Here is a 51,321-nt window from a genome sequence, read left to right on the forward strand (position 1 = left end):
GGTTGGGGGGGGGGGGGGGGGGGGGGGGGGCCCGGCCGGGGGGGGGGGGGGGGGGGGGGGGCGGAGTGCGGCCGTATGGGGCACCGGCTCACTCGTCCGTACGAGCCGGGGGGCCGGCCCCTGGGGGGTGTGGTTACCCGCCGGACGTCCATGTCCCCAGCGCCATCTCGGCGGTGATGCCGGGTCCGAATCCCGCGAGCAGCCCACGCTGCCCGTCGCGGGCCGACGCCTCGTCAAACATCCGCGCCAGGGCGTCCAGCACCACCGCGCTGGCGATGTTGCCGTACTCGGTCAGCGTCGCGCGGCTGAACCGGAACGCCTCCGGAGGCACATCGAGGAAGCGGCACAGGTCGTCGAGAATGCGTGGACCGCCGGCGTGGACGATGTAGAAGTCCAGGGCGCCCGCGTTCCAGTGCTGCTGTTCCGCGACGGCGCGCAGGGCCGGGGCGAGGGGTTCCATGGTGCCGGGCACGCGCTTGTCCAGCTGGAAGTGGAATCCGGTGGACCGGATCGCGTACGAGATCCAGTCCTCGGTGTGGGGGATGAGGTAGGAGCCGTTGTGTTGCAGGCGGACGCCGGTGCCGCCGCTCCCCCGGACCACGGCGGCGGCGACCGCGTCGCCGAACAGGCCGTTGGACAGCAGCGAGCCCACCTCCAGGTCCGTGGGCTGGTAGCACAGGGAGCAGAACTCGCAGGCGACGAGGAGCACATTGGCGTCGGGGTAGGCCCGGCAGAAGTCATGCGCCCGGTTGATGGCGGCACCCCCTGCCGCGCAGCCCAGTTGGGCTATCGGGATCTGCCGTGTCTCGGACCGGAAGCCCATGGTGTTGATGAGCCACGCGGTCAGCGCCGGCATCATGAAGCCGGTGCAGGACACATAGATGATCAGGTCGATCTGCTTCGGCTCCAGCTCCGCCTGGTCGAGCGCCTTGCGCACCACGCCGGGAACCCGGGCCTTGGACTCCTCTTCGTAGACGGCACTGCGGGCATCCAGCCCCGGGTGTTCCAGCACCTTGTCGATCGGCTGGATCAAATGCCGTCTGACCACGCCCGTGTGCTCGATGAGCCGGAGCACCTTTTTGAGCTGCAGGTGGTCGTAGTGCAGCTGTCGTGCCAGTTCGAGAGTGTCGTCCCTGGTGATGATGTACTCAGGGACCGCTATCGCCGGTTTGCACAGAACCGCCATGGGTTGCACTCCTAGCAGACTGTGGTCCGCTCGATGCGGTCCCCGACTCTGGCATACGGGTCGTGGGTGGCCGACGGTCCGGGAGAGACGCGAGCGGGCCAGCCGTCGAAGGATGAACTCTCCCTGCGCAGGTGGGTTCTCTTGCGGGTGGATCAGCTTTACGGGCAACGGTACGGCAGTCGGGTGACGTCCGCATGCCGCTGCCGCGGGTGCGCCACCGTCACCAGATGACCGGCAGCGCCATCGGATAGCGCCAGATCGAGGTCTCGTTCCAGCGCACCTCATCGGCCGGCTTCGCAAGTTTCATCTCGGGGAAACGGTCCAGCAGGGTGCCCAGCGCCACTTCCATCTCGGTGAAGGCGAGCGGGGCGCCCAGACAGTGGTGTCCGCCCCAGCCGAACGTCATGTGCGACGTCTTCTCGCGGTCCAGATCCAGCTCGTCGGGCCGGTCGAACTTCCGGCCGTCCCGGTTGGCCGTCAGATAGGAGACATGCACGATGTCCCCTTCCCGGATCGTCACCCCGCTCAGTTCCACGTCCTCGAGGGCGACGCGGGGAATGCCGACGCCCTTGCGGAACGGGATGAACCGCAGCATCTCCTCGATGGCCTGCGGCAGTTTCTCCGGGTGGGAGCGCAGCATGGCGAGCGCCTCGGGCCGGGTGAGCAGGGTGTAGGAGAGGTTGCCGATCTCGTAGGTGGTGGTGTCCTGGCCGGTGATGAGCAGGACCATGGCCATGACGGTCAGTTCCCGCTCGTCGAGGATCTCGTCGCCGTCGCGGGCGGTGGCCAGGGCGCTGATCAGGTCGTCCCCCGGGTGCGCGCGCCGGTGTGCGGTCAGCGTCGCGAAGTACGCACGCATATCGGCCTTGGCCCGGACGGCGTTGTCCCGGTTGTCGCGGCTGGTGTTCATCATGGTGCGGGCGTGGCCGCGCAGCTGTGCACGGTCGGCCTCGGGGATGTCGAGGACCTCGCAGATCGTGGTCAGGGGCAGCGGGGACGCCAGATTCTCCATCAGGTCGCCGGGCGGGCCCTGCTCGGCCATCCGGTCCAGCAGACCGTCCACCACATGCTGGGTGCGGGCCCGCATACGGTCCAGATGACGCGGCGCGAACGCCTTGGACACCAGGCTCCGCAGCCGGCTGCTGGCGGGCGGGTCCATCACGTTGATCGCCTCGTCCTGGACGATCGGCTCGGGTGTCATCCGGGGGAAGTCCCGGCCGATGACGGCGTGCCGGCTGAAGCGCCGGTCGGTGGTCACCGTGCGCACGTCCTCGTACCGGGTGACGAGCCAGGCCTCGCCCTCGCCGTACGGCAGCCGGATGCGGGCGACCGGTTCCTCGGTCAGCAGGCGCTTGAGCGTCGGATCGAACTCAAGGGCCTCGGCGTAGTCGAAGGGGCAGTTCCAGACGTTCGTGCCGGGTTCCATATGCGCTCCCGAGGTAAGGGGTGACCAGCGGATTCGCCGCCTGGGCAGGCAGGCGGGGCGCGACTGTCCGGCGGCGCGCAACTGCGGCAATCGGCCGGAACGGCGCCTTTCTCGCTCGCCAGCATGGCAGCCACGGCGGTGCGGGGCGGCTCGGCCGTCCGGTCCGTGGGCGGCGGGGTGCGGCTGCCGCGCGCTTGCGCAGCGGCGCACGGCGCCGCACGGGCGGCGGGCGCATTGCGCCACTTGGGTGACGGGCGGATCCCCGCCGATCGGCGGCGGTACGGTCTGCGACGGCCCCACCGGGGTACAAGGAGCCGCATGCGAAAGGTGCTGACCCGTCTCGACCGGCTGGCCTTCGTCCGGATCGCCTCGCGCGAGTGGCCGGGCGCCCAGCGCGTGCTGCCGCGGCTGTCCCGCAGCGCCAATCACGGACTGCTGTGGTTCGGTGTCGCGGCCGGCGTCGCCGCACTGGGCGGCAGGCCCGGCCGCCGGGCCGCGCTGCGCGGAGTGGCCTCGCTGGCGGTGGCGTCCGCGACGGTGAACACGCTCGGCAAGCGTTCCGTACGGCGCGCGCGGCCGCTGCTGGACGCGGTGCCCGTGATACGGCAGCTGCACCGCCCGCCCCTCACCTCCTCCTTCCCCTCCGGGCACGCGGCCTCGGCGGCGGCCTTCGTCACCGGGATCGCGTGCGAGAACAAGTGGTGGGGGCTGGCGCTGGCGCCGGTCGCCGTGTCGGTGGCGTTCTCCCGCGTCTATACAGGGGTGCACTATCCGGGCGATGTGCTGGCGGGGGCGGCACTGGGAGCCGGTGCCGCGTTCGCCGTACGGGGCGTTGCGCCGACCCGCGCCCAGTTGGCGCCGCCCTCCCCCAGACTCCGTCCGGGGGGACCCCCATGCCCGCGCGCGCAGGCGCCCGCGCTGCCCGGCGGGCGCGGTCTGGTGGTGGTCGCGAACCAGGGCTCGGGGCAGCGTTCCGGGCCGCGCCCCGACCGGGCGCAGGAGCTGCGCCGGGTGCTGCCGCAGGCCGAGGTCATAGGGTGCGGCGGGCCGGACGCGCGGCCGCTGGAGGACGTCCTGGAGGAGGCCGCCGGACTCGCCCGGCAGCGGGGCGGGGCGCTGGGCGTGCTGGGCGGGGACGGCACCGTCAATGCGGCGGCGACGGTCGCCGTACGGCACGAGCTGCCGCTGGCGGTGCTGCCCGGCGGCACCCACAACCACTTCGCGTACGACCTGGGGATCGAGACCTACGCGGCGGCGGCGCGCGCGGTGGAGACCGGTGAGGCGGTCGCCGTGGACCTGGCGCGTTTCCGGGCCGGCCCGCACCACGAGGACCGGTACTTCCTCAACACGTTCTCCCTCGGGGTGTATCCGGAGCTGGTGCGCATCCGCGAGCAGTGGGCGCGCCGCATCGGCGCCTGGCCTGCCGGGGTGCTCGCGGCGTGCGAAGTGCTGCGCACCGCCGAGCCGTTGACCGTCGAGATCAACGGCAGGCGGCGCGCGGTGTGGCTGCTGTTCGTCGGCAACTGCCAGTACCGGGGGCTGGGGTTGACGCCGGTACGGCGGCACGACCTGGCGGACGGGGTGCTCGATGTACGGGTGGTGCACGGCGGCCGGCTGGCCCGTACCCGGCTGCTCGCCGCGGCCCTGACGGGCAGCCCGCACACCTCCCCGGTCCTCGGCGAGGCCCGGCTGCGCGGTCTGCGGATCGGCGGCCTTCCGGAGGGCACCACGCTCGCCTTCGACGGCGAAGTCGCTTCATTTCAGGGCGGGTTGACGCTGGAGAAGGAGAACGAGGCATTGACGGTCTATCGCCTGCTGCCCGAGTGAGGCGCCCGCCTCCCGGCCGAAGGCGTGACCGCATCATGAGACGGGACTCTCATGATGCGAGATCGCTGCGTACGGTGTGATCAGTGCGCGGGAGGGCGTCGCCCGTACCACGGCCATGCCCGCACCGCGCGCCAGGTGTATTGACCCGTACGCCCCCGGTCACGCGAAGGAGCCGACCATGCCCCAGGAATCCGCCGTCTACACACACGGCCACCACGAGTCCGTACTGCGCTCCCACACCTGGCGCACCGTCGCCAACTCGGCCGGATACCTGCTGGATTCACTGCTGCCGCACATGCAGGTCCTGGACATCGGCTGCGGCCCCGGCACCATCACCGCCGACCTGGCCGCACTGGTCCCGGACGGGCAGGTGACCGGCCTGGAGTACGCGCCCGGTGTACTGGACCAGGCGCGCGCCACGGCCGCCGCACGCGGGGTGACGAACGTCCGCTTCGCGGTCGGGGATGTTCACGCGCTGGACTACCCGGACGACACCTTCTGTGTGGTGCACGCCCATCAGGTCCTGCAGCACGTGGGCGATCCCGTGCAGGCGCTGCGCGAGATGCGCCGGGTCACCAAGCCCGGCGGGATCGTCGCCGTCCGGGATTCGGACTACTCGGCCATGACCTGGTACCCGGCGGCCGACGGGATGGACGACTGGCGGCGGCTGTATCTGCAGGTCGCCCGCGCCAACGGCGGCGAACCGGACGCCGGACGCCGACTGCACGCCTGGGCACGGCAGGCCGGCTTCGACCCGTCCGCCGTCACCGCCACGGCGGGCACCTGGTGCTACCACACTCCGCAGGAGCGGTCCTGGTGGAGCGAACTGTGGGCGGAGCGCACGGTCTCGTCGTCGTACGCCCGGACAGCGGTGGACGGCGGGCACGCCACCGCCGAGGAACTGGCGGGAATCGCGCGGGCGTGGCGGGAGTGGGGCGCCCACGAGGACGGCTGGTTCGGCATCCTGCACGGTGAGATCTTGTGCCGGGTGTGATCACGCTGCGCGCCGCCGGGGTGCCCAACTAGGCTGGCCTGTATGGACATTCTGGGGACCTCACTGCGGGTATGCGTCGGCGACCTCGATGCGGCGATCGGCGTCTATGAACGGCTCACCGGTGCCGAGGCCATCCGCTTCCAGCGCGGCGGCGTGGCCGTTGCGGCCGTCGGGTGCTTCTTCCTGATGAGCGGCCCCGAGGCGGAGTTGTCGGTGCTGCGGAAGATCGCGGCGACCATCGCCGTCAAGGACGTGGACGAAGCGGTCACCGACCTCACGGCGGTCGGCGCGGACATCATCGCGGGTCCGCTGCCGACCCCTATCGGCCGCAACCTCGTCGCCCGCCATCCGGACGGCTCGATCTTCGAGTACGTCGACCGGAGGCAGGACGCCGGAGAGGGCGCGTAGCAGCACCCGCAACGGGCCTGCGGGCAGGGCGCGCAGGGCCGACGGGTCCCGGCGGCCGGGTGGCGACCGTCCCGGGTCCCGTCGGCGGCTGCGGTTGAGGGACCGGTACCGGTATCGGCGTCGGTATCGGCGTCAGGAAGACACCTCCAGCACGATCTTGCCGCGGGACCGCCCCGACATGCTGCGCTTGACCGCGTCGGCCGCCTGGGCCAGCGGGAACACCGCCTCGACCGGCACCGTGAGCTTCCCGGCGTCCGCGAGATCGCCGAGCGCCGTCAGGTCGTCGGCGTCCGGGCGCACCCACACCATGTGGCCGCCCTTCGCCTTGACCTCGCCGTCGGCGATGGACACCAGCCGGCTCCGGTCCTTGAGGAGCTCCTGCGACACGTCCAGGACGCCGTCGCCGACGAAGTCCAGGGCCACGTCCACGCCCTCGGGCGCCAGCGCCCGCACCCGGTCGCCGAGCCCGTCACCGTACGTCACCGGCTCGGCGCCCAGGGACCGCAGGAAGTCGTGGTTGCGCTCGCTGGCCGTGCCGATGACGCGGCTGCCCTGGGCCACCGCGATCTGCACGGCGAGCGAACCGACACCGCCCGCGGCGGCATGCACCAGGACCGTCTCGCCCTGCTTCGTGCCGACCCGCTTGAGCGCCTGATATGCCGTCAGCCCCGCGAGCGGCAGCCCCGCGGCCTGCTCCCAGCTGAGCGAGGCGGGCTTGCGCGCCAGGGTCCGTACGGGCGCGGCCACCAGCTCGGCGTACGTGCCGTGCTGCACCTCGTCCTTGCGGACATAGCCGATGACCTCGTCACCGACCGCGTACTCGGGGGCGTCCACGCCGACCGCCTCGACCACGCCCGCCACATCCCAGCCGGGGATCAGCGGATAGTGGGCATCCATCATCGCATCCAGATAGCCCCCGACGATCTTCCAGTCCACGGGATTGACGCCGGCCGCCCGCACCCGGATCAGGACCGAGTCGGGACCCACCTTCGGGTCGGGCTGGTCGGTGTATTCGAGGACCGAAGGGCCCCCGTAGCTGTTCACGCTGATTGCCTTCATGGTTGGTTACAACGTGTGACGGCCCGGGATCATTCCACGGTCACGCGAAAATTCTCCGAATGGCCTACGGGCACGGCATCACCACGGGTTTCCGGGCGCCGGTCCCAGGGGTCCGAGGGGGGCGGCCGGCCGCGTCACACCGGCCGCATCCGGAACTCGTACCGCTGCGGCAGCGGGTGGTCGGCGCGGGCCTGTGCGCGGACGGCTTCCGTGACCGGGCCCGAGCCCGCGACGAGGTGTTCGGCGATGGTGTACCAGGTGTCGCTGAGGGTCTCGTCGCCCTCACGGAGGTCGGCGATCTCGAAGCCGGCGTCGAAGATCGCGCGGGCCGCGGCCGGTTCGCCCTGGGCGAGCAGGACCTGGGCGGTCAGCAGCCGGAACCGGCCGTCGGCCAGGTCCTCCTGGCGCAGATGTGCCAGCAGGTCGCAGGCCTCGTCGGCGCGCCCGACGGCGAGCAGCGCGGGGACCGCCTCCCGGGCGAGCGCGGGCAGCACCGACCGCCAGGTGCGCGCGGACGCACCCTCGGACGCCAGGGTCCCGGCGAACCGGGCCGCGCAGCCGAACGCCTCCGCGTACCGCTCGGCGGCCCGTACCGCTTCGCCCGCCTCGGACTCGGCGACGGCCAGGCAGTACAGCGGCAGGGCGTCCAGCGACAGCCGGCCGCCACCGGCCGCCAGCGCGCGCTCCCAGCTGCGTACGGCCTGGGCGCGGTCACCGGCATGCCACTGGGCCAGGCCCAGGTGGTAGTCCGTGGCCGGGCCCGGCAGCGCCGACTCCAGCAGATCGCGCCAGGCGGGCGCGACCAGCGCCGGGCCGGGAAGGGGCCCTTCGGGCGGCAGGTCGCCGGTCTTGAGGAGGGTCAGCCAGGGCCGCTGGGCCGGGCCGAGGGTCGCCGCGTCGAACGGGGTGCCCGGCAGGTCGAGCCCGGCACGGGCCACTTCGAGTGCGCCCCAGCCGGAGCCGGTGGTCAGCGACTCCTTCGGTTCCTGGTCGGCGTACGGCCGCCAGGCGGCGTATGCGGCATCGATGTCCGCCCGCGGCAGCGCCGCCTCCAGCCGGTCCGCGACCTCGCCGCGCGCCGCGCGCCAGTCGTCGCCGTGGACCGTCGCGGCGTCGGCGGCCAGCGGCCCGTAGGCCTCCAGCCACGCGAGCTCGCCGCCGGCCTCGAGCGGGACATGCTCCAGCTGCGTACGGGCCACCCCGGCCTGGATCTCGGCATAGCCGCCGGTCCCCGGCTCGGTCAGCCACTCCTGCCAGCGCCGTCCGGCCCGCCCCGCGCCCCACAGGAAGAGCTTGCGGCCGCGCAGCGTGTCGGTGGAGGTCTGGACGAGGCCGCGGCCTTCGTCGTCCAGGGAGGCGATCCAGCGGCGGGCGGCCTCGGGGACGTCGTAGAAGTAGTCGGCGGGGGACGCGCTGCGGAGGGGGTAGGTGCGGTCGGCGCCGTCGCAGTCCGGTACGGGGACCCTCCGGAGGGTCCGCTCGTAGCCGATGGGGGCACCTCCCATGCCCTTAAGGCTATGGGGGAACCAGGCCTCGTCGGCGGGGGCGAGCACGCGGGTGCCCGCGCCCTCCGGGACGGCGGTGTTGGACCACCAGTAGACCGGCGCGGTGTGGTGGTGCGGATTGCGGATCCGGACGCCCACGTGGAGGAAGTCGGACCCCTCGGGCAGCCACAGGTCCACTTGGAAGGGCAGATCGCGCAGCGGCTCCCACTCCCACAGGCGGAGCATCTCCCCGCCGTCCGGAGCCGGGACGCGGGCGGCGTGCAGCGGGGCGCAGGCGAGGGTGGTGTGCCCTGTGGCGCCGATGTTCCATTCGATGCCGCCGGAGAACCAGGCACCGTTGAGGGCGAAGGCGGCGGGCTGGAACACCGGGTTGCGGTAGAGGAGTTCACGGTCGGTGGGCTTGTGGTACAGGGAGTACACCCGCCCGCCGAGGCCTGGCAGGACGGTGGCGCGCAGCCGGTCGTTCTCGAGGACCAGCGCGTCGAGGTCGGTGGGGCGGCGCTCGCGGCCGTAGCCGTCGCGCAGCCGGGCGGGCAGGACCGAGCGCAGCTGCCGGTAGCCGATCTGGCACGCCATGTCGGCGGGCAGTTGGGCGTTCCGGGGGATCTCGATTCGGTGCAGGTCGCGGCCGGCGCGCAGGGCCGGAAGCGGGTTGTCCGGGCCGATGGGGGCGGCGGGAAGGGTCAGGGTGGTGCGTCGCACACTCGTGGCCACGGCTGCCTCGCAGGGTTGGACCGGCCACCTCGGCTCCGGCGGCCTCCTGTTGACCATGGAACCCTGTCAGCGCCCTTGTGAACAGGGCTTCTTGCGGCAGCCGGGGTCAGGGTTGCGCAAAGAGTCCGGGATGTGCACTGCCGCCTCGGGGAGTTCGGTGAGCGGCGCGGCGGCCGGAAAAAGGGGAGGCCCCGGGCGGATTCGTCGCCGTACCCTGTCGCTGCGGCCCGCCGACGCAGGGCAGGCCACCAGCACACGGCAGAACGGAAGACGGCACCGATGGCGACGACCCAGCACACCTACCGAGTGATCGTCCGCGGCAAGTGGGACGGCCTGACGGCCGGGTGCCGGGCGAAGCTGCTCGCCGAGGTGGACGACCACGGGCTGGCGCAGCTGCAGTTCACCCCCGAGGGCTCGCTGGCGTACGACACCGCCCTGCACTCCTTCACCTACCGCTATGTCATCGTCTCCGACGCCGCCGACGGCGAGGAGATGGCGGCGGCGCTCGCCGAGGACAAGGCGGAGACCGCGCTCAAGGAGGCGGGCCTCGGCTACCGGGAGCTGCGCTCCTCCGCCACCGACATGGACACGATGAAGGTCAATCGCAAGGGCCGGTGACGCTCTTCGTCCCGGAACTCGCTCGCTCGTTGAAGCGCAGGAGGTTGCCGAACGGGTCGGTGAGGGTGAGCGAGGTGCCGATCTCGTCCTGTTCCAGCCCGGGGCGCAGGTACGGATAGTCCTTGGCGGCCAGCTCGGCGTGCAGCGCGCGTACCCCGGCCAGCTCCGTGTAGATCGTGGAGCCGGGGGTCGCATCGCCGTGGTGCTCCGACAGATGCAGGACGAGGGCACCGCGCGAGACCTGCGTGTACAGCGGCGTACGGGGCGCGAAGCGGTGCTCCCAGTCGACGGTGCAGCCGAGGTAGTCGACGTAGAACTCATGGGCCTTGGCGATGTCGAAGATCCGGAAGACGGGGACCGTGCGGCCGAAAAGGGCTCGTTCGGCGCCGTCGTTGGTGAGCGCCCAGCGTTCGTGGTCGCGCCAGGCGCCGTCGAGGAAGAGGAAGTCCGGGGAGAAGCCTTCCCGCCGGAAGCCGGCGCGCCGGACCAGGGCGAGGGAGGCGGTGTTGGCGGGCTGGATGTTGACCTCCAGCCGGTGCAGGCCCAACTCCTCGAAGGCGTGGCGCAGTACGAGCCGCAGGCCCTCGCTCATCAGCCCCCGGCCGGCGGCGTGGGCGAAGGCTCCGTAGCCGAGGGCGCCGCAGCCGAAGGCGCCGTGCACGATGTTGTTGATGGTCAGATAGCCCGCGATCCGGCCGCTTTCGTGCTCGCAGATCAAGAAGCCCTCGCGCTGCGGCTCCTGCAGCCGCAGCAGGTAGCTGTCGTAGTCGGCGTCGGTGGCCGGGGGGAACAGCCAGGGGTGGTGCAGCCGGGTGCTCTCGCGCGCCAGGGTGGTGAACTCGTTGCGGTCGGCGGCGGTGAACGGGCGGATGCCGACGCGGGGGCTGCGGGCCAGGTAGTGATCGCTGGACGTCATCGGGCGATCGTACGGAGGACGGCGGGGGCGGGCCAGCCGAAAACGGCGGGGCGGGGGCGGGCCCGCCGCCCTCACCTCCACACCGGCGCATCCGTCCCGCACCGCCCCGGCGGCGTCGCCCAGGTGTCCGGCCCGCCGTCGAACGAGACCGGCGGCAGGGCGTACCGCAGCCGCCCCACCGGGCTGTCGGTGTCGCGGAGCCAACGCCCGGCGTCGTAGCCCGCCTCGGCCGCTCCCGGCGGGCCGTCCGCCCGCTCTTCTCCCCGCAGCCCGTGCACCAGCCATCGCGCCGTACGGGCCAGCGCCAGCGTCGCCACGCCGGAGCCGCCCGCCCGCGCCCGCTCGGTCAGCCCCCGCAGCACCGCCGCCGCCAGCAGATATCCCGTCCCGTGGTCCAGCGCCTGCGCGGGCAGCGCGCCCGGCTCGCCCTCCTCGTCCGCCTCGATCGCGGCGATCCCGGTGGCCACTTGGACCAGGCTGTCGAAGCCCCGGCGGCCGCCCCAGGGGCCGTCGTCGCCCCAAGCGGAGAGGCGGGCGACGACCAGCCCAGGACGGCGTTCCACCAGGGCCTCGGGGGCGAGGCCGAAGCGGTCCAGGGCGCCCGGACGGTAGCCGGTCACCACGACGTCCGCGCCGGCCAGCAGCTCCTCGAAGGCCGTACGGCCCGAACGCGAGCCCAGGTCGAGGGCGGTGGAACGCTTGCCGAAACCGGTGTCGCAGTGGGCGTCCTGACTCTCCGGCAGCTGTGGCGCGTCGATGCGCAGCACGTCGGCGCCGAGCAGCGCCAGGGTACGGGTGGCGACCGGCCCGGCGATCACTCGCGTGAGGTCCAGCACCCGCAGCCCGGCGCAGGGCAGTGAGGGGGCGCCGGCGAGCGGAGGCAGAGGGCGGGGCGGGGCGCCGTCGCCGATGCGGTCCAGGGTCAGCAAAGGGTGCGCGGCCACCGCGCGGCCCTGGCCGTGGGCGTCCCATTCCTCGGGGGTGCGGGCGGCGACCGCCAGCCCGCCCGCCGCATGGACCGTCGCCTCGATCTCCTCGGCCCGGCGCCCGGCGAGTTCGGCCGCGGTCTGCGCCGCTCCGGCCGCCTCCGGGAGGCCCAGCGCCTGCAGCAACCGGGCACGGTGGTGCGGGTAGTTGGCGTGCGTGCGCACCCAGCCGTCGGCGGTAGGCCAGAAGCGGGAGAGCGGGGCGAACACCGAGGGCGGCCGGCCGTCGATCCGCAGGTGCCGCTCGCTGACGAAGGCGGTGGCCACCGCGCCGTCGTCGACCCGAACGGCGGGCACCGGGCCGCCGTCCCGCTCGGCCGTCAGCTCCGCCGCGGCGAGGGCGCAGACCGCGACCGTGGTACGGGCCAGCGCCATCACCGGGAGCCGGGCCGCCGGGAGACTGGGCGGTCCGCCATACGCGATGCGCCCGGTGAGGCCCGGCTCGCCGCCGAGAAGCGCCCAGGCCAGGTCGGTACCACTGTGCTGTCGTAGCTCCATACCCGGCAGTGTGGCACCGGGTGCCACCCACCGGCCGGCGGGGCCCACCGCCAGCAGGGCCCACCGCTATGCCGCCGCCCGCGCCCGCTCCCGGTCCCCTGCGCTCGGCGCCGCCAGCGCGAGGCGGCGGTGCGTGCGGCGCAGCATCAGGCGTGCCATGAAGGGGTGTACGCGTCGGACGAGGGCGAAGTAGAGGCGGCCGGCGCGATGGTGGGTGCGGACGACCGTACCGAGTGTGACCTGGCCGTTCGCGAGGAGGACAGAGGCGCGGAAGTCCAGATGGCGGGCGTCCTTGCCGAGCAGGATCTCTCCGTCCGCGCGCCCCACGACCGGGAAGGACGCGCCGCGCAGCACGCCCTCCCAGGCCGCCGGGTCGGTGGGCATGCCCGGCAGCAGCGCCATCTGCCAGGCGTCCTGGAAGTCCGTACGGGGGAAGGCACTGCGGGCCAGCCGCGCCTCGGCAGGGAGCGCGACGGCCTTGGGCCGGTCCCACAGCAGGCGGTTGAGGAGCCGTACCCGAGGTGTCCAGCGGGCGGGTGTGCGGGCGAGGCGTCCGGTGGCCGCCCGTTCGATGTTGTCGAGGAGTTCCTCGACGACGGTGCGGTGCGCGGGCCGTATCGCCGCGTACCACAACAGCCTTTTCCGGAAGCGGGGTTGGTCCTCCAGGACGTGTTCGACGCGGCAGCTGCCGGGGTCCAGGGGGTGCACGGTGATCTCGTGGAAGCCGGCCGGGCCGGGGGTGAAGTCGAAGCGGATCCGGCGGCCGGGCTCGTGGGCGGCGACGCGGTAGCGGACAAAGCCGTGCCCGCCGTCGGCGCCGACACCCAGCGGCCGGTCGAAGCGCATCGACGGCCAGGCGGGCACCGGGAAGACCGGATCCGGGTCGCCGGCGACCCGGTCGATCAGGGCACCGACGGCGTCGGCCGGGGCGCCGACGGTGCGGGCGTGGACATCACGGACGGGACGCGTGGAGCGAAACGGGCGCAGCAGACTCATCCAGCACCTCCATACGGTGGCGTATGTTTGACCGTACGGTAGCGTATGGTCATGGCGCAACAGCGAGCACAGCACCCCCGTGGCACCGGCCGGCGGCAGCGACTGACCGCCGAGGACTGGGCCGATGCCGCGCTGGCGGCCATGGGCGAGGGCGGACTCGCGGCGGTGGCCGTCGAGCCGCTGGCGACCCGGCTCGGCACCACAAAAGGCAGCTTCTACTGGCACTTCGCCAACCGGGACGCGCTGATCCAGGCCGCGCTGGAGCGCTGGGAAGAGGTCGCCACCACGGCCGTGATCGCGGAGATCGAGACGGAGTCCGATCCCGAACGGCGGCTGCGCACACTGCTCCTTCAGGCCACCGAATCAGCGGCCGAGGACCCCCTGGAGGTGTCGCTGCTGGCGACCGCGGCCGACCCGCGGGTGGCGGCCGCACTCACCCGCGTGACCGAGCGCCGCATTGCCTATGTCGCCGCGCTCTTCGCGGAGTTGGGCCATACAGAGACCGAGGCACGGCGCCGCGGCCTGCTCGCGTACAGCGCCTTTCTCGGGCACACCCAGCTGGGCCACGCGGTGCCGCAGGCGCTGCCCACCGGTGCCGCACGCACCCGCTATCTGGACTCGGTGATCGACACGCTACTGGGCCAGGGGGGCTCAACGTGACGGAACCCGGGGCCAGTTGACCCGAAATGGCCGAACTGCGCATAGACATACACCGTACAGAGGCATGAAGTGGGGATCGGGATCGGCGGGCCGACCGCTCATCCCGCACCACGAGCAACTCGAGCCCCTCGTATGGGAGGCAGTTCGATGACCGAGGCAACGACCGGGATACCCCCGGCCGAGACATCACCGGCCAAGACACCACCGGCCGAGGCAGTCACGTTCCCCCAGGACCGCTCCTGTCCCTACCACCCACCCACCACCTATCAGCCACTGCGCGAGGCGGGCCCGCTGTCCCGCGTCACCTTCTACGACGGCCGCCAGGTATGGGCGGTCACCGGCCACACCGAGGCGCGGGCGCTGCTGACCGACCCCCGGCTCTCCTCCGACCGGCAGAACCCGGCGTTCCCGGTGCCGCTCGAGCGCGCCGAGGCAATCCGGCGGGTCAAGTTCCCGCTGATCGGCGTGGACGACCCGGAGCACAACACCCAGCGGCGGATGCTGATCCCCAGCTTCAGCCTCAAGAGGACCGCCGCGCTGCGGCCACAGATCCAGCAGATCGTCGATGATCTGCTGGACCGGATGCTGGCCCAGGGCCCGCCCGCCGAGCTGGTCTCGGCGTTCGCGCTGCCGGTCCCCTCGATGGTGATCTGCGCGCTGCTCGGCGTTCCGTACGCCGACCACGAGTTCTTCGAGGAGGAGTCGCGCCGGCTCCTGCGCGGCCGTACGAAAGAGGAGACGGAGCAGGCCGACGACAACCTGGCGGAGTACTTCACCGCGCTGATCGCCCGCAAGGAGAAGGCACCGGGCGACGGGCTGCTGGACGAGCTGATCGCCGACCGGCTGCGGGCCGGCTCCCTCGAGCACGGGGAACTGGTCCGGATGGCCATGATCCTGCTGCTCGCGGGCCATGAGACCACCGCCAACATGATCTCGCTGGGCACCTTCGCGCTGCTGGAACACCCCGAGCAGCTGGCCCGGTTGCGGGCGCGGGACGACCTGATACCGGCCGTGGTCGAGGAGCTGCTGCGGTTCCTGTCGATCGCCGACGGCCTGCTGCGGGTGGCGACGGAGGACATCGAGATCGGCGGCGTGACCATCCGCGCCGATGACGGCGTGGTGTTCCCCACGTCCCTGATCAACCGGGACGGTACGGCGTACCCGGCGCCGGACGACCTGGACTGGAGCCGCAGCGCGCGCCATCACGTGGCGTTCGGCTTCGGGATCCACCAGTGCCTGGGCCAGAACCTCGCCCGTGCGGAGATGGAGATCGCGCTGCGTTCGCTCTTCACCAGGATCCCGGACCTGCGGCTCGCCGTGCCGGCCGCCGAAATTCCGTTCAAACCGGGTGACACCCTGCAAGGCATGATCGAGCTGCCGGTGGCCTGGTAGATGCCACCGGTGACAGCGGACGAGCGAAAGGGGTCCGGGATGCGGATCGCCATTGACCAGGACAGCTGTATCGGCGCCGGGCAGTGCGCCCTGACGGCACCGGGGGTGTTCACCCAGGACGACGACGGCTTCAGCCAGGTACTGCCCGGCCGCGAGGACGGCGCGGGCGACCCGCTCGCACGGGAAGCCGCCCGCGCCTGCCCGGTTCAGGCCATCACCCTTACGGACGCCTGAGCGCCCCCACCGGCGCCGGCTCCCCACCGACTTCTTTCTTCCTACGGCATCCACCCCATCCGCTACCGCACCACCGCACGACCGCACCACCAGGCCTCACGGGAATTACCCCAAGGTCCCCTGGGTGACGGGAAGTTCGAGGACACCGGTGTCCTCGGGCGCGCTGGTGACCGTCACCGGCTTCACTCCGCGATTGCCCGCATAGGCGGTGTCGCTCGCGGCGATCACCAAGCGCAGGCGGTGCCCCTGCTCGTAACGGTGCACCATGCCCGGGAGTTCCACGGTGAACCTCCGGGTCACATCGGGCACCCGGGCCGGGGCCACCAGCCGGTGCACCAGCGTCCTCGTCCCGTCCGGCGCCACGTCATAGAGCTTTGCGAAGAGCACCAGCTTGTCGGCCGCGTCCGAGGAGTTCTGCACCCGCTCGGTCTTCGGCGAGACCACCTTCAGCGTCACCCTGGGCACGCCCACCACATCCACCGGCCCGCCCGCCACCGGGGCGGACGTCCAGTCCAGATAGGTGCCCTTCATGTCGTACGGGGCGGGGTCGGGCAGTCCGAGCAGCCCGGCCAGCGAGCTCTCCGAATGGCTGGTGGGCAACAGCCCGTTGCGGTATTCCCGGCTGCCGCGCGCCACCTTCTTGCGGTGGCCGACGAGCTTGCCGTCGCCGGAGAGATACAGCTTCTGGCCGCCGTCGGCAGGGACGGTGCGCGAGGTGGCGTAGGTGGGCCCCTCGGCCACCCAGTCCCGGTAGTAGGCGAAGGCCGGTCCGGTGCCGGTGCCCTTCCGGTGGTGCAGATACCGGTCGAACCAGGCCAGGATCCGCTTCCCGACGTAACTGGTCTCCAGGTTCCCCTTCCCCAGGTCGAGTTCGCCCTTCACCGGGTTCTTCATGCCGCCGCTGTGGCCCCAGGCCTGCCAGATCATCTTCGTCGGGGTGCCCTGGGCGGCGAGGGTGCGGTAGGTGGCGGTGGCCTCGTTGAGGTTGAAGAGGGTGTCGGCCTGGCCCTGGACCAGCAGCGTGGGCGCCTTGACGGACTTCAGATACGAGACCGGGGAGACGCTGCGCGCGTACGCCAGCATGGTGGCGGTCCGGTCCGCCGGATACCTGCCCGAATCCAGCAGCCGTTTGGTCTCACAGGCCGGCGCAACGAAGTGCAGACAGCCCGCGCCGCCCCGCCGCGACGGGTCCAGGCTCGGGTTGAGCAGCCCCTGCGCCTCGCCGATCAGGAAGAACCCGTTCGTCCACTGGTACTTGTACGCGCCGGGCACCGGTCCGCTGACGCCCTGCGCACGGTCCGCACTGTTGGGGGCGAGGGAGTAGGAGAGGTCGTTCCAGGTGATGAGGGGAACGAGCGCATCGACGCGAGGGTCGACGGACGCGGTGGCCATCTGGATCGCCCCGCCGTACGAGCCCCCGATCATGCCGACCCGCGGGTCCCCCCTGCCGTCCTTGGTGACGTAGTCAACCCGCGTGCCGTCGTCGGCAGTTCGGGTCCCGGCCAGGAGGTCGACGAGCTGACTCGCCGCCCGGCCGTCGGCCTTGGGGTCGTCAAGGGAGATCGGGCAGCCGGACTTGCCGAAGCCGAGGCCGGAATAGGCCAGCGCGACATAGCCGCGGGCGGCAACGGCCTTGGCGGTGGCGTCGGTCGACCCGTCCGCCTTGCTGCCGCCGAAGCCGTTGGTGGTCAGTACGGCGGGCGCCGGGTGCGCGGCGTCGACGCCGGCGGGGCGGTAGAGGTCCGCGTCCAGGGTGCAGTCACGGTCACCGGCCCGGACGGTCACTTTCAGTGCGGTGACGGTATACGGGTCCGCGGCGGCCGCGGGGGCGGCCAGGACGAGGGGCGCGGCGAGGGCGGTGCCGGCCAGCAGGGCGAGGGAAGTGCGGAGTACGGGGCGGGACACGGCTCGGGACACGCTGTGCACGAATGACCTCCACAAGGGCAGCCGTACCAACCAGTCGGTAACGGCGCCTCATGGTGTGACACGAGTAACGAGGGTGTCAACGCTCCTGACAAGAGTTATTGGCAGGCCGTCAGATCGGATCGCCAGGGGACCAATTCGGCGCAGGACAGGACCGGTTCGGTGCCGGACGGGACCAGTTCGCCGCCGTTCCGGCCGGCTCTCCGAGAAGCCGAGGGAGGTCTCGTTGGCCTGCGCACATCCCCGTGGTCCGGCGGGAGTTCAGGTCAGCGCCGGCGTGTCGAAGGTCAGGGTGCCGGTGGCGGCATCCAGCTCCGCCGGTACGCCGAGCGGCAGCGTCAGCGCCGAGTCGCCGTGCCCGAACCCGAACTCCTCGGCAACCGGCACCCCGAGCCCGCCCAGCCGGTCCACCAGCGCCTCCCGCACCCGCGCGTAGGGACCGCAGCGCGCCCAGGAGCCGAGGACGATTCCGGCGACACCGTCCAGCCATCCGGCGCGCAGGAGCTGGGTCAGCGCCCGGTCGATGCGGTACGGCGGCTCCCCCACGTCCTCCAGCAGGAGCAGACCGCCCGCTGCGCCGGGCCTGGCGTGCGGGGTGCCCAGCTCGCCGGCGAGCATCGTCAGACAGCCGCCAAGGGTGATCCCGCGGGCCCGTCCCGGCACCAGCGGCCGGGACGACGCCGAGGTCACCGTACGGACCGTCTCCGGCGCGAAGAGCGTGCGGCGCAGCCCCTCCCGGGTGGCGTCGTCCTTGAGGAAGACCTCTCCGGCGGCGGCCGGGCCGTGCAGCGTCGCCACCCCGGCACGCACCGCGAACGCCTCGTGCAGCACCGTCACATCGCTGAAGCCGATGAGTGGTTTGGGGGCGGCGGACCGGATGGCGTCCCAGTCCAGCAGGTCCGCCATCCGCTGGGCACCGTAGCCGCCGCGCGCCGCGAACACCGCCCTGACGGACGGATCGCACCACGCCTCCTGGAGGTCGCGGGCGCGCTCCTCATCGGCGGCGGCGAGATAGCGCAAGGTGGCATGGGTGTCGCGGACATGCGGGGCGGCCACCGGGTCGAGGTCCCAGCCGCGCAGCACGTCCAACCCGCAGTCGAGCCGCTCGGGCATGATCGGTCCGCTGGGCGCGACGACCGCCACCCGGTCGCCGGGCCGCAGCCGCGGCGGACGGACCGGCGCGGCAGCGGGACCGGCGGCGGTCATGTACGGAGCTCCAGTGCCGGGATGTCGTCGCGCGTGATGCCGAAGGTCTGGGAGTAGAGGGAGAGTTCGGCCTCCAAGGCACGCACGATGGTCTCCGCGCGGCGGAAGCCGTGGCCCTCGCCGGCGAAGGTGAGATAGGCGTGCGGTATGCCGCGCCCGGCGACCTCGGTGAGGAACCGGTCGCACTGCACGGGCGGGCAGATCACATCGTCCATGCCCTGGAGCAGCAGGAACGGCGCGGCGATCCGGTCCGCGCGGTGCAGCGGCGAGCGCTCGCGGTAGCGCTCTGGGACCTCGGCGAACGGGCCGACCAGCGACTCCAGATACTGCGACTCGAAGTCATGGGTCTCGCCGGTCGCCCAGCCGGCCAGGTCCAGGATCGGGTAGCTGATCGTGCCGCAGGCGTAGAGGTCGGTGGAGGTGAGCGAGGCGCCGGTGGTCCAGCCGCCGGCGCTGCCGCCGCGGATCGCCAGCCGGGCGCGGTCGGCGCTGCCTTCGTCGGCCAGCGAACGGGCCACGGCCGCACAGTCCTCGACGTCCACCACGCCCCACTGGCCGCGCAGCCGCTCGCGGTACTCCCTGCCGTAGCCCGTCGAACCGCCGTAGTTGACCACGGCGACGCCGATGCCGCGGGAGGTGAAGTAGGCCAGCTCCAGGTCGAGCACCAGCGGGGCGTGGCCCGTCGGGCCGCCGTGCGCCCACATCACATAGGGCGGCAACTCGCCCTCGGGAGCGGCGAATTCGGGGTTGTGCGGGGGATAGACATGGGCGTGGATGTCCCGGCCGCCGGGGCCGGTGAAGGTCCGGGGCTGCGGACGGGGGTAGTAGGCCGGGTCGACCGCGTCGACGTGCCGGGCGGCGATCACCCGGGTGCGGCCGGTGCAGGCGTCCAGCTCGACGATCTCGTACGAGCTGTGCGGGCCGGCGGCGATGCCGATGACGCGGCTGCCGTGGACGGCGAGGGCGGGGGCCCACTCCGTCCAGGGGCCCGCCGAGTCGACCAGCTCGCCGGAGACCGGGTCGAGGATGCCGAGCGTGCTGGTGCCGCGGCCGTGGATGGCGGCGAGGGTGCCGTTCTCCAGGGGCAGGAACCAGCGCTGCCCCACGTTCCACAAGGGCCCGCCGAACTCCTCCTGCCGGGCCGGGCACAGGCCCCGGCTCGCCACCACCCCGTCGTCGGCCGTGTCCGGGTCGATGCTCTGCAGCTCCCACCACCCGCCGACGTCGGAGACGAACAGCAACGAGCCGTCGGCGGCCCATTCGATCTGCGCGACGGACTCGCCGGCCCCGCCGCCGCCCGGGGAGGCCGGGCCGAGATCGCCGACGAGCGGGCGGACGTCGGCGAACTCCCCCTTGGCGGTGATCCGGGCCAGCATCACCAGCGTGCCGTCCCACGGCATCTGGGGATGGTCCCAGGCGATCCAGGCCGCACGGTTTCCGTCCGGTGAGACCCGCGGGCCGGTGACGAACCGATGCCGGTCATCGCTCAATTCCCTTACCGAATCGCGGTGTTGGGCCGCCGATCCGTCCAGCGGTACGGCGGCGAGCACCCTGCGCACATCTGTCGGCCGGTCCCCGGTGAACTCCTCCAGCACGCACCACACCTCGCCGAGCTCCGGGCGCAGTACGGGGTCGACCCAGCGCAGGCCGTCGCCGACCTCCGACAGCGGGGTGAGCGGGCGCGGGGCGGCGCCGGTGCCGGGTTCGTAGGCGTACAGGCGCTGGTCGGCGAAGTTGCTGAAGACGACGAGCGGTCCGTGTGCGGTGACCGTTCCGGCCCAGGGCTGGCCGCCGTACTCCAGCACCCGGCTGCGGACGTTCCAGGGCGCGGGCAGCACCGACTCCACCGCGCCGTCCGGGAGTCTGCGGACCAGCGCCCGGCGGCCGCCCTCGGCGGGCCGCGGCTCCGTCCACCAGACCTCGTCGCCGACCACACCGACGAAGGCCGGGCGGCCGTCGTGGGCGGCGACCGTCCGGGACTCGACCGGGGACTGCCAGGCGCCGTAGGGAGCCGTGGTCACCATGCTGCTGTTCCTCCTCTGCCGGACACCACCGGGTGCCTGCCCCATGCGTGCCGTGCCTGTCGTAGGCCTGCTCATAGGCCTGCCCTGCTCCTGCCGTGATCCCTGCCCCGGGGTTTCCCCGGCCCCGCCCCCGATTCCTGTCCTAGGCCTGTCTCAGGAAATCGTCGAGCACGCGCACACCGAAGTGCAGGGCCTCGACCGGGACCCGTTCGTCCACGCCGTGGAACAGTGCCTGATAGTCGAAGCCCGCGGGCAGCTTGAGCGGTGAGAAGCCGTAGCCGGTGATGCCCAGCCGGGAGAACTGCTTGGCGTCCGTGCCGCCGGACATGCAGTACGGAACGACATGCCCCTGCGGGTCGAACCGCTCGATCGAGGCCCGCATCGCCGCATACGTCGGGGAGTCCACCGGGGCCTCGAGCGCGACCTCGCCGTGGTGGTGGTCCCAGGTGACCTCGGGTCCGGTGAGGGCGTCCATGGTCGTACGGAACTCCGCCTCGCCACCGGGGACGACCCGGCCGTCCACATAGGCGACGGCGCTGCCCGGGATCACATTGACCTTGTACCCGGCGGCCAGCATCGTCGGGTTGGCGCTGTTGCGGACCGTCGGCTCGACCAGTTTGGCGCACGGGCCGAGCTTGCTCAGCAGCGCGTCCACGTCGAAGTCGGGCGAGTCGACATCGATGTCGATCTCGTGCAGCGCGGCCAGCTCGCGCAGCGCGGCGCGCACGGTCGGGGTGAGCCGGACCGGCCAGGTGTGCTCACCGATCCGGGCCACGGCGGCGGCCAGCCGGCTGACGGCGTTGGCGTGATTGACCTTTGAGCCGTGGCCGGCCTGCCCGTGGGCGGTCAGCTTCAGCCAGGCCGTCCCGCGCTCCCCCGCCGCGATCGGGTACAGCCGCATACCGCCGCCCGCGTGGAAGGTGAACGCCCCGGACTCGCTGATGCCTTCGGTGCAGCCCTCGAAGAGGTCGGCGTGGTGGTCGGCGAGAAATCCCGAGCCGTCGTGGGCGCTGGCCTCCTCGTCCGCGGTGAAGGCCAGCACGATGTCCCGCCGCGGGCGGACTCCCGCGCGCGCCCACTGGCGGGCGACCGCGAGCACCATCGCGTCCATGTTCTTCATGTCGATCGCGCCACGGCCCCAGACCACCCCCTCCCGGACCTCTCCGGAGAAGGGGTGCACGCGCCAGTCGGCGGGCTCGGCGGGCACCACGTCCAGATGGCCGTGCACCAGCAGGGCATCGGCTGCGGGGTCCGTACCGGCAATGCGGGCGACGACGTTCGTACGTCCCTTGGTGCGCTCGAGCAGCGTCGGTTCGAGCCCTGCCCCGGCCAGCCGCTCGGCGACGTACTCGGCGGCCGGGCGCTCCTGGCATGCGCCGTCACCGGCATTGCTCGTATCGATACGGATCAGCTCGGAGGTGAACCGCACCGCCTCGTCAAGGGCCTGCTGGTCAGCCATATTGTTCCTCCACGGCGGACGAGACGACGGTGGTGACCGCCTTGAAGCACCGGATGGCTTCATACATGTTCTGACTGGTATACGCGACGCGGCGCTCTCCGCTGCGCTCCACGCCGGGGACGCACGTCGCCGCGCCCACCAGATGCTCGGCGTCGAATTCCATCTCGAAGCGGTACGGCCCGCGCCGCACCGGCTCGTGCCGCACGGCCAGTGCCGCTCCCGACTGCGCCCCGGCCCGGATGTCGGCGGCCGTACGGGCCGGGGGGCGGCACACCGCGGCATAGCGCGAGACATAGTCCTTGACCGCCACCCCGGGCGCGTCCGGCGCATACCCCAGCGCGTCCTGACAGGTCCGGTCGTCACCGGTGACCAGCACCACCGGCACGCCGTATTCGGCCACCACAAGGGAGTTGAGATGGCCCTCGCTCGCCCGGGTGCCGTCGACCCAGACCCCGGTGAGCGAATTCGCCAGATACGTGTGCGCGAGGACCCCTTCGGCGCCCGCGCCGGTGTGATAGCCGACGAAGGCGATCCCGTCGACATCGCCGTGCTGGACGCCCTCGACCATGCTCAGTGACTTGTGCCGCCCGGTCAGCATCTGGGCCCGCTCGTCGAGCTGCTCCAGCAGCAGATTGCGCATCGTCCAGTGCGCTTCATTGACGAGCACCTCATCGGCCCCGCCGTCGAAGAATCCGGCGATGGCCGCATTCACATCGGAGGTGAACATATGCCGACAGCGCTCCCACTGCGGCGTCCCCGGCAGCACATCCGCGGGCCAGGTCACGCCCGTTGCGCCTTCCATGTCCGCGCTGATCAGGATCTTCATGCCTCGTCACGTTACGCGGCCCCGAACACCCCGGCCAGGCCTGTGGATAACTCCGGAGGTCCAGACCGGTGGAGGTCTACCCGGGTGGCGCAGGGCGGGTACGGCATGGCCCTTCACCGCCCGCCCTGCGACGGGATCGGCAGCTCCTACCCTTCGGCGATCGCCCGCAGTGCCGCCATGTGCCGCCGATAGACGGTTCGCCCGTCGGGGGTCAGCGAGAGCCAGGTCCGCGGGCGCCGCCCGACCCGGGCCTTGTGGACGGCCACCAGGCCCGCTTCCTCCAGCGCCGACACCTGCTTGGAAAGCGCCGAGTCGGTGACCTCCACCAGATCTCGTACCCAGCCGAACTCGGCCTTGTCCACCGGAGCCAGGGCAGCCACCACCGACAGCCGAACGGGCGCGTTGAGCAGGGGGGCGAGGGCGTGCCGGGGATGGCTCCCCGCCGGCAGCCCCCCGCTCTCGCCCGTCACGACGACCGCCGCATCTCCAGCCAGGCGCCCGTGGCGAGCGGCAGCGCACACACCACGGCACCCGCGGCCGCGAAGGCCGGACTGTCGACGAAGACCGTGTATCCGAGCGCGAGCGTCAGGCCGAAGGCAACTCCCCAGGACGCCATCAGGACGCCGTGCCGGAGGCCGAAGCCACGGCGCACCACCCGCTGTCGTGCGGCATACACACTCAGCCCCGCCACCAGGAGCGCATTGGCCGGCTGGTACACCATCGGCGCGGCGGAGCCGTGCCACAGGAGAGCCATCGGGAAGAACACCAGTTGCCAGGCCGCGAACGCCCACAGACAGCGCGCGTACCAGCCGCTTCGCGCCCGCGCCGCCTTCTCGAGACCGGCGGCCCGCCGCAGGGTCTCCCCAGCATCGGCACACTCGCTCATGACTCCCCCTTGTTCCCACTGGTCAACTGTTTCCAGAATGGCAAGTACTTGCAAATTTGGCAAGTAACTACGCGAGAGGGGGCCAGGGGAGGTTCCGGCAACCTGACTCAGAGCGCCCCGCTCGCCGAATCCACCAGCTTGCCGCGCACCGCGCGGACGGCCGGCAGCAGCGAGACCGCCCCCGCGACCAGCACCGCGGCGGCGTCGACCAGTGCCAGGGTGCCCAGGGCCGGGCGCTGGGCGATGCCCGTCCCCCAGCCGCTGGTGTGGCCCTGGAGGTTGATGAGCCATTCCGCGGCGGAGAGGCCCAGTACGGTGCCGAGCAGTACGGCGGCCAGGGCGATGAAGACGGTGGCGGCGACGATCACGGCGGCGATCTGGCGTGGGGTCAGGCCCACCGCCCTGAGGGCGAGGAGGTCGCGGCTGCGGTCGCGTACTCCGGCGGCGACCGTGGTCGACAGTTCGGCCAGGCCGATCAGTACGAGGATCGCGATCAGGCCGATGATGACGGCGCGGACCGCCGAGAGCTGGTCGGCGGGGTTGGGGATCTCGCGTACTTCCAGGCGGCCGGCGGATGCGTCGGTCAGGGCGTCGCGGACCGTGGCCGGGTCGGTGCCGTGGCGGAGGACCAGGTGGTAGAAGTCGGGGTGCAGCGCCGGGGCGCCGTCCCGGAGGGTGTCCAGGGCGGTGGAGATGACCCGGCCGCCGTCGGCCGGTTCGATGCTGCGGCCGACGATGTGCAGGACGTGCGGCTGTCCGGCGACGGTCATCCGCACCCAGTCGCCGACCTGGGCGTCGAGGAGGTCGAGCAGGCCCTGGCCGGCGACCGCCTCGTCGGGGCCGTGGGCGGCGCGGCCCGCCACGACGGTAAAGGGGTAGGGGTGGGCGTCCGTACCCAGGCCGCGCAGGGTGATGGTGCCGGTCTGGCCCGGGACGAGGGCCTGGACCTCGGCGCCCGGGTAGGCGGTGACCCGCGGCTGCGCGGCGAGGAGCTGGCGTAGCTGCCGCTCGCCCAGGGTGTCGGAGCGGGCGGTGAGGGCGGCGGGCAGGCCGACGTGCTCGGGGTGGGCGGTGAAGCGGTTCAGGGTGGCCCAGGCGCCCAGGGCGATGGTGATCAGGAGGAGGGGGACGGCCAGCCGGGCGACGGCTGCCGAGGAGCGCAGCGGGCGGTGGAAGGCGCCGCGCCAGCCGAGGACGACGGCCGGTGGGATCCCCAGGCCCAGCGCGCGCCGGGTCGAGCCGGACGGCCGACGGCCGGTGGGGACGGCGGCGCGGGCGACGGGCACCGGCGGCACCCGCCCGGCCCGCCATGCGGCCAGCCAGGTCGCCGAGCCGATGAAGACCACCACGCCGACGGGGACGGCGAAGGGCAGCCAGGTGTGTTCGGGGAGGTCCTGCCACAGGGCCAGCGCCTCCCCGATACGGCCGGGCGCCAGGGGGCCGAGCGCCTGGGTGACCAGCGCGCCGAGCGTGCCGCCGAGCAGGGCGAAGCCCAGGTGCAGGGCGAGGAACATGCGGACCACCTGGCCGGGGGTGAAGCCGATGGCCTTCAGGACGGAGATGTCCCGCAGGTGTCCGCGGACCCGGGTACTGATGGCGCCGCCCACCGCGAGGGCCGCGGCCAGCAGTGCGCCGAGCCCGAAGAGCGCGAGCAGCCGGCCCAGGAGCTGGTTGTCGCCGGCGGCCTCGGCCTTGGCCTGCCGCCAGGTGGAGACATCGGTGATCTGGTCGGCGCCGAGCCGGGTGACCGCCCGCTGGACGACGTAGTCGGTGTCCTCGGGGTCGGCGAGGCGCAGTCCGATGGTTTTGCCGCGCTGGTCGCGCTCCGCGTCCGAGGCGGCGAGGGTCGCGGGCAGCACCCAGGCCACGCCCGGCGTCTCGCCGGCACGGAAGCCGGGCTCGGCGGTGTCCGCGACGCCCACCACCCGCAGTGGCGCGGCGAAGCCGCTCAGCGCGAGGGAGTCGCCCGGTTTGGCCCACATCGCGCGGGCCACCGCGCTGTCCAGGACGATGCCCCGGCCGGTGCCCGCGCGGGTGCCCGCATCGGCGGCCGGGTCGAGCCAGCGGCCCGCGACCACCTGGGGCGCGGCCACCGCCGGGCGCTCAGGTGCGCCGCGCAGCTCCAACGTGGCCTTGGAGCCGCCCAGTTGGAGGCTTGCGGTGGTCCGTACCGTACGGAAGGGCCCGGAGGCGGCGCGTACCTCGTCCAAGTGGGCCAGGGAGGCGGCGGGGGCGTCGGTCTGGGTGTGGATCCATACGTGGGCGCCGGCGGACCGGGTGAAGACCCGCTGCCAGGGGTCGGTGGCGTACCCGAACAGGGCGGTGGCCAGCAGGAGGGAGACGGTGATCCCGGCGGTGGCCAGCACGATGAGGACGGCCGCGGCGCGGTGTGCGCGCAGGTGGGCCCGGGTCCAGCGGGCCGCCGCTCGCACGGGTCAGCCCTTCAGCTTGAGGACGTCGGACACATCGGCCCCGGGGCGGCCGCCGCCCAGGTGCACATCGTCGGCCACCTGGCCGTCGTAGAAGCTGATCACCCGGTCCGCGGCACTCGCCATCCTGGCGTCATGGGTGACCAGCAGGATGGTCTGGCCGCGCCGGTGGAACCGGGCGAGCAGGCGCAGCACCTCACGAGTGCCCTTGCTGTCCAGGCTTCCGGCGGGTTCGTCGGCGAGCAGCAGGCTGGGGGCGTTGACCAGGGCGCGGGCCAGCGCGACGCGCTGCTGCTCGCCGCCGGACAGCTCGCCCGGCGTGCAGTTCTCCTTGCCCGCCAGGCCCAGCTCCTCGAGCAGGTCGACGCGGTCGGCACGGGCCTTCTTCGGGGAACGGCCGGCCAGCAGGGCGGGGAGTTCGACGTTGTCGGCGACTGTGAGGTTGGACACCAGGTTGAAGAACTGGAAGACGACGCCGATGTGGTGCCGGCGCAGTACGGCCCAGCGCGCCTCGCTGGAGGAGTCGACCCGGCGGCCGTCGAGCCAGATGGTGCCGCTGTCGGGGCGGTCGAGGCCGCCGAGGAGGTGGAGAAGGGTGGATTTGCCGGCTCCGGAGGGCCCGGTGACGGCGACGAATTCGCCGCGCCCGATCTCCAGGTCGACGCCGCGTACGGCGTGCACCGGGGCGGCGCCCTCCGGCCGGTGCGTCTTGACCAGGCCGGCTGCCCGCAGTATCGGGCCCGGTATCGCGCCGGACGGCTCGTCCCGGTTCATTCCCACTCCTCTTGGCAGCGTTCCAGCCAGTCGAGATCCGCCTGCAGATGCAGCATGGCGCCCTCGATCAGCAGCTGCGCGACGCGGTTGCCGCGGTCCTCGGCCGCGGCGAGTTTCGACAGATCGCGCATGGTGTTGAGGTAGTGACGGCGCTGCTTGTTGATCAGGGCGATCTGATCGGTGGTCTCGGAGTACGGGGCCAGGGCGAGCTTCATGAAGAATTCGTCCCGGACCCGTGGTTCGGCGGTGGACTGCTCGAACCACGCGTCCACCGTCTCGCGGCCCGCCGCGGTGATCCGGTAGATGCGTTTGTTCGGCCGGTCCGTCTGCTCGACGTCCTCCCCCTCGATCAGGCCCGCCTTCTCGAGCCTGCTCAGGGTGACGTAGATCTGGCCGACGTTCGGCTGAGGGTATGCCGCGCCCAGGAGGTTCTCAAGGGCCTGCTTGAGTTCATAGCCGTGTGCGGGTCCGCCGACCAACAGCGCGAGGAGTGGCAGCCGCACGCCTTCCCTCTCCCTCCCCGCCCGTGGTTGTCGGTCCGTACCCGTCGGTCGGCTGAACTCGTCCGGCCGACGGCCGGTGCGCCGTCGTATATTCCTGCAGAACCGGAGATTCCGGCAGCTCTTCCTGCATTCCTCCAGCTCTTCCTGCGGGACCTAGTATCCCCGCATGGCTAACAGGTATACAGGGGGCCTGCCGTCGGGCCGGTGACCCGTCGGCGCCGGCGCAAGGAGGAGCCCATGCGGTGGAAGCGTGCCGCAGGCCGGGCGCTGCTCGTGTGCTCGCTGCTGTTCGCAGGTATGTCCGGGGCCCAGGGCGGCGAACCGCGTGGTGACGCGGCCGGGCGCGGCCCGCTGACCCTGGTGACCGGCGGCGACCTCACCGGCTATCTGCGCGGGGTCCTCGACGGCTGGAACGCCCGGCACCCCCGCGAGAAGGTCACGCTGGTCGAGCTGCCGGACGCCGCCGACGAGGTGCGCGCCCAGATGGTCTCCGAGCTGCGCTCCGGCAGCGACCGCTTCGACGTGCTGAACATCGATGTGGCATGGACGTCGGAGTTCGCGGCCGCGGGCTGGATCGCCCCGGTGGACGGGCGGCGGTTCCCGCTGCGCCACTTCCTGCCGCCGGTGGTGGACACCGCCACCTTCCGGGGCCGGCTCTACGCCGTCCCTTATGTCACGAATGCCGGTTTGCTCTACTACCGCAAGGACGTACTCGACCGCGAAGGCGTCCGGCCGCCGCGCACCTGGGCGGAGTTGGAACGGCTGGCGAAGACGGTCGCGCCCAAGTACGGGCTGGACGGTTACGCGGGCCAGCTCCTGCCGTACGAGGGACTGACCGCCAATGTCGTCGAGGCCGTGCAGTCGGCGGGCGGCACGGTGCTGGCGGGCGAGGGCGAGCGGGTCACGGTGGACTCCGCAGCGGCGCGGCGCGGGCTGTCGTTCCTGCTCGACGGGGTGCGCGAGGGGTGGATCCCGCGGCGCGCGCTGGAGTTCAAGGAGGAGGAGTCCCGGCAGGCCTTCCAGGACGGCAAGCTGCTGTTCCTGCGGAACTGGCCGTATGCGTACGCACTCGCCCACCCGGGGGCGTCGAAGCTCGCGGGCAAGGTCGGCACCGTACCGCTGCCCGGCCCCGACGGCCAGGGGTCGAGCGTGCTGGGCGGCTCCAACCTGGCGGTCAACAGCCACTCACGGCACCGGAAGACGGCCGCCGATCTGATCTCGTATCTCACGTCCGAGCCGGTGCAGCGCCGGGTGCTCACCGAGGGGGCGCTGCCTCCGGTGTGGGCCGGCCTGTACGCGGAGCCGGAGCTGGTGCGGCGCTTCCCGTCCCTGCCGACGCTGAAGCGCGGCGTGCTGACGGCCCGCCCGCGGCTGAAGAGCCCCCGGTACGACCAGGTGAGCCTGGCGGTGCAGGCCGTGATGCATGACGCGCTGACACACGGGCGCAGCACGGACGCGACGGTCGCACGGCTGAGCCAGGAGCTCAGCGCCATCGTCGGTCGCAGTTGATCAACTTCTTGCTGCTAGTTACACGTTAAGTAGCGCGGCCTTTCCTTATATCTGGTCATACCCAGGCATCTCCCTGTCATTTTCGGCCGCTTCGTTGACACGCAAACGACACGCCTACTTAACATGCATGCATACCAACTGACCGGCGAACTGCAGGCCGCTTCGGCATGCTCAGGTAAGAACGGATCACGGCAGATGCTCACAGCCTCGGCAGGGAACGGCCCCTCGGTCGGACTCGCACCCTCTCCCTTGCTGGCATCGGACACCGCATCCGATGCGGCTCCGGACACGGCACCCGGCACGGCACAGCGCTGGTGGCGGGACGCGGTCATCTACCAGGTGTATGTGCGCAGCTTCCGCGACACCACCGGTGACGGCATCGGCGATCTGGCGGGCGTACGGACCGGGCTGCCGTACCTCAAGAAGCTCGGGGTCGACGGCATCTGGCTCAGCCCGTTCTACCCCTCGCCGCAGCACGACCACGGCTACGACGTAGCTCACTACCGCGAGGTGGACCCCGCCTACGGCGATCTCGCCGAGTTCGACCGCCTGGCGGCCGACGCCCACCGGCTGGGCCTCAAGGTGCTCTTGGACGTCGTGCCCAATCACTGCTCCAGCGAGCACCCGTGGTTCCGTACCGCCCTGGAGGAGGAGCCCGGCGGACCGTTCCGGTCGCTCTTCCACTTCGCGGACGGACGCGGGCCGAACGGCGATCTGCCGCCCAACAACTGGCGGGCGATGTTCGGCGGGCCCGCCTGGTCCCGTACCGAGGACGCGGAGGGCAGGCCCGGCCAGTGGTACCTCCACATGTTCACGCCCGAGCAGCCCGACCTGAACTGGCGTAACCCCGAGGTGGGCGCCGACTTCGAGAAGGTGCTGCGCTTCTGGCTGGACCGCGGGGTCGACGGATTCCGTATCGATGTGGCCGCGGGCCTGTTCAAGCACCCCGAGCTCCCCGACTCCCCCGACCCGTCGGCCGACGAGCGCACCCGTGACTCCGTCAACCCGCTGGCCTGGAACCAGCCCGAGGTCCACGACGTATGGCGCAGCTGGCGGGCGCTGTGCGAGGAGTACACGGCCCGGGACGGCCATGACCGGCTGCTGGTCGGCGAGGTCTCGGTACGGACGCCCGGCGAACAGGCCGCCTATGTCCGGCCCGACGAGCTGCACCAGGCGTTCTTCTTCCATCTGCTGACCGCGCCCTGGGACGTCGACGTCTTCCGCAAGGTGATCTCCGAGGCGCTGACCGACATCGCCGCCACCGGCTCCACCGTCACCTGGGTGCTCAACAACCACGACCAGGTCAGGACCGCCACCCGCTACGCGACCGGGCCCGGCGGCGAGGCCGTCGGGGCGGGCCCGGCGCGGGCCCGCGCGGCCGCGCTGCTGATGCTGGCGCTGCCCGGGGCCGCCTACGTCTACCAGGGCGAGGAGTTGGGGCTGCCCGAGGTCGACGATCTGCCGGACGAGGTCCTCACCGACCCGATCTTCCACCGTACGGGCAGCCGGCAGCACGTCCGGGACGGGTGCCGGGTGCCGCTGCCCTGGTCCGGCCAGGCCGCCCCGTTCGGCTTCAGTTCGGGCGAGGACGGTGCGGGGACGTGGCTGCCGCAGCCCGCGTCCTTCGCCGGGCACACCGCGGACGGGGCGCTGGCCGACACCGGGTCGTTCTGGCACCTGTACCGCGAAGGGCTGCAGCTGCGCCGCACGCTCCCCCAGCTCGGCGAGGGGACGCTGCGCTGGCTGGACTCCCCGCCGCAGGTGCTGGCCTTCGTCCGCGGCGACGGCCTGGTGTGCGCCGTGAACTTCGGCACCGAGCCGGTGCCCGCCCCCGCACCCGGCACCCCCCTGCTGGCCAGCGGCGACTGCCCCGAGGGAACGCTTCCCGGCGCCACCGCGGCCTGGTGGATGCACACACCCGATCCCCGGTAGCGCCGACCCGGCCCACCGCCACCGACCGCCCCGGATACCACCAACCGACCCGACCGCTCCGACCGATGGGAACCACCATGAGACACACCCCAGTACGTCACCTGCGCAACGCCCGCACCGCCATATCCGGCGCCGCCGTGCTCGGCCTGGCGCTCACCGCGACCGCATGTGGCGGCAACGTCTCCCCCGGCGGCGGGAACCAGGAACTCAGCGGCCAGTCGCTGACCGTGGCCGGCGTGTGGACCGGTGTGGAGCAGAAGAACTTCAAGCAGGTGCTGGACGCGTTCTCCGAGAAGACCGGCGCCAAGGTCACGTTCGCCTCCACCGGTGACAATGTCTCGACCGTCGTCGGCAGCCAGATCGAGGGGGGCAACGCCCCCGACGTGGTGATGGTCCCGCAGGTCGGCGTGCTCCAGCAGTTCGCCAAGAAGGGCTGGCTGCAGCCCCTCTCGAAGGAGGTCGGCGCCGCGGCCACCAAGAACTTCGCGCAGGTGTGGAAGGACTACGGCACGGTCGACAAGACCTACTACGGCCTGTACTTCAAGGCCTCCCACAAGTCGACGGTCTGGTACAGCCCGGAGGCGTTCACCCAGGCCGGGGTCAAGCCCGCCACGTCGTACGAGGATCTGCTGAAGTCCGGCCGTACCCTCTCCGACGCGGGCGTGCCGGCCTTCTCCGTCGCCGGTGAGGCGGGCTGGCCGCTCACCGACTGGTTCGAGAACATCTATCTCTCGCAGGCCGGTGCCGAGAAGTACGACAAGCTCGCCGCCCACAAGATTCCGTGGACGGACCCCAGCGTGGTCAAGGCGCTGACCACCCTCGGCAAGCTCTTCGCCGACAAGAACCTGGTGGCCGGCGGCGGTTCGGGTGCGCTGCGGACCGACTTCCCCGAGTCCGTCCAGCAGGTCTTCGGCCCGGAGCCCGAGGCGGCCATGGTCTACGAGGGCGACTTCGTCAGCGCGCTGGTGAAGGACGAGCTCCACAAGGAGGTCGGCAAGGACGCCAAGTTCTTCCCGTTCCCCTCGGTCGACGGCGGCAAGGCGCCGGTGGTCAGCGGCGGTGACGCGGCCGTGGTCCTCAAGGCCGGGAAGAACAAGAAGGCCGCCATGGCGCTGGTGAAGTACCTGGCCTCCCCGGAGGCATCCGCCGTCTGGGCCAAGGCCGGCGGCTACATCTCGCCCAACAAGAAGGTGCCCGCGGGCGATTACCAGGACGAGGTCACCCGTAAGGCGGCCAAGTCGCTGACGGACGCCGGGGACTCCGTGCGGTTCGACATGTCCGACCAGGCGCCCGCGGCCTTCGGCGGCACCCAGGGCGCCGGCGAGTGGAAGCTGCTGCAGGACTTCCTGCGCGACCCCTCGGACCCCAAGGCCACGGCCCAGAAGCTCGAGGCCGCCGCGGCCAAGGCGTACCGCAACTAAGGAATCCCTGCCATGTCTGTCACCACTTCCGAGGCGCCGCCCGCCGAGACGCGCGGCACCCGGCCCGGCCCGCCGGACCCCGCGTCCGGCCGGGCCGGCGCCCCCGGGCGGCGCGCCGCCCGCCGCCGCCGTCTGATCGCGGCCGTGTTCCTGCTGCCCGCCCTGCTGCTGCTGGGCGCGCTCGTCGCGTACCCCATCGTGTTCTCCGTCGTCCGCAGCATGTACGACGCGTCGGGCAGCACCTTTGTCGGCGCCGACAACTACACCGAGATGCTCCAGGACCCGGCGACGCTGCGGGCCATCCGCAACAGTGCGATCTGGGTCGTCTTCGCCCCCGCGCTGCTGACCGGACTCGGCCTGGTCCTGGCCGTTCTGACGGAGAAGATCCGCTGGAAGACGGCGTTCAAGCTGCTGATGTTCATGCCGATGGCGATCTCCTTCCTCGCCGCCGGCATCATCTTCCGGCTCGCCTACGAGCAGGATCCGCAGCGTGGCGTCCTCAACGCGGTCACCGTCGGCATCCACAACAGCGTCCAGGACGACGGCGCCTCCTTCCCGACGGCCAAGACCCGCATCGGTGACAAGCTGCTGGTGAAGGGGAAGGACGGTGCGTACACCACCGCCCGGCGTACGGAACCGGGGCACACCGTCAACCTGGGCCTGGTGGGCGTCGCCCCCAAGGACATGCCCAAGGAGGCCGCGCCCGCCGCGAAGGCCGCCAAGGCCCCGGCGGCCGCCGGCGAACTGCGGGGGGTGGCCTTCCTCGACTTCACCCCCGGTGGCGGCGGCAAGCCGGGCACCGTGGACGGCGCCGAACGCGGCCTGCCCCGGCTCACCGTCGAGGCCGTCGACGCCCACGGCAAGGTGGCGGCGCACGCCACCACCGGGCCGGACGGTTCCTACCGTCTGACGGGTCTCAAGCCGGATGCGTACACCGTCCGCCTCCCCGCCCAGGACTTCGCCCCGCCGTACGAGGGCATCTCCTGGCTCGGCCCGGCGCTGATCACGCCCGCCATCATCGGCGCCTACATGTGGATCTGGACCGGCTTCTCCCTCGTCCTGATCGGCGCGGGTCTCTCGGCGATGCCGCGGGACATCCTGGAGGCCGCCCGGATGGACGGGGCGAACGAGTGGCAGGTGTTCCGCCGGATCACCGTGCCGCTGCTCGCGCCCGCCCTGGGCGTGGTGTTCGTGACGATGGTGATCAACGTGATGAAGGTCTTCGACCTCGTCTACATCATCGCCCCCGGCCCCGTACAGCAGGACGCCAATGTGCTGGCCCTGCAGATGTGGCTGGTCTCCTTCGGCGGCGGCAACAACCAGGGTCTGGGCAGCGCCCTCGGTGTCCTGCTGCTGCTCCTGGTGGTCCCGGCCATGGCCCTCAACATCCGACGTTTCCGCAGGAGCCAGTCATGACCACCGTCCAGCAAGCCGCCGCGCCCCGCCGGCGCACGACGGCACGGCCGGCCAAGCGGCTCACCACCAGCCTGATCCAGGCCGTGCTGATCATCATCGGCCTGGTCTGGCTCACGCCCGCCGCCGGGCTCTTCCTCTCCTCGATGCGTACGGAGGAGGCGAATGCGAGCGGCGGCTGGTGGCAGGCGTTCACCGCTCCCGGCCAGCTGTCGTTCGACAACTACTCGGCACTGCTGAAGGACTCGGGCATCGTCCAGGCCTTCTGGAACACCGTCATGATCTCGGTGCCCACCACGATTCTGGTCGTGGTGATCGCCGCGCTGGCCGGATACGCCTTCGCCTGGCTGGACTTCCCCGGCCGGGACTGGATCTTCCTGCTGGTCGTCGCGATGCTGGTGGTGCCGGTCCAGATCGGACTGCTGCCGGTGGCCAAGATGTTCGGCGCGCTCGGGCTGTTCGGCTCCATCCCCGGCGTGGTCCTCTTCCACACCGCGTACGGCCTGCCCTTCGCCATCTTCCTGCTCCGCAACTTCTTCGCGGAGATCCCCAAGGAGATGCTGGAGGCGGCCCGGATGGACGGCGGCGGGGAGTGGCGGATCTTCTCCCAGCTGGTGCTGCCCCTGGGCCGGCCCGCCATCGCCAGCCTGGCCATCTTCCAGTTCCTGTGGGTGTGGAACGACATGCTCGTCGCCCTGCTCTTCGCCGACAACGCGTCCCAGCCGCTGACGGTGGCCCTGCAGTCGCAGATGCGCCAGTTCGGCAGCAACATCGGGGTGCTGGCGCCCGGCGCATTCCTCTCCCTGATCGTGCCGCTGGTCGTGTTCTTCGCGTTCCAACGGCAGTTCGTGCAGGGGATCATGGCCGGGTCGGTGAAGTAACGGGGCGGCCGGGGCTGCCGGGGCTGCCGGGGCTGCCGGGGCGGCGATCGGGTGAGGATTCGCGCCACGGTACGGAGCGGTGCCCGGGCGGGCGCCCCAGCTCCGTACCGTGGCCTGCGTGGCGGTACCCCACACGGACGGCGCGGCGGACGGCCCGGCGAAGGCGGCGGGCCCGGACCGGCTGATCGCCCTCTCCGACGGGATCTTCGCGATCGCCATGACGCTGCTGGTGCTCGATGTCTCCGTACCCGACGGCCTGGGCCCCCGGGCCTTCGAGACCTCGGTGCACCAGCTGTGGCCCAAAGTCGGCGCCTACGCATTGAGCTTCACCATCCTCGCGGCCTTCTGGCGCGACCACCGCCAGATCTTCCAGTGGGTACGCCAGGTGGACGCCCTGCTGGAGCGTCTGACGCTGCTGGGTCTCGGCGCGATCGCGCTGCTGCCGTTCCCGACCGCCCTGCTCTCCGAGTACTCCTCGCACGCGGTGTCCGTCGCCGTCTACGCCCTTGCCATCGCCGTCATCGACCTGCTGCATCTGGCGCTGTTCCACGTCGTGTGGCGCCGCAGACATCTCCAGGCGCGGCCCGTCGACGACCGGTACGGCCGGGACCTCACCGCCGATCTGGGCACCACCGTCCTGGTCTTCGGCGTATCGGTGCCGCTCGCCTTTGTCTCGCCCGCCGTGGCCATGTGGACCTGGCTCGCGCTGGTGCCGTTGAAGTTCTGGCTCGGGCGACGCGCCCAGGCCCGGAGCGACGAGGCGGACAATGAACGCAGCACACCCTGACCCCGACGAGCAGGATTCCCATGGCCTCGCCCGACGCCTTCCACCCCGACCTCCCGGACGCGGAGGCGCACTCCCAGCCGCTGCGCGCCCGGCTGCACCACATCCGCGCCGACGCCCTTGACGCCGACACCGCCCAGACCGCCGGCATGCGGCGGTTCGCCGCGATCAGCGGGCGGACGGCCGGCGCGGAGCGCATCTGGATGGGGCAGACCCATGTCGCCCCGAAGACCGCCTCCGCCAACCACCACCACGGCGCCTCCGAAACGGCGATCCATGTCGTCAAGGGACACCCGGAGTTCGTCTTCCTCGACGACTCCAGCGGCACCCCCGAGGAGATCCGGCTGCGCACCTCCCCCGGCGACTACGTCTTCGTCCCGCCCTACGTTCCCCACCGCGAGGAGAACCCGAGCCCCGACGAGGAGGCCGTCGTCGTGATCGCCCGGAGCACCCAGGAAGCCGTCGTGGTCAACCTGCCCGAGCTGTACGTGCTCGGTCACGAGCCGCACACCGACTGACCGTCCGGGCTCCGCCCCTAGGCCCTGTCGTCAAACTCCCGCCTGCCTCGCGACGCCTGGCACGCGCGCTCGCTGCGTTGTCGGGCTCATCCCGGTACGCCCAAGTACCGGGATGACCCTCCGCCTTGCGATCGCACGCACCAGACGCCGCGAGGCCCGCCCTCCGGGCGAACGACGGGAGTTTGACGACAGGGCCTAGTCCACCCCCGCGTCCTCCGGTGTGCCCTGGGCCAGTTGGGCCAGTACGTCGAGCGCATCGGCCAGCGCGTCGAGGGGCGGGGAGGCCAGGGCGAGGCGTACGGCATGGGGAGCGTGGGCCGGGCCGACGGCGAAGGCGCCCGAGGGGGTGACCGCGATGCCGCGGCGGGCAGCGGCGGCGACGAAGGTGTCGGCCCGCCAGGGGGCGGGGAGCTGCCACCAGAGGTGGTAGGCGTGCGGGTCGGCCTGGTGCGTGTGCGGGGCGAGGCGTTCGGCGGCGAGGCTCTGGCGGGTGGCGGCGTCGCGGCGCTTTTCCTCCTCGATGGCGGCGGCGGTGCCGTCGGCCATCCAGCGGGTCGCCGCGTCGAGGGCGAAGCGGGCGGCGGTCCAGGTCCCCGACCGGAGGGCCGCCGCGACGTCCTGCGTACGGCCCTCGGGTGTCATCAGGAATCCCACGGTCAGCCCGGGGGCGAGCCGTTTGGACAGGCTGTCGACGACGATGGTGCGCTCGGGGGCCAGGGCCGCGAAGGGGCTGAGGTCGGTGCGGAGGAAGCCGTAGATGGCGTCCTCGATCGCGAAGAGGTCGTGCCGGCGCAGGGTTTCGGCGAGCTGCTCGCGGCGGGGGCCCGGCATGGTGATGCCCAGCGGGTTGTGCAGAGCGGGCTGGAGGTAGACGGCGCGCAGCAAAGGGGCGGCGTCGATCGCTGCGGGGACGAGGCCGTGTTCGTCCATCGCCAGCGGGACGAGAGTGACGCCGAGACGGGCGGCGATGCCCTTCACCAGGGGATAGGTGAGCGATTCGACGCCGAGGCGTTCGCCGGCCGGGACGAGGGTGGCGATGGCCGCCGCGATGGCCTGCCTGCCGTTGCCCGCGAAGAGCAGCTGCCGGGGGTCGGGGGTCCAGCCGCCGCGGGCGAGATGCGCGGCGGCGGCCTGGCGGGCCGGCGCGGTGCCCGCCACGCCGACCGCCTGCAGGGAGGGGGCCAACGCCTCGGCGCGCAGCAGGTGTTGAAGGCTCGCGGCGAGTCGGGCCGGCTGCTCGCGCAGCACCGGGAAGTTCAGTTCCAGATCGATCCGGGCCCCACCCGGCTCGGCCAGCGCGGGCTCGGTCGCCGGGGCCGACGTCCGTACGAAGGTCCCCCGCCCGACCTCCCCCACCGTCAGGCCGCGCCGGGTCAGCTCCCGGTAGACCCGCCCCGCGGTCGACGCCGCGATGCCCCGCCGGCGGGCGTACCGGCGCAGCGGCGGCAGCCGGTCCCCCGGACGGAGCCGGCCCGAGGCGATGTCGGCCGCCAGCTCATCGGCAATCGCGCGGTAGTCGTCCACCAGGCAGCCCCCCCCATTCCTCGCGATGCCACATGGCCACTTGGCCACTTGGGCGCAACGCCACATCGCTGCGTCGCTGCATTGGCACACAGCAAGCACATTGCACCGAGTGCATTGTTTTTATTGCACCGAGAGATTGCCCTCTATAGCATCGAAACGTCAAGTCGGCGGCGGTAGTCGCTGCAGAAATACGCAAGCGCAGAGGCGCATGAGCGCAATAGGGGGCAGGCACGATGACGTCCATCGCGTACGAGGACGAGGGCGACGGCGACGGCGACGGCGGGACACTCGTTCTCATCCACGGGCATCCCTTCAATCGCTCGATGTGGCGCCCGCAGATCGATTATTTCCGCGCGGCCGGATGGCGGGTTATCGCCCCGGATCTCCGCGGCTACGGCGAAAGCCCGGCCACACCCGGAACGACCCGTCTGGAAACCTTCGTACGGGACGTCGCCGGCCTGCTCGATGACCTCGAGGTCGAGCGTTTCGTCCTTGGCGGACTGTCCATGGGCGGGCAGATCGTCATGGAATTCCACCGGCAATTCCCGGACCGGATAAGGGCCCTGCTGCTCGCCGACACCTTTACCGCCGCGGACACGGACGAGGGCAGGGCCGTCCGCCGTACGACAGCCGATCGCCTGCTGCGTGAGGGCATGGGCGGCTATGCGCACGAGGTGCTGCCCAAGATGGTCTCGCCGCGGAATATCGAGGCCCTGCCGGATGTCGCCCGCCATGTCCTCGCAATGATGCAGAGCACCTCCCCCGAGGGCGCCGCCGCGGCACTGCGCGGCCGGGCCGAGCGGCGCGATTACACGGAATTGCTGCCGGACATCGAGGTTCCGACATTGGTCGTGGTGGGCGAGGAGGACGAATTCACCCCCGTAAGCGATGCCCGGATCATTGCGGACCGGGTACCCGACGCCACGCTCAAGGTCATTGCGCAGGCGGCACATATGCCGAATCTGGAACGGCCCGACGAGTTCAATGCGGCGCTTCAGGAATTCCTCGAGGCCCTGCCGCCCGAATCCCCGGCAGGACCGGCGCATCGATAAATCGTCGGTGAACCGGTGGACCGCTTGACCGGTGAACCCGTAGCCGCTCAGTGGGCGTCGTAAATTCCGCGATAGTGCCCCAGCGCCGTCTCGCGTACCTTCCGGTCGCTCCAGTGCGCGAAGCGGGACGGAGCCAGCCGGTCCGGGTCCACCAGGGGCCGTCCGGCGTCCAGGAGGAGGTGGGCCAGGTGGCGGCCGACGCCACCGGCGTGGGTGAGCCAGCCGGCCACCGCGCACCAGAGGCCGGGGGCGGCGGGGACCGGGCCGACGAGGGGAAGTTCGTCGGGGGTGAGGGCGAAGACGCCGTTGAGACGGCGGCGCAGCGGCGCCTTCCGGAAGGCGGGGACGAGGGCCAGTGCCTCGGCGATCACGGAACCGAAGTCCGTTGCGCGGAAGGGGCGTTCGGCGCCTTCGAGGCGGGCGGTGGGCTCCAGGGGGAGCGGGGTGTGCGCGTAGCTGCCGAGTCCGTAGCGGCGGCCGTGCCGACGGGTGTAGACGGCGTGGTCGGGGTAGCGCACAAGGGGCGCGTCGATGGGGGTGTCGTCGAGTTCGGGGCGTTCGGCCGTGAAGAGGTAGAGGTGCTGAACTTCCACCATCGGCAGCCGTACGCCGGCGTCGGCGGCCGGCACCGGCCCCCAGATCCCGGTGGCGAGCACGACGCGGCCGGCCCGCAGCAGGTCATCACCGTCCGCCCCGCTCCGTACGCCGACCACCCGGCCACGGTCCCACTCCAGTGCCCGTACGGGCGTCCGCCGGCGGAACCGGGCGCCGGCCCGCTCCGCCGCGGCGACCAGGGCCTCGGTCAGCGCCACCGGGTCGGCGGCGCCGTCGGAGGGGATGTGCAGACCGCCGAGCGCCCGCTCTCCGTCGACCAGAGCCGGGGCGAGCGCCGCCGTCGCCGCCGCGTCGAGCACCTCGGCCTCGATGCCCAGCCCGCGGCCGTGTTCGACGTCGTCGTGGGCCTGCGCCAGGCGCGCCTCCGTCGTGGCCACTTCCGGACAACCGACCTGCCAGAACGCCGGGTTGTCCGCGGCGGCGGAGAGCGCCCGGTAGGTGGCGACGCTGTCCTTGGCCAGTACGGCCAGTTCCGGCGTGGCGCTGAGCTGCCCGACGAATCCGGGGGCCAGGCCGGTCGAACCGGGCAGCGTCCCCCGGTCGCGGGCGTCCACAACGGTCACCCGGTCGTGCCCCAGAGCGGTCAGATGATGGGCGACCGAGGCCCCCACCACTCCGGCACCCACGACCACTGTCTCTTCGGCTCCCATGCGCCCGCCTTCCCCTGATGACCACGCAGCTGCTGCCTGCCACCCTGACCAGCCCCCTCACCAGCCCTCGCTATCCGAATACCGGGGCGAATAAGGGGCACACGTCCTACGACCGAGGGAACGACCAACCGAGGGAACGACCAGGGGAACAACGCCCGTCCGCCCGCGTACGCGAGTGGTGACGATCCGGGGTCGGCGCACGACACCGGTACAGGGCAGCTGCGCGACAGGTGCAGTCCTTGTGCCACGTCGGCACACCATCCACGGGAGAACCACGCATGCACAGGCCCGCCCGCGACACCCACGACACCCGCGCCGTCCACGACACCGGCGACACCCGCGCCGCCCACGACTACGACCTGCTCGTCCGGGATTCCCAGCTGCTCGTCATCGACGACGCCACCGAGATCCCCGGCGGCTGGGTCGCCCTCCGCGACGGCCGCGTGGCCGCGGTCGGCGGGCCCGGCACCGAGCCGGCGGGCGTGGCACGTACGGTCTCCGCCGCCGGCCGCCTGGTCACCCCCGGCCTGATCAACACCCATCACCACCTCTACCAGAACCTCACCCGCTCCTTCGCCCCCGCGGTCAACGGCACCCTCTTCAACTGGCTCACCACGCTCTACCCGCTGTGGTCGGCCCTCGACGCCGAAGCCGTCCATCTCTCCACCTACGTCGGCATCGCCGAGCTGCTGATGGGCGGCTGTACGACCTCGATGGATCACCTCTACGTCCATCCGCGCCCGCGCCTGGTCGACGCCGAGATCCGTACGGCCCGGGAGGTCGGCTTCCGCTTCCACGCCACCCGCGGCTCCATGACCCGCTCCGTCGAGGACGGCGGGCTGCCGCCCCGCTCCGTCACGCAGACCGACGACGAGGTACTCGCCGACAGCGAACGGGTGGTGACGACCTATCACGACCCCTCCCCCGGAGCGCTGATCCGCGTCGCGCTGGCGCCCTGCTCGCCGTTCTCGGTGACCAAAGAGCTGATGAGGGAGACCGCGGAGCTGGCCGAACGGCTCGACGTACGGCTGCACACCCATCTCGCCGAGGACCGGGACGAGGAGGCCTTCTGTCAGGAGACCCATGGCTGCCGTCCCGTCGAGTACTTCGAGTCCGTCGGCTGGATGACCGACCGTACGTGGGTCGCGCACTGCATCTACCCCAACGACGAGGAGCGTGCCCGGCTGGCCGCGGCCGGCGTCGGCGTGGCGCACTGCCCCAGCTCCAACATGCTGATCGGCGGCGGCACCGCCGCCATCGGGGAGATGCGCGCACTCGGCATGCCGGTGGGCATCGGCTGTGACGGCTCCGCCTCCACCGACCACGCCTCGCTGTGGATGGAGACCCGCGGCGCCCTGCTGCTCGCCCGCTACCGCGGCGGTCCCGCGGCGATGGCCGCCCGCGACGCCCTCGACATGGCGACCCGCGGTTCCGCCCGCTGCCTGGGCCGTGACGACGAACTGGGCCATCTGCGGCCTGGTGCGTGCGGTGACCTCGTCGTCTGGAACACCCATGAGGTCGCGCTGGCCGGCTCGTTCACCGACCCGGTCGAGGCCTGGCTGCGCTGCGGCCCGTCCCGCGCCTGGACCACGATCGTCGCCGGTCGCGTCCTGGTGGACCGGGGCGAGCCCCAACTACCGGCCCTCGAAGAGAAGTTGCGCGAACACGCGCGGGTTGCCCGCCGTATCCAACGGCTGACGTAAGGACCTCGGCCGCCCCGAGAAGCGGAATTCTCGCTTCGAGAGGAGTGGTGAAGACTCGCGGCCATGGAACTCGACGATGTGCTGCAGGCGCTGACGGAGGCCGAGTCCGGCCGCCGGCGTCCCGAACTCACTCATGGTCACTACATAGTTGTGGCGTTCGACCCGGATGCGGCCTACGAGGAGGAGGACGACGAAGCGGACGAGGGAGAGGAGGAGGACGAGGAGGAGGAGGCCTGCGCCGGCGCGGAGGTGGGCAGGGCCTCATCCCTCTACGACGCGTTCGACGTGCTGTCATCCGCCGTCGAGGAGCTGTACGGCGACCACCGCGACCACGAGGTGGGCGGGGACGAGTACGAGGAATGGCTCGACGACCTCGCCGGCAACGATGCGCAGTACGCCCCACTGCTGCGCGCCATCCACTCACCGAAGCGACGCGGCCTCGCGTACTACCTCATGGGTTACGACGCTCCGATGGACATCGTGACGACGGACCTCTGGCGGGGCGCCTATCTCGGCGACGCAGCCGCCCAGTACCCCGGCGCACGCCTCGTCTTCCTCATCACCGCGGCGCCGCCCCACCACGAAGAGGCCTACGCCGTCCTCGAGCACCAGCCCACCGGCGACCCCAGCGACGCCGACCGCGCCCTGATGGAGGCCTGCCGGCACGGCGACCCCGCCGCCCTGTCCGCCGCCCTCGCGACGGGGGCCCACGTCAACGCCCTGGACGAGCGCGGCATGACCCCGCTCCACATCGCCACGGCACACCGGCATGTGACGGCCGTTACGGCACTGCTGGAAGCCGGGGCCGACCCCGCGCTCCAGGCCGCGTACGGCAACGCCCCGCACTTCGCCGGGCTGGACCGTAACGGGCGGGTCGGATCGCACGCCGAGGAGATCGAGGACGACGGCCACTGGCGGATCGTGCGCACCCTGATCGACGCGGGCGCCCCCCTCGATGCGGCCGACCGAACGGGCGCGACCGTACTGGACGCCGCGCTCGCCACGCTGCCGTACCCGGAGGGGGCAATACGTCATCTGGTCACCCACGGCGCCCGCAGCAACCGCCTGGCGGGCGTCTCGCTCAACGGCCTGTTGAACCGGCTGCCGTACCACGAGCAGCGGGAGCTGAAGGTGCGGGTGAACCAGGTGCGGTTCGTCCTCGAATCGGGCCCGGACGAGGCGGAGTTGGCGGGCGCCCTGCACGCGCTGCTGGGCAGCACCGGGTACTACGAGCGTGAGGTACCCGGCGAGATCCTCCTCGAACTGGTCGATCTGCTGGTGCGCCACGGCGTGCCCGACACCCCGGGGAACTATGGGCGCAGCGCCCTGGAAGAGGCCGAGAACTGGGTCACGCACGGCCACACCCACTACCGGCCGGTCGTCGACCGGCTGCGCTCGGCCGCCTCGCCGAGCACAACCTGACCGGCGGCCTACCAGACCCCCTTCGTCGACCGCCGGTACGTCGACCGCCGGTCGTCGATGGCGCCCCGGCGGTCGCCGTAGATGTTCTGCTGGACCTGCTCCTCGCGCAGGAAGTCGTGCGGGAAGCCGAGGGGCACGGCGCTCACCGCGTCGAGCCGGGCCAGGGCGTCGGCGTCGAGCTCCACGTCCAGGGCGGCGAGGTTGTCGGCGAGCTGGGACTCCTTGGTGGCGCCGATGATGGGGATGAGGGTGCCGGGGCGGCCGCGGAGCCAGGCCAGCGCCACCTGGGCCGGGCTCCAGCCGCCCTTCTCGGCGATCTCCAGGACGGCGGTGAGGGTCGCCTCCTCCCTGTGGTCCGCGCGGCCGTCCCCGTCCCCGTTGCCCAGGCGGCCGGTCTCGCCGCGGCGGTACTTGCCGGTGAGCTTGCCGCCCGCGAGCGGGCTCCAGGCCAGCACCGCCTGGTCGAAGGCGTGTGCCTGCGGGAGCAGTTCGCGCTCCGGAGTGCGCTCCAGCAGGTTGTAGCGCAGCTGCGAACCCGCGAAGGAGGTCCAGCCGCGGAGTTCGGCCAGGGTGCTGGCCTGGGCGATTTCCCAGGCGGGCCAGTCGGAGACGCCGATGTAGAGCACCTTTCCGGCGCGTACGAGGTCGTCGAGCGCCCGCATGGTCTCCTCGACCGGGGTGAAGTGGTCGCGAGCGTGCACCCAGAGGATGTCGACGTAATCGGTACGGAGCCGGCCGAGGCTGGACTCCACCGACCGGACGAGGCTCTTGCGGTGGCTGCCCGCCGAGTTCACATCTCCCGTGTGGGTCGCGCAGGTGTATTTGGTGGCCAGGACGAAATCGTCCCGTCGGCCGTCGAGCAGTTCGCCGAGAATCGTCTCCGACCTGCCACCCGTGTAGATGTTCGCGGTGTCGAGGAAATTGCCGCCCGCCTCCGCATAGGTGTCGACCATACGGGCGGCGGCCTCCTTGCCGGCGCCCCGGCCCCCGTCCACGTCCCCGCCGAAGGTCATGGCCCCCAGGCTCAACTCGCTTACCCTCAGGCCGGTCTTGCCGAACAGTGTGTAGCGCACCGTGTGTCCCTTCGGTCCCATCGTGTGGTTCCCGCCGCACCAGCCGTGCCACGGACCAGGTGGCAGTCCGGGTGCTGAGTGCGTGGCAGACGCTAGGGGCTGGAGCGCACTCCAGCGCAAGACTGCCGCTGCGTGGCGGTGGTCTGCCGCCTGGCTGCCAACCTCTCTGCCACCCCGTCCACCGGGCCGTATCGGGTGCAAGGGTCTTGGTCAGCGCCGGGCCGCAGAGTCTCCCCCGTGGCTCGGGCGGTCCGGTGCGTCAGGCCTCAACCACGCTTTGGGAGGAAGACCATGAAGACACTGCGCCGTGCCTGCATCGCCGGAGTGCTGACCCTCGCCCTGGGCGGCCTTGTCACCCCTGCCGCCTCCGCCGTCGCCCCGCCCGGCGGCGCGGACGTCTCGGCCACGACGGTGTCGGCCGCACTGAGCTGCCGTGCCGCCGACAACCACGGCGAGATCGCCGCGAAGTTCATCTCCCGCTGCAAGAAGGGATCCATCCGCAGGGAATTCCCCACCGACCGGCTGTCCCGTTCGCTCGGCGAGATCTACGCCGGCAAGCTGAAGGGTGATCAGGACGACGTCAAGGCCTGGAAGCTGCTGAACGACCGCCGGTTCGACAAGTGAGCAACAGGCGAGCGGCAGGTGAGCAACGGCTGAGAAATCAGCGGACCGTGGGGAACAGGTAACCCCGACCGCACAGGCCGGCAGCGACAGCGCGAGCCGGCCGCGAGCCGACACCGACCGGGCGAGGAGTCCGCCATGACCGGCATGACAGACAGGACCGTTCCCCATGTGGCGATTGTGCTGATGGAGGCACGCTCCGATACGGCGGACCGGCCGCCGCTGTTCCAGGAGAACTTCCTGCTGGTGCACGCGCCGGACGAGAAGACGGCGCGGGAGCGGGTGGAGCGCTGGGCCCAGGGGGCCGGGACGAGCTACCGCAACGACCAGGGCGAGACCATCACCTGGCGGCTGCGGACGATCGTCGACGTCAAGGAGGCCGAGGACACCGACCTCACCCAGGACGCCGACCTCTACACCCGGCACTTCCGGGACTACGCCTCCTACGAACGGTTCGAGCCGCTGCTCTCCGGCGAGGACATCTGAGCCCGGCCGACGGCCGACCTGCCCTCACCTGTCCCCCGTCCCCTGTCCCCCATTCCCTCTTCCCTCTTCCCTCACCCAAGTGGCCCGCCCCGCGTTGCCGGGGCGGGCCACTGCGCGTAGGCGGTTTCGCGTAGATGCCTTCGTGTGGACGGCTTCGCGTAGGCGAGACCCGGTGCGACTTCCGGTGAACCGAGTCGTCGGCCGCCGCTACGTACAGGGCGTAATCGGATGCCACCCGTGGGAGAACGCATGACACACGACACCCTCGCCCCGCCTCTTGCGGGGAAGCGCGACAACCCCTCGCTGGGCACGGTGCTCGGCACCGAGCTCGCCCGGAACCGCCGGGGCTTTGTGCCCTGGTACCACCTCCTCGCGCCGGTCATCATCACCGTCCCGCTCTTCCTGGGATCGCTCGGCTCCTCCGAGGCCAAGGCGGGCCAGACGTTCGAGGTGTTCCGCAATGTGACGCTGGAGTTCTGGGGCGTACTGGTGCCGATGACGGCGGGCCTGGCCGCGGCGCTGTCCGTCCGCGCCGACCAGGATGCCTGGCGGCTGCTGCTGTCGTACGGCGTCCCGCGCGGGCGCTATTTCGTCGGCAAGGTGGCCGCGCTGGGCGTGCTCGGCTTCCTTTCGTCCACGGTGCTGCTGGTGATGCTGTCGCTCGGCGCAATGCTCAGCGGCAAGTTCCCCGACGCCATGGGCACGGTCGTCGCCGCGGTCTATCTGCCGTGGCTGGTGGGGCTCTCGATGACCGCGCTGTCGGTGCTGGTCGCGGTGATGTGGGGCATGGGGCCCAGCATCGGGGTGGGTGTCGCCGGCCTGCTGTCCGGGGCGCTGATCTCCGACAAGGTCTTCTGGTACGCGGTGCCGTTCGCCTGGCCGATGCGGGTGGTGCTGCCGCTGGCCGGGATCGGACCCAACGGTGTGCCGCTGCCGAAGGACAGTCCGGTCACCGACCCGTCGGCCATTCCTCTGGCCGTTGGCCTGGCCGCCGCTCTGACCGCGGTCCTGCTGATGCTCGGCAGCCTGCACATGAACCGTAAAGAGATCTGAGCATGAGCCGCGAAGAGATCGCGAGGCGTAAGACCGGCCGCAAGAGCAGCCGTGGGAGCAGGCGTACGAGCAGCTGTGCGGCGAGCCGTACGACGCGCCGTATGACGAGCCATAAGGAGATCCGACGATGACCGCGATGACGCCGGGGTACTCCGGCATGCCGACCGGCCAGATGCCGACGGCCCTCAAGATCCGTGAGCTGCACAAGCACTACGGCGCGCACCGCGCCCTGGACGGCGTGGATCTGACGGTCCACGTCGGCGAGGTCTACGGCCTGCTCGGGCCGAACGGCGCCGGCAAGACGACCCTGATGAAGGCGCTGCTGGGACTGCAGCGGCCCACCTCGGGCAGTATCGAGATCTTCGACCGGCCGGTGGGGCGGGAGTCCCTGGCGGATGTCGGCGCGCTGATCGAGGTCCCGGGGCTGTGGCCGACGTTGACGGGTGACGAGACGCTGCGGGTGCATGCCAAGCTGCGCGGGGTGCCGAAGGAGTGGATCGAACCGGCGCTGCGGCTGGTCAAGATGACCGAGGCCCGGAACCGGAAGGTCGGGGCGTACTCCCTCGGTATGCGCTGGCGGCTGGGGATCGCCGTCGCGCTGCTGGCCAAGCCGCGGCTGATCGTGCTGGACGAGCCCACCAACGGTCTGGACCCGGTCGGTATCCGGGAAATGCGCGGGATCATCCGCTCGCTGGCCGGGGAGGGCGTGGCGGTGCTGATCGCCAGCCATCAGCTGGCGGAGGTCGCCCAGGTCTGCGACCGGGTGCAGGTGCTGGTGGCCGGCCGTACCCGCTTCGAGGGACCGCTGGCGGGACTGGCCCTCGACGGCGATGTGGAGGCCGGGTTCTTCCGGCTGCTGGAAACCGCGGATGCAGGGATCCGCTGATGCGGGACCGGCGTCGGAGAACGGCCGACGGCCCCGGTGGCACGCGCCACCGGGGCCGCCCGGACGGCCACCCGCAGGGCCGTCGGACGGCGTTTCAGCCGGCGCGGGCAGGCACCCGATCGGCTGGCCCCCAGCCGGCGGCCAGCGAGAGCAGTTCTGCCCGGCCGGTGACGCCGAGGTCGTCGTAGAGACGTCGGATACGGCGGTACATCGACCGCTCGGAACAGTAATGGCGCCGTGCGATCTCCGACACGGTCGCCGAGGTACAGAGCGAATGCAGCAGTTCCCGGTCACAGTCGGGCAGCGCGGGTGGCGGCCTGTGCGGTGCCGACGGGTGGTGCGGTGGCTGGGGGCTCTGCGGAGTCTGCGGTGGCTGGGGATTGCGCGATGGCTGGGGATTGCGGGGCTGTTCGGGGGCGGAAGCCGGATCGGGGGTGGCGCCACGAGCCGGACCGGAGGGCGGATCGAGCGCCGACCGGGCCCTGGCGACCGTATCGGCCAGGGCGGGGGCCGGGCCCCGTAACCCGTGCGACGACGGGCCGCGCGGTGCGAGGAAGGACTCCCTGAAGGCGGGGCCGCTGTCGTCCGCACCATGGTGGCCGCCGTGTTCGCCCGGCACGGACCGGAGCCAGGCGGCGGAGCCGTCGACGGCGCCGGCCACGCAGTGCGCCCGGCACTGCGCGTACAGCATGTCGATCTGGCGGTCCCCGGGGATGGCGAGGTTGAGCACAAAGTTCGCGCCGGAACGGATGGCGTAGTACGTCTGGTGACCCGAAACGTCGTTGGTGACGGCGACGAGCAGCGCGAGGGGATGCCGCACCCGTACGTCGCGCAGCCCCTCGGCCTGGAATTCGCTGGTGACGGGCATCAGGACCGGGAGGTCGAGTGCGATGCCGGGGGCGGTCAGATCCGCGTCCTCGACGAAATCGACGCGGTCCAGACCTGGGCGGAGCCCGCCGAGCGGAGAGTGTGGCGACTCGAATTGGGCCCGGAGGCCGGACTGGGCCAGAAAGTGAAGCCCAGTGGCCGACGAGGCGTGCTGATGCTGCATGGTCATGCCCCCCGTGTGGTGCGTTCGTGCGGTGTTCCTTTGGTGGTGTGTGGGCCGGCCGGCTCGGGTCAGTGAGCGGCGCGGCAGAGCTTGAGGGTCTTGCTGAGCACGGAGCCGAGGCTCACCTTGTCTCCGTCGTCACCGGAGGCGCGCAACGGCTCGATGGCGCGGTATCCGGCATTACGGGCACGGTCGTTGAGAGCGTAGGTGGTGCCGTCAGGGGCGGTGAAGACCGCCTGGTTGTCCTTACGACATTCGGCAATGCCGTGGTCGACCTTGAGCGGCCAGGTGTAGCCGAGGTTCTTCTCGCCCATCTTCTGCTTGGTGGCGGTCGGGCTGGGCAGCGGTACGGGGTCGGTGGTGTGCGGTTCGGTGCGGCCGCCGCCCCCACAGGCCGTCAGGCCCAGCAGCGCCAGCCCGGCCAGGGCAAAGACGCCGGCGGATCGCGTGGACCGGGCGGATCGGGCGGATCGGGTGGGTCCAGCTTGTCGGGTGTATGTGGTCACTTGGTGGCTGCCTCCCTGTCGGAAATGCCTGCGTGGTGGGACCGGGCTGCGCTGCTTGCCCTCCCTCATCTCCCGGAATGTGAAGGATTGGAGAGTCCTGGTGCGTGGGTCCCTCCGTCGGCGCACAGGAGCGCGGCGTAGCCGTCCTCGAGCGACGGCTCGACCGGGTGCGCCCCCGCGGGCGGGTCGGTGGTGACGATGCGGTACTCGGGCCCCTCCGCGGTGGTCACCGCGCTCACCACTTCCGCGCCGGGCGGCGGTCCGGCCGCCTTGAGGACGTATGTGCATCCCGCGGCCTGGCTGACCAGCGCGGCGGTGGTGTCGTGGAAGACCAGCCGGCCGGCGGTGAGGACGGCGACCTCGGGGCAGGTCTGGGCGACGTCGTCGAGGATGTGGGTGGACAGCAGGACCGTACGGCCGCCGCCGAGCCCGGCCAGCAGGGCGCGGAAGCGCATCCGTTCGTGCGGGTCGAGTCCGGTGGTCGGCTCGTCGACGATCAGCACGGACGGGTCGCCCATCAGTGCCTGGGCGATGCCGACGCGGCGCTTCATCCCGCCGGAGAACCCGGCCAGCCGCTCCCCCGCGCGGTCCTCCAGGCCGACCTCAGCGATCTTGGCCTCGACCTGGGCGCGGCGTGTGCGCTTGTCGCGGATGCCCTTGAGGACGCCGATGTAGTCGAGGAACTCACGGGTCGTCAGGTCGGGGTAGAGGGACAGTTCCTGCGGGAGGTAGCCAAGGGTGCGTTTGACGGATGTGAGGCCGTGGCTGGTGGACAGGTCGTGACCGGCGACGGTGACCCGCCCGGAGGTGGGCCGCAGTACGCCGGTGAGGATACGCAGCAGCGTGGTCTTGCCCGCACCATTGGCACCCAGGAGTCCGACGGTGCCACGTTCGATATGCAGATCGACGGCGTCCAGCGCGCGGCGGCCGCCGGGGTGGACCTTCGTCAGTCGCTCAGTGGTGATGTTCATGATGCTCCGTGTCGGCGTAGTCGGACGACGAGATGGCCGAGGGCGTAGCAGGTCGCGGCCATGGCCAGGACGAGGACGAGGTTCAACAGGGCGGCGGCGTCGGTGACTTCGGGACGCAGCGGGCCGGTCCCCTGCCGGTTGGCCCAGACCTCGGGGGCGTGCGCCCAGGCGACCAGCGGATAGCCGCCGAGCGGGGAGAGGACCGTGCCGGTGGCAGTGGGCAGCGGGGAGAACCGCGGCGGGAAGTGCAGGGCCCACAGCCACACCACGACCGTGACGGCGCGCGCCGCGGCGACCGGCATCAGCACCCCGAGCAGCCCGGCGAACGCGGTCACCAGGAGCGCGGCAGGCAGTACGGCGACCACCAGGGCGACGACCGTCGAGGCCAGTGGCGCGGCCGATCCCGCGGTCACCGAGATCACCACTCCGTAGAGGAGGAACAGGGCGACGACCGGCGCCAGTGCGGTCAGCAGCGGCCCGATCAGGGTCGCGGCCGTGCGCGCCGGCTGCTTGGCGGGGGTGGCAGTCAGCAGCTCGGGCATGCCACGCGCCTCGAGGGAGCGGCGCAGCCGGTCGGTGAGGGCGAGGCCGACGCCCAGGGTGCAGAGGGTGTTGACCAGCACGGCGGCCGCGCCGGCTCTGGCCGCCGGGTCGTGGTGTCCGGTGACGACGGGTGAGGTGGCGGCGAGCAGCAGGCTCAGCAGGGCCAGCGGGAGGACGGCGGCCCATACGGCCTTTCGGCGGGCGGCCATCAGGGCTTCGTAGCGCAGGGTCCAGATCAGGGTGGTCATCAGGCCTCCCCGGGGCCGAAGCGGGGGCCGGAGTCATGGCCGAGGCGGGTGCCCTGGCGGCCGCCGGGCTGAAGGGCGCGCAGCGCCAGCGTGGTCAGCCAGCCGCCGGCCAGCAGCGCGGGCACGGCCTGCGCTGCCCCTTCCGGCACCACCCGGTCGATCAGCAGGAGTTTGGCCAGGACGAGCGCGACGACCAGCCCGGTGGCGGCTGCGGCCGAGCCGAACCGTACCGTCGCCCACACCGCGCAGCCGCCGAGCAGGACCGTCAGCCCGGCCAGTTCGACGACGGTGACGGCGAGGTCGAGCCGGTGGCCGGTGGCGGCCAGTACGGCCGTCACGGCGGAGGCGGCGGCCCCGGTGACGGCGGCGGGCCAGGCCAGGCGGTGGGCGACGGTGCGCGCGTAGGCGGTGGGTAGCGAGAGATGGAGCTCGACCATCGACTCCCGGGCGACCACGGCCGCGCAGGCCAGGGCGGCGGCGGTGGGCGGCGCGCAGGTCAGCAGGGCACGGCCGAGCAGCATGCCGTCGCCGGCGCGCGCGGCCACCGCCCCATATGCCAGGAGGGCCGCCAGGACCGGCAGGACATAGGCCTGCCGCCCGCAGCGGCGGACCTCGTGGGGCCACCATGTCGCAGTGGTCATTGCGCACTTCCTCCCATGCGATCCCCGCGGACAGCGGGCGGTACGGACAGTACGTAGCATTCCGGCCCGCGGCGGTTCACGGGCGGGCGAAGCGGGGTCGCATGCGGCCGGCGCGGTGGTGCGCCGTGTGGTGGTTCGCCGGCGCGGCGCAGACGGTCGGGCGCGGCCGGTGCGGTGGTCCGCCGGTGCGGTGGTCCGCCGGTGCCCGGTTTCGCCCGCTTTGCGCGCCCCCCACCCCACCCACACACCCGCCCCCACCCCCCGGCACCCTCCCTCCCCCTACGGGGGCGGGGACGCTCATGAAGTCGCCCTCGTCCAGCGCCTGTTCGACGAGATGATGCTGGTGCTCCGCACCGGACAACCGATGAG

The 51,321-nt window shown here is 71.9% G+C and carries 45 protein-coding genes and 2 pseudogenes; 21 read left to right on the forward strand and 26 right to left on the reverse strand.

Annotation, left to right across the window (positions count from 1 at the left end):
- Positions 1–133 precede the first annotated feature (133 nt).
- A complete protein-coding gene (locus AB0D04_RS25565; RefSeq protein ID WP_362707531.1) occupies positions 134–1,186 on the reverse strand; it encodes a type III polyketide synthase in 1,053 nt (350 codons plus the stop codon).
- A gap of 220 nt (positions 1,187–1,406) precedes the next feature.
- A complete protein-coding gene (locus AB0D04_RS25570) occupies positions 1,407–2,612 on the reverse strand; it encodes a cytochrome P450 (RefSeq protein WP_362707534.1) in 1,206 nt (401 codons plus the stop codon).
- Positions 2,613–2,930: 318 nt separating this feature from the next.
- On the opposite strand from AB0D04_RS25570, the gene AB0D04_RS25575 reads away from it, so the two are divergent.
- From AB0D04_RS25575 to AB0D04_RS25585, 3 genes are all read left to right on the forward strand, one after another.
- A complete protein-coding gene (locus AB0D04_RS25575; protein WP_362707536.1) occupies positions 2,931–4,439 on the forward strand; it encodes a phosphatase PAP2 family protein in 1,509 nt (502 codons plus the stop codon).
- Positions 4,440–4,617: 178 nt separating this feature from the next.
- Positions 4,618–5,433: a class I SAM-dependent methyltransferase gene (locus tag AB0D04_RS25580; protein ID WP_362707539.1), complete on the forward strand. Its 816-nt coding sequence runs from the start codon at positions 4,618–4,620 to the stop codon at positions 5,431–5,433.
- A 42-nt stretch (positions 5,434–5,475) separates the two neighbouring features.
- Entirely contained in the window at positions 5,476–5,841 is a 366-nt protein-coding gene (locus AB0D04_RS25585; RefSeq protein ID WP_362707541.1) for a VOC family protein, read from the forward strand.
- A 132-nt stretch (positions 5,842–5,973) separates the two neighbouring features.
- On the opposite strand, the gene AB0D04_RS25590 is transcribed toward AB0D04_RS25585, so the two are convergent.
- Together AB0D04_RS25590 and AB0D04_RS25595 are read right to left on the reverse strand one after the other, a co-directional pair.
- Positions 5,974–6,900 carry an NADP-dependent oxidoreductase gene (locus tag AB0D04_RS25590; RefSeq protein ID WP_362707543.1) on the reverse strand — a complete coding sequence of 309 codons (927 nt, stop codon included), beginning with the start codon at positions 6,898–6,900 and terminating at the stop codon, positions 5,974–5,976.
- A gap of 134 nt (positions 6,901–7,034) precedes the next feature.
- The gene (locus AB0D04_RS25595) at positions 7,035–9,119 is read right to left on the reverse strand and encodes a DUF5107 domain-containing protein (RefSeq protein WP_362707546.1); all 2,085 of its coding nucleotides are present in this window, start codon (positions 9,117–9,119) and stop codon (positions 7,035–7,037) included.
- A 279-nt stretch (positions 9,120–9,398) separates the two neighbouring features.
- On the opposite strand from AB0D04_RS25595, the gene AB0D04_RS25600 reads away from it, so the two are divergent.
- Positions 9,399–9,737, forward strand: coding sequence for a DUF6204 family protein (locus AB0D04_RS25600; protein WP_362707548.1), 339 nt, complete (start codon positions 9,399–9,401; stop codon positions 9,735–9,737).
- Here the strand turns inward: AB0D04_RS25600 and AB0D04_RS25605 are convergent.
- The 4 genes and pseudogenes from AB0D04_RS25605 to AB0D04_RS25620 all read right to left on the reverse strand — a co-directional run.
- A pseudogene (locus tag AB0D04_RS25605) lies at positions 9,718–10,101 on the reverse strand (glyoxalase superfamily protein); the annotation flags it as partial. The gene AB0D04_RS25600 and the pseudogene AB0D04_RS25605 overlap by 20 nt on opposite strands.
- A 30-nt stretch (positions 10,102–10,131) precedes the next feature.
- Positions 10,132–10,653 (reverse strand): annotated as a pseudogene (locus AB0D04_RS25610) (GNAT family N-acetyltransferase); the annotation flags it as partial.
- A 71-nt stretch (positions 10,654–10,724) separates the two neighbouring features.
- Positions 10,725–12,137 carry a CoA transferase gene (locus tag AB0D04_RS25615; protein WP_362707550.1) on the reverse strand — a complete coding sequence of 471 codons (1,413 nt, stop codon included), beginning with the start codon at positions 12,135–12,137 and terminating at the stop codon, positions 10,725–10,727.
- A 66-nt stretch (positions 12,138–12,203) separates the two neighbouring features.
- Positions 12,204–13,133 (reverse strand): DUF2867 domain-containing protein, encoded by a 930-nt coding sequence (locus tag AB0D04_RS25620; RefSeq protein ID WP_362707553.1) that lies wholly within the window; start codon positions 13,131–13,133, stop codon positions 12,204–12,206.
- Positions 13,134–13,178: 45 nt separating this feature from the next.
- Between AB0D04_RS25620 and AB0D04_RS25625 the strand changes: the two genes are divergently transcribed.
- From AB0D04_RS25625 to AB0D04_RS25635, 3 genes are all read left to right on the forward strand, one after another.
- Entirely contained in the window at positions 13,179–13,793 is a 615-nt protein-coding gene (locus tag AB0D04_RS25625) for a TetR/AcrR family transcriptional regulator (RefSeq protein ID WP_362707556.1), read from the forward strand.
- A gap of 147 nt (positions 13,794–13,940) precedes the next feature.
- Positions 13,941–15,185: a cytochrome P450 gene (locus tag AB0D04_RS25630; protein ID WP_362707559.1), complete on the forward strand. Its 1,245-nt coding sequence runs from the start codon at positions 13,941–13,943 to the stop codon at positions 15,183–15,185.
- Between the two features lie 39 nt (positions 15,186–15,224).
- Positions 15,225–15,419, forward strand: a complete 195-nt coding sequence (locus tag AB0D04_RS25635) for a ferredoxin (RefSeq protein WP_362707561.1) — start codon at positions 15,225–15,227, stop codon at positions 15,417–15,419.
- 105 nt (positions 15,420–15,524) lie between these two features.
- Here AB0D04_RS25635 and AB0D04_RS25640 read toward each other — a convergent pair whose 3' ends face one another.
- The 10 genes from AB0D04_RS25640 to AB0D04_RS25685 all read right to left on the reverse strand — a co-directional run bounded on the left by AB0D04_RS25640 (position 15,525) and on the right by AB0D04_RS25685 (position 27,449).
- Entirely contained in the window at positions 15,525–17,336 is a 1,812-nt protein-coding gene (locus tag AB0D04_RS25640) for a CocE/NonD family hydrolase (RefSeq protein WP_362707643.1), read from the reverse strand.
- A gap of 267 nt (positions 17,337–17,603) precedes the next feature.
- Complete coding sequence (locus AB0D04_RS25645; protein WP_362707564.1) at positions 17,604–18,548, reverse strand: LD-carboxypeptidase; 945 nt, start codon at positions 18,546–18,548, stop codon at positions 17,604–17,606.
- On the reverse strand, positions 18,545–20,572 hold the full coding sequence (locus tag AB0D04_RS25650; RefSeq protein ID WP_362707565.1) for a prolyl oligopeptidase family serine peptidase: 2,028 nt from the start codon (positions 20,570–20,572) through the stop codon (positions 18,545–18,547). Before AB0D04_RS25650 ends, AB0D04_RS25645 begins: the two co-directional genes overlap by 4 nt.
- Before the next feature lie 142 nt (positions 20,573–20,714).
- Positions 20,715–22,031: a M20/M25/M40 family metallo-hydrolase gene (locus tag AB0D04_RS25655; RefSeq protein WP_362707568.1), complete on the reverse strand. Its 1,317-nt coding sequence runs from the start codon at positions 22,029–22,031 to the stop codon at positions 20,715–20,717.
- Positions 22,024–22,857: a M55 family metallopeptidase gene (locus tag AB0D04_RS25660; RefSeq protein WP_362707570.1), complete on the reverse strand. Its 834-nt coding sequence runs from the start codon at positions 22,855–22,857 to the stop codon at positions 22,024–22,026. The genes AB0D04_RS25655 and AB0D04_RS25660 overlap by 8 nt, the downstream gene beginning before the upstream one ends.
- 146 nt (positions 22,858–23,003) lie before the next feature.
- Entirely contained in the window at positions 23,004–23,327 is a 324-nt protein-coding gene (locus AB0D04_RS25665; protein ID WP_362707572.1) for a transcriptional regulator, read from the reverse strand.
- Positions 23,324–23,743 (reverse strand): hypothetical protein, encoded by a 420-nt coding sequence (locus AB0D04_RS25670; RefSeq protein WP_362707574.1) that lies wholly within the window; start codon positions 23,741–23,743, stop codon positions 23,324–23,326. The genes AB0D04_RS25665 and AB0D04_RS25670 overlap by 4 nt, the downstream gene beginning before the upstream one ends.
- A gap of 107 nt (positions 23,744–23,850) precedes the next feature.
- Positions 23,851–26,175, reverse strand: coding sequence for an FtsX-like permease family protein (locus AB0D04_RS25675; RefSeq protein ID WP_362707577.1), 2,325 nt, complete (start codon positions 26,173–26,175; stop codon positions 23,851–23,853).
- A 3-nt stretch (positions 26,176–26,178) separates the two neighbouring features.
- Positions 26,179–26,946, reverse strand: a complete 768-nt coding sequence (locus AB0D04_RS25680; RefSeq protein ID WP_362707579.1) for an ABC transporter ATP-binding protein — start codon at positions 26,944–26,946, stop codon at positions 26,179–26,181.
- Complete coding sequence (locus tag AB0D04_RS25685) at positions 26,943–27,449, reverse strand: PadR family transcriptional regulator (protein ID WP_362707581.1); 507 nt, start codon at positions 27,447–27,449, stop codon at positions 26,943–26,945. The genes AB0D04_RS25680 and AB0D04_RS25685 overlap by 4 nt, the downstream gene beginning before the upstream one ends.
- 237 nt (positions 27,450–27,686) lie before the next feature.
- Between AB0D04_RS25685 and AB0D04_RS25690 the strand changes: the two genes are divergently transcribed.
- From AB0D04_RS25690 to AB0D04_RS25720, 7 genes are all read left to right on the forward strand, one after another.
- Positions 27,687–28,958, forward strand: a complete 1,272-nt coding sequence (locus tag AB0D04_RS25690; protein WP_362707583.1) for an ABC transporter substrate-binding protein — start codon at positions 27,687–27,689, stop codon at positions 28,956–28,958.
- Positions 28,959–29,153: 195 nt separating this feature from the next.
- The gene (locus AB0D04_RS25695; RefSeq protein WP_362707585.1) at positions 29,154–30,890 is read left to right on the forward strand and encodes a glycoside hydrolase family 13 protein; all 1,737 of its coding nucleotides are present in this window, start codon (positions 29,154–29,156) and stop codon (positions 30,888–30,890) included.
- Between the two features lie 77 nt (positions 30,891–30,967).
- Positions 30,968–32,311, forward strand: a complete 1,344-nt coding sequence (locus AB0D04_RS25700; protein ID WP_362707588.1) for an ABC transporter substrate-binding protein — start codon at positions 30,968–30,970, stop codon at positions 32,309–32,311.
- A 12-nt stretch (positions 32,312–32,323) separates the two neighbouring features.
- Complete coding sequence (locus AB0D04_RS25705; protein ID WP_362707591.1) at positions 32,324–33,727, forward strand: ABC transporter permease subunit; 1,404 nt, start codon at positions 32,324–32,326, stop codon at positions 33,725–33,727.
- Positions 33,724–34,605 carry a carbohydrate ABC transporter permease gene (locus tag AB0D04_RS25710; RefSeq protein ID WP_362707594.1) on the forward strand — a complete coding sequence of 294 codons (882 nt, stop codon included), beginning with the start codon at positions 33,724–33,726 and terminating at the stop codon, positions 34,603–34,605. The genes AB0D04_RS25705 and AB0D04_RS25710 overlap by 4 nt, the downstream gene beginning before the upstream one ends.
- Positions 34,606–34,723: 118 nt before the next feature.
- Positions 34,724–35,392, forward strand: a complete 669-nt coding sequence (locus AB0D04_RS25715; RefSeq protein ID WP_362707596.1) for a TMEM175 family protein — start codon at positions 34,724–34,726, stop codon at positions 35,390–35,392.
- A gap of 20 nt (positions 35,393–35,412) precedes the next feature.
- The gene (locus AB0D04_RS25720) at positions 35,413–35,907 is read left to right on the forward strand and encodes a cupin domain-containing protein (RefSeq protein ID WP_362707598.1); all 495 of its coding nucleotides are present in this window, start codon (positions 35,413–35,415) and stop codon (positions 35,905–35,907) included.
- Between the two features lie 195 nt (positions 35,908–36,102).
- Here AB0D04_RS25720 and AB0D04_RS25725 read toward each other — a convergent pair whose 3' ends face one another.
- Positions 36,103–37,431 carry a PLP-dependent aminotransferase family protein gene (locus tag AB0D04_RS25725; protein ID WP_362707600.1) on the reverse strand — a complete coding sequence of 443 codons (1,329 nt, stop codon included), beginning with the start codon at positions 37,429–37,431 and terminating at the stop codon, positions 36,103–36,105.
- 233 nt (positions 37,432–37,664) lie between these two features.
- Between AB0D04_RS25725 and AB0D04_RS25730 the strand changes: the two genes are divergently transcribed.
- A complete protein-coding gene (locus tag AB0D04_RS25730) occupies positions 37,665–38,483 on the forward strand; it encodes an alpha/beta hydrolase (RefSeq protein WP_362707603.1) in 819 nt (272 codons plus the stop codon).
- Positions 38,484–38,530: 47 nt separating this feature from the next.
- Here the strand turns inward: AB0D04_RS25730 and AB0D04_RS25735 are convergent, their stop codons facing one another.
- Positions 38,531–39,748, reverse strand: coding sequence for an FAD-binding oxidoreductase (locus tag AB0D04_RS25735; protein ID WP_362707606.1), 1,218 nt, complete (start codon positions 39,746–39,748; stop codon positions 38,531–38,533).
- A gap of 278 nt (positions 39,749–40,026) precedes the next feature.
- Between AB0D04_RS25735 and AB0D04_RS25740 the strand changes: the two genes are divergently transcribed.
- Positions 40,027–41,451, forward strand: a complete 1,425-nt coding sequence (locus AB0D04_RS25740) for an 8-oxoguanine deaminase (RefSeq protein ID WP_362707608.1) — start codon at positions 40,027–40,029, stop codon at positions 41,449–41,451.
- Between the two features lie 63 nt (positions 41,452–41,514).
- Positions 41,515–42,873, forward strand: coding sequence for an ankyrin repeat domain-containing protein (locus AB0D04_RS25745; RefSeq protein ID WP_362707611.1), 1,359 nt, complete (start codon positions 41,515–41,517; stop codon positions 42,871–42,873).
- Between the two features lie 8 nt (positions 42,874–42,881).
- On the opposite strand, the gene AB0D04_RS25750 is transcribed toward AB0D04_RS25745, so the two are convergent.
- A complete protein-coding gene (locus AB0D04_RS25750; protein WP_362707614.1) occupies positions 42,882–43,946 on the reverse strand; it encodes an aldo/keto reductase in 1,065 nt (354 codons plus the stop codon).
- A gap of 291 nt (positions 43,947–44,237) precedes the next feature.
- On the opposite strand from AB0D04_RS25750, the gene AB0D04_RS25755 reads away from it, so the two are divergent.
- From AB0D04_RS25755 to AB0D04_RS25770, 4 genes are all read left to right on the forward strand, one after another.
- Complete coding sequence (locus tag AB0D04_RS25755; protein WP_362707617.1) at positions 44,238–44,570, forward strand: hypothetical protein; 333 nt, start codon at positions 44,238–44,240, stop codon at positions 44,568–44,570.
- Between the two features lie 135 nt (positions 44,571–44,705).
- Positions 44,706–45,053, forward strand: coding sequence for a DUF4288 domain-containing protein (locus AB0D04_RS25760; protein WP_362707620.1), 348 nt, complete (start codon positions 44,706–44,708; stop codon positions 45,051–45,053).
- 249 nt (positions 45,054–45,302) lie between these two features.
- Complete coding sequence (locus AB0D04_RS25765) at positions 45,303–46,106, forward strand: ABC transporter permease (RefSeq protein WP_362707623.1); 804 nt, start codon at positions 45,303–45,305, stop codon at positions 46,104–46,106.
- Between the two features lie 127 nt (positions 46,107–46,233).
- On the forward strand, positions 46,234–46,992 hold the full coding sequence (locus AB0D04_RS25770; RefSeq protein ID WP_362707626.1) for an ATP-binding cassette domain-containing protein: 759 nt from the start codon (positions 46,234–46,236) through the stop codon (positions 46,990–46,992).
- Between the two features lie 94 nt (positions 46,993–47,086).
- Here the strand turns inward: AB0D04_RS25770 and AB0D04_RS25775 are convergent, their stop codons facing one another.
- The 5 genes from AB0D04_RS25775 to AB0D04_RS25795 all read right to left on the reverse strand — a co-directional run bounded on the left by AB0D04_RS25775 (position 47,087) and on the right by AB0D04_RS25795 (position 50,952).
- Positions 47,087–48,049 carry a hypothetical protein gene (locus AB0D04_RS25775; RefSeq protein ID WP_362707630.1) on the reverse strand — a complete coding sequence of 321 codons (963 nt, stop codon included), beginning with the start codon at positions 48,047–48,049 and terminating at the stop codon, positions 47,087–47,089.
- Between the two features lie 62 nt (positions 48,050–48,111).
- Positions 48,112–48,549 carry a DUF2511 domain-containing protein gene (locus AB0D04_RS25780; protein ID WP_362707632.1) on the reverse strand — a complete coding sequence of 146 codons (438 nt, stop codon included), beginning with the start codon at positions 48,547–48,549 and terminating at the stop codon, positions 48,112–48,114.
- Positions 48,550–48,614: 65 nt separating this feature from the next.
- On the reverse strand, positions 48,615–49,520 hold the full coding sequence (locus tag AB0D04_RS25785; RefSeq protein WP_362707635.1) for an ATP-binding cassette domain-containing protein: 906 nt from the start codon (positions 49,518–49,520) through the stop codon (positions 48,615–48,617).
- Positions 49,517–50,311 carry a hypothetical protein gene (locus tag AB0D04_RS25790; RefSeq protein WP_362707638.1) on the reverse strand — a complete coding sequence of 265 codons (795 nt, stop codon included), beginning with the start codon at positions 50,309–50,311 and terminating at the stop codon, positions 49,517–49,519. The genes AB0D04_RS25785 and AB0D04_RS25790 overlap by 4 nt, the downstream gene beginning before the upstream one ends.
- Positions 50,311–50,952 (reverse strand): hypothetical protein, encoded by a 642-nt coding sequence (locus AB0D04_RS25795; RefSeq protein WP_362707641.1) that lies wholly within the window; start codon positions 50,950–50,952, stop codon positions 50,311–50,313. The genes AB0D04_RS25790 and AB0D04_RS25795 overlap by 1 nt, the downstream gene beginning before the upstream one ends.
- Between the last annotated feature and the right edge of the window lie 369 nt (positions 50,953–51,321).

Origin of the sequence: Streptomyces sp. NPDC048483 (assembly GCF_040651455.1) — a bacterium.
GTDB lineage: Bacteria > Actinomycetota > Actinomycetes > Streptomycetales > Streptomycetaceae > Streptomyces.

What these genes read in the sequence shown, in the direction of transcription:
- AB0D04_RS25720 (WP_362707598.1), top strand. Translation starts at nt 35,413, where the DNA reads ATGGCCTCGCCCGACGCCTTCCACCCCGACCTCCCGGACGCGGAGGCG.
- AB0D04_RS25795 (WP_362707641.1), bottom strand. Translation starts at nt 50,952, where the DNA reads ATGACCACTGCGACATGGTGGCCCCACGAGGTCCGCCGCTGCGGGCGG.
- AB0D04_RS25710 (WP_362707594.1), top strand. Translation starts at nt 33,724, where the DNA reads ATGACCACCGTCCAGCAAGCCGCCGCGCCCCGCCGGCGCACGACGGCA.
- AB0D04_RS25770 (WP_362707626.1), top strand. Translation starts at nt 46,234, where the DNA reads ATGACCGCGATGACGCCGGGGTACTCCGGCATGCCGACCGGCCAGATG.
- AB0D04_RS25630 (WP_362707559.1), top strand. Translation starts at nt 13,941, where the DNA reads ATGACCGAGGCAACGACCGGGATACCCCCGGCCGAGACATCACCGGCC.
- AB0D04_RS25735 (WP_362707606.1), bottom strand. Translation starts at nt 39,748, where the DNA reads ATGGGAGCCGAAGAGACAGTGGTCGTGGGTGCCGGAGTGGTGGGGGCC.
- AB0D04_RS25660 (WP_362707570.1), bottom strand. Translation starts at nt 22,857, where the DNA reads ATGAAGATCCTGATCAGCGCGGACATGGAAGGCGCAACGGGCGTGACC.
- AB0D04_RS25755 (WP_362707617.1), top strand. Translation starts at nt 44,238, where the DNA reads ATGAAGACACTGCGCCGTGCCTGCATCGCCGGAGTGCTGACCCTCGCC.
- AB0D04_RS25695 (WP_362707585.1), top strand. Translation starts at nt 29,154, where the DNA reads ATGCTCACAGCCTCGGCAGGGAACGGCCCCTCGGTCGGACTCGCACCC.
- AB0D04_RS25580 (WP_362707539.1), top strand. Translation starts at nt 4,618, where the DNA reads ATGCCCCAGGAATCCGCCGTCTACACACACGGCCACCACGAGTCCGTA.
- AB0D04_RS25575 (WP_362707536.1), top strand. Translation starts at nt 2,931, where the DNA reads ATGCGAAAGGTGCTGACCCGTCTCGACCGGCTGGCCTTCGTCCGGATC.
- AB0D04_RS25635 (WP_362707561.1), top strand. Translation starts at nt 15,225, where the DNA reads ATGCGGATCGCCATTGACCAGGACAGCTGTATCGGCGCCGGGCAGTGC.
- AB0D04_RS25650 (WP_362707565.1), bottom strand. Translation starts at nt 20,572, where the DNA reads ATGGTGACCACGGCTCCCTACGGCGCCTGGCAGTCCCCGGTCGAGTCC.
- AB0D04_RS25670 (WP_362707574.1), bottom strand. Translation starts at nt 23,743, where the DNA reads ATGAGCGAGTGTGCCGATGCTGGGGAGACCCTGCGGCGGGCCGCCGGT.
- AB0D04_RS25740 (WP_362707608.1), top strand. Translation starts at nt 40,027, where the DNA reads ATGCACAGGCCCGCCCGCGACACCCACGACACCCGCGCCGTCCACGAC.
- AB0D04_RS25585 (WP_362707541.1), top strand. Translation starts at nt 5,476, where the DNA reads ATGGACATTCTGGGGACCTCACTGCGGGTATGCGTCGGCGACCTCGAT.
- AB0D04_RS25680 (WP_362707579.1), bottom strand. Translation starts at nt 26,946, where the DNA reads ATGAACCGGGACGAGCCGTCCGGCGCGATACCGGGCCCGATACTGCGG.
- AB0D04_RS25620 (WP_362707553.1), bottom strand. Translation starts at nt 13,133, where the DNA reads ATGAGTCTGCTGCGCCCGTTTCGCTCCACGCGTCCCGTCCGTGATGTC.
- AB0D04_RS25700 (WP_362707588.1), top strand. Translation starts at nt 30,968, where the DNA reads ATGAGACACACCCCAGTACGTCACCTGCGCAACGCCCGCACCGCCATA.
- AB0D04_RS25590 (WP_362707543.1), bottom strand. Translation starts at nt 6,900, where the DNA reads ATGAAGGCAATCAGCGTGAACAGCTACGGGGGCCCTTCGGTCCTCGAA.
- AB0D04_RS25730 (WP_362707603.1), top strand. Translation starts at nt 37,665, where the DNA reads ATGACGTCCATCGCGTACGAGGACGAGGGCGACGGCGACGGCGACGGC.
- AB0D04_RS25600 (WP_362707548.1), top strand. Translation starts at nt 9,399, where the DNA reads ATGGCGACGACCCAGCACACCTACCGAGTGATCGTCCGCGGCAAGTGG.
- AB0D04_RS25790 (WP_362707638.1), bottom strand. Translation starts at nt 50,311, where the DNA reads ATGACCACCCTGATCTGGACCCTGCGCTACGAAGCCCTGATGGCCGCC.
- AB0D04_RS25745 (WP_362707611.1), top strand. Translation starts at nt 41,515, where the DNA reads ATGGAACTCGACGATGTGCTGCAGGCGCTGACGGAGGCCGAGTCCGGC.
- AB0D04_RS25645 (WP_362707564.1), bottom strand. Translation starts at nt 18,548, where the DNA reads ATGACCGCCGCCGGTCCCGCTGCCGCGCCGGTCCGTCCGCCGCGGCTG.
- AB0D04_RS25565 (WP_362707531.1), bottom strand. Translation starts at nt 1,186, where the DNA reads ATGGCGGTTCTGTGCAAACCGGCGATAGCGGTCCCTGAGTACATCATC.
- AB0D04_RS25625 (WP_362707556.1), top strand. Translation starts at nt 13,179, where the DNA reads ATGGTCATGGCGCAACAGCGAGCACAGCACCCCCGTGGCACCGGCCGG.
- AB0D04_RS25785 (WP_362707635.1), bottom strand. Translation starts at nt 49,520, where the DNA reads ATGAACATCACCACTGAGCGACTGACGAAGGTCCACCCCGGCGGCCGC.
- AB0D04_RS25775 (WP_362707630.1), bottom strand. Translation starts at nt 48,049, where the DNA reads ATGACCATGCAGCATCAGCACGCCTCGTCGGCCACTGGGCTTCACTTT.
- AB0D04_RS25570 (WP_362707534.1), bottom strand. Translation starts at nt 2,612, where the DNA reads ATGGAACCCGGCACGAACGTCTGGAACTGCCCCTTCGACTACGCCGAG.
- AB0D04_RS25655 (WP_362707568.1), bottom strand. Translation starts at nt 22,031, where the DNA reads ATGGCTGACCAGCAGGCCCTTGACGAGGCGGTGCGGTTCACCTCCGAG.
- AB0D04_RS25615 (WP_362707550.1), bottom strand. Translation starts at nt 12,137, where the DNA reads ATGGAGCTACGACAGCACAGTGGTACCGACCTGGCCTGGGCGCTTCTC.
- AB0D04_RS25760 (WP_362707620.1), top strand. Translation starts at nt 44,706, where the DNA reads ATGACCGGCATGACAGACAGGACCGTTCCCCATGTGGCGATTGTGCTG.
- AB0D04_RS25765 (WP_362707623.1), top strand. Translation starts at nt 45,303, where the DNA reads ATGACACACGACACCCTCGCCCCGCCTCTTGCGGGGAAGCGCGACAAC.
- AB0D04_RS25690 (WP_362707583.1), top strand. Translation starts at nt 27,687, where the DNA reads ATGCGGTGGAAGCGTGCCGCAGGCCGGGCGCTGCTCGTGTGCTCGCTG.
- AB0D04_RS25705 (WP_362707591.1), top strand. Translation starts at nt 32,324, where the DNA reads ATGTCTGTCACCACTTCCGAGGCGCCGCCCGCCGAGACGCGCGGCACC.